This window comes from Dolomitihabitans soli, from assembly GCF_022213955.1.
GTDB classification, from domain to species: Bacteria; Actinomycetota; Actinomycetes; order Streptosporangiales; family Streptosporangiaceae; genus Streptosporangium_A; species Streptosporangium_A soli.
In genome coordinates this window covers 1-57,105 of the sequence record NZ_JAKNTW010000046.1, presented here as the reverse complement: position 1 = coordinate 57,105, position 57,105 = coordinate 1, and the positions used below count along the sequence as shown (strand labels likewise).

Here is a 57,105-nt window from a genome sequence, read left to right as displayed (position 1 = left end):
ACGAACCCCCTGGCGGCAAGCACTCCGGCACGCCGCCACCACCTGACAGCCCCGCACGCATCCACAATGAAGTATCATTTGCGACATAAATGTCTCAAATGATACGGAGTTGACTGATGGCTGTGAGCCGCGATCAGATCATCGTCGCCGCGATCCAGCACCTCAACCACGACCCGGCCGCGTCGATCGCCGACATCGCCGAGGCGGCCGGAGTGAGCCGCGCCACCTTGCATCGGCACTTCACCAGCCGAGAGGATCTGCTGCTCGTACTCAACCACCGCGCGCTGGATCTATGGAAAGACGCCCAGGTCAAAGCGGGAGTCGAGGAGGCCGTCCGCTCCGGGGAACCAGCAGTGATCACCACCGCTCTGAGCGAGATGCTGAGCGGCCTGATCGACGCCGCCGAGGAGTACAGCTTCGTGCTCACCGACCTGGGGATGTCCGTTCCCGAGCTGCGGGAACGGAGTGACGAACTGGAGGGCAGGGAGCTCGCGCTCTACCAGGCGGCCCAGCGCGCCGGGGTCCTGCGCGCCGACCTGCCGGTGCGGTGGATCAGCAACACGGTGTACGGCCTGCTGCTCGCCGTACGGGAAAGCCTGAACCGGGGCGACGTCGCGCGGCGCGACCTTCCCCGGGTGCTGCACGAGACCTTCTTCCGTGGCGCCGGCGAGCGCGGCACTCAAAGCGGCGCCGGCGAGCGCGGTCCGGGAAGCGGCGGCGGTCCGCAGAGTGCGGGAAGCGCATGACGTGCGTCGCCGACCGGCCGGCGGCGGAGACCGGTCCTTCGCGGCGGCAGCGGTGGGCCGGGCTGACGGTACTGTCGGCGAGCCTGCTGCTGGTGGTCATGGACATGACCATCCTCAATGTCGCCCTGCCCGCGATCTCGGCCGACCTGCGTCCCGGCTCGGTCGAGTTGCTGTGGATGGTGGACGTCTACGCGCTGGTGCTGTCCGGTCTGCTGGTCACGGTCAGCGCGCTCGGTGACCGATGGGGCCGCAAGAAGATGCTGCTCACCGGCTTCTCACTGTTCGGACTGGCGTCCGCCGCGGTGCTCTGGACCAGCTCATCCGGCGATGTGATCGCGGTGCGCGCGCTGCTCGGGGTCGGCGGCGCAATGATCATGCCGTCCACGCTGTCGATGATCCGCACCCTGTTCACCGACCCCGGGGAGCGGGCGACCGCGCTGGGCGTCTGGGCCGCGATGGCCTCCCTGGGCGGCGCGCTCGGGCCGATTCTGGGCGGGCTGCTGCTGGAGCACTTCAGCTGGCACGCGGCGTTCCTGGTGAATGTTCCGGTGATGGCGGTGGCGGTGATCGCCGGTGTCTTCCTGCTCCCTGAGTCGCGCAGCCCACGGCCGGGCCGCTGGGACGTCCTCGCCACGGTGCTGTCGATCATCGGGATGGTCGCGCTGGTCTACTCGATCAAGCAGTTCGGCAAGGACGGCCCAGCCGACATCGGCCCGTGGGTCGCCCTCGCCGTCGCCGTGGTGGCCCTCACCTGGTTCGTACGGCGCTGCCTGAACAGGGCCGATCCGCTGCTGGAGATCCGCCTGTTCCACAGCCGGCCGTTCACCGCGGGCACGATCACCGCGCTGACCACATCCATCGGGTTGGCGGCGATGATGTTGCTGATGGCGCAGTGGATGCAGCTCGTACACGGCTACTCCCCGCTGGAGACCGGCGTGCGACTGCTGCCGAGCGCGCTGGGCGCGCTGGTGCTGTCGCCGCTGGCGCCCTTGCTGGCAGCGCGTTTCGGGGCGCGCCCGGTGCTGGCCGGCGGGCTGGCGATATCCGGGCTGGGGTTCGGCGTGCTGTACGCCGCACCCGCCACCTATCCGTGGATCGCCGTGTCGCTGCTGCTGACCGGGCTGGGCATGGGCTCGCTGGCGATCGCCTCGGCGGTCATCATGGCAGGCGCGCCCCCGGCGAAGGCGGGCAGCGCCGCCGCGATCGAGGAGACCGGCTACGAGCTGGGCGGCGTGCTCGGCGTCGCGGTGCTGGGCAGCCTCGCCGCCGCCGTGTACCGGGGGGCGCTGCCGTCTTCCGCCTCGGGTGAGGCCGCCCGCGAGTCGCTGGCCGCCGCGATCGAGGTCGCCCACCAGGCGGGAGCCGCGGGAGCGGACCTGGCCCAGCAGGCCAGGGCGGCGTTCACCCTGTCGTTGGGGATGACCGGGCTGGCCGGTGGCGTGCTCATGCTCGTCGCCGCGCTCACCGTCTGGTGGCTCGTCCCGCGCGACCTCGACGTCACCGCCGGGCACAACTGATCGTCACATCGTGCGGGCTGTGGTGGTACGGCCGGCGCTCCGACCCGATCACCATCCCAGAGCCGGGCCTCCCCCGGCGGCCGGCTCCGCGAGAGACGATCACGACCGGGCGATGGGACCGCAGGAGAACGGCGTTCCGCGGGTTCAAGCAGCGGGGGCCAGCGGATCTCACCTGCGCGAACGGATGTTTCGCGCCGAAAGGACGACCGCCGATGAGAACAGGAGGTTACATCCTCTTGACCACTACATAACGTGTATGTATAACATGTACGCAGTTGATCGATTGTGGCCCCTCGGAGACCGTGGAACTCGACGACCTCTGCGATGGATCCGGCCCAACCGGTCACCTTCTGTCATGGCGACTACAAGGGTGTGCGCTCATCGACGCCTGCCAACCGGCATGCCTGAGCGGCTGTAGAAGCTTTCGCTCCACCGGACGACTACCCGTCAGGAGATTTTCTGTGCGCAGATTCAAGCAGGGAGCCGCGCTCGCGCTCGCCACTGTGGCCGCGCTTGCCGGAACCTTCGCCACCGGCAGCCCGGCTATGGCGGCATCGTCGCCGATCGGGGCATGCGGCGGCGGCTCCTACCGCGTAGTCGACAAGCACGACCTGGGCAAAGCCGTCATCTACCTGATGTACAACGGCACCACCAACTGCGTGGTCACCTGGAAGGACAAGCCCGACCGCAAGAAGGTCGGTACCGGGATCAGGAGCTACAACCATAGCGACTGGGACTTTGGTTACTACTCAACCTACGCCGGCCCGTCGAAGATCAAAGCCAAAGGCGAATGCATCCAGTGGCAGGGCCACTACGGCGACAAAGGCTTCGCCGGCTATGTGTGGTGGCAATCACGCTGGGGGCACTGCGGCTGATCAGAGCGCCTGGCCCCACACGGATCCGTCCGGGCCTGGTCTCCTGCGGGGAACTGGACTCGGGCGAGCACCGGCTGGGAGTTGGAGAGCCATTGCTTGATCACTGTATGGGAGGCTGCGGCAACATGTTCCGGGAGGTTGTGAGTGGACGTCGTTGACGGTGAGGACGAGGTCCGCGGAGTCGGTGAGGCCGCCGGCGGGCTGGTGAGTGCCGAGGTAGGCGCCGACGGGCTGCTCGCGGTCCTCCGCCTGAACCCGCGCGCGCTGCGACTGGGTTCGGAGCCGCTGGCCGAACACATCGTGTCCGCCGTACGGACCGCGCAACGGGATCGGCTCAGTCAGGTCGCCCCGGACGAACCTCCTGCCGCGGGAACTGAGCCGGCGGCCCTGGTCGGGCGTCTGGACGAGATGGAGATCCGCGCCAACCGTGACTTCGAACGACTGACCGCGACACTCGAAGAGACGCTACGGCACCTGGACGGCAGGCAGACATGATCGATACCGGTGTGGCGATCGACACCTCGGACCGGCGCTTCCAGATCCTGGCCGGCGAGTACGCCGAGTTCGCCGAGGGGCTGCGGAGCCGGTGGGGCGATGCGTTCCCGTTGCCGTACGAGGAGTTCGCCCATCCCTATCAGGAGCTGAGGAGCACGCTGCTGAACGGCTGCGAGCGGCTCGGCGAGGACCTCCGCCACATCGGTGCCGGACAGGTCGTCATGGCCGGCAGGAACACGAACACCGAGCACGCCAACGTCAGGAACGTCGTCAGGGCCCGGCCTTGAGAGTGCTGTCGGACCCCGCCGTCGTCCCCGGCCTCGGCCTGCTCGGGGTCCCTCCGCTGCCGGACCTCGCTCTCCTCGACGACCACATCACGGAAATCGACACCGCCGCCGCCTACCACCGGCAACTCGCCTTCGACGGTGAGAACGCGTACCGGCTCGCGCGATTCAACGAAGGGCCGGCGGCCGACGCGATGCACACCTTCGTGACCGGCCGCGAAGGCGCCCTGCCGGAGGCGGGAGACCTCGCCAACCGTCTCACCAGCACCGCGGACAGCCTGCGGGTCGCACGGGACACCGTCGAGTGGGTCGCGGGCCTCCTCGCCGGAGTCGCCGTCGCCGCCGGAATCGCCGCCGTCACCACCCCCCAGTTGCTGCCCCGCCTGGTCGACATGGCCCAGCGGTACGTCGCCATGATGCGCACCGCCCTGAGCACTGTCGGGCGCATCTTCAGAGTGGTCTGTCGTTGAACCCCCGGGCGTTCACGCCCGGGAGGAAACGGCAGCGCGGGAGGCCCGCCAAGGGCCGAGCGGTGTCGTGACGGGCAACGTTCGGGAGCGGCTCAGCCTGGGCGTTTCTGGTTCTCGATGTACTCCTCGATGATCGATAGGGGTGCGCCGCCGCAGGAAGCGGCGAAGTACGACGGCGACCAGAAGTGCCCGCCCCACAGATAGTCGTCCCGGTGGGTGCTCACCCTGGTTCGTACCCGCAGTCCGTCCCGTACGGCAAGCCACCCCGGCGCCACCCGCCGCAGGTGGCCGACGTCCGTGGACCCACGCCACTCCAGCGCGCGTGGCCGGCCACCGTCACGCCGAATCGTCGGAGTGTGTCTTCGGTTCCGCCCGTGCCTGTTCGATGACCAGCACCGGCGTACGGGGAGCGGGTGCGAGGGAGCCATCCGGCCCGTAGGTGAGGCCAGGGCCGTCAGTCGATGGGATCGGTAAATCGGTTGCCTCGTGGGCTGCGGCCTGATTCACTGCCCCACGACAGTTCGACGACGACTAAGGAGCCACGATTATGCGTGCTGCGTTCATGTCCATTCAGGAGGTAATTGCCACCAATACCGAGGATATGACGCTTAGTGCGAACGCTGAATCTAGGAATTCTGGCGCATGTTGACGCCGGCAAGACGAGCCTGACCGAGCGGCTGCTGCACGCCGCCGGTGTCATCGACGAGATCGGCAGCGTCGACGACGGCAGCACCCAGACCGACTCCCTGGCGCTGGAACGGCAACGCGGCATCACCATCAAGTCCGCCGTCGCCTCCTTCGTGATCGACGACGTCACGGTCAACCTGATCGACACACCCGGCCATCCGGATTTCATCGCCGAGGTCGAACGAGTGTTGAACGTGCTCGACGGCGCGGTGCTGGTCGTCTCCGCCGTGGAGGGCGTACAGGCGCAGACCCGCGTGCTGATGCGCACGCTCCAGCGGCTGCGCATCCCCACACTCATCTTCGTGAACAAGATCGACCGCAGCGGCGCCGGGTACGGGCACGTACTGCGGAGCATCACCGGGAAGCTGGCCGCGCCGAGCATCGCGATGGGCTCGGCCGACGGACTGGGCACCCGCGCCGCGCGTTCCGTGCCCTACGACGCCGCCGACGCCGGTTTCACGTCCCGGCTGCTCGGCCTGCTGGCCGACCACGACGACGCGTTGCTCGCCGCGTACGTCGACGACGAGACGGCGCTCTCCTACCCCCGGCTGCGCGACGAGCTGGCGGCGCAGGCCAGGCGGGCGCTGGTGCATCCGGTGTTCTTCGGCTCGGCGATCACCGGTGCGGGCGTGGACGCGCTGATCGCCGGCATCACCGAGCTGCTGCCCGCGGCCGAAGGCGATGCCGGCGGGCCGGTCTCGGGGACCGTCTTCAAGGTCGAACGTGGCCCTGCCGGGGAGAAGATCGCCTATGTCCGCCTGTTCGCGGGCACGGTGCGCGTGCGGGACCGGCTGCGCTTCCGCGGGGACGAGGAGGGGAAGGTCACCGCGATCAGCGTCTTCGAGCACGGCTCGGACGTCTCGCGCGACTCGGTCGCCGCCGGGCGGATCGGCAGGCTCTGGGGGCTCGGCGACATCCGCATCGGCGACGCGATCGGCGTGCCGCGCACGACGTCCGCGGGCGGCCACCACTTCTCCCCGCCGACTCTGGAAACGGTCGTCGCCCCCTGCCGCCCCGCCGACAAGGGCGCGCTGCACCTCGCGCTCACCCAGCTCGCCGAGCAGGACCCGCTGATCGACCTACGGCAGGACGATCTTCGCCAGGAGACGTCCGTGTCGCTCTACGGCGAGGTGCAGAAGGAGGTCATCCAGGCGACGCTGGCGAACGACTTCGGCATCGACGTCACCTTCCGGGAGACGACGACCATCCACATCGAACGGCCGGTCGGCACCGGAGCCGCCGCCGAGATCATGTCCGCCGAGTCCAACCCGTTCCTCGCGACGGTCGGGCTGCGCATCGAGCCGGCGCCGATCGGGACGGGCGTGGACTTCGGGCTAGAGGTCGAACTCGGGTCCATGCCGTTCTCGTTCATCAAGGCAGTCGAGGAGACCGTCAGGGAGACCCTTCGGCAGGGGCTCCACGGCTGGGAGGTCATCGACTGCGTGGTCACCCTGACGCACTCCGGCTACGCGCCACGACAGAGCAGCGCGCACGGCGTCTTCGACAAGAGCATGTCGAGCACCGCCGGGGACTTCCGCCTCCTGACTCCGCTGGTCCTGATGAGCGCGCTGCGGCAGGCCGGGACAAAGGTGCACGAGCCGATGCACCACTTCCGCCTCGACATCCCGGTGGAGGCGTACGGCTCGGTGCTGCCCGTGCTGGCCCGGCTGCGCGCCGTACCGCGCTCGTCGGCGACACGCGGCTCGTCGTACCTGGTGGAGGGTGTCGTCCCGGCCGCTTCGGTGCACGCGCTGGAGCGGCGGCTCCCCTCGCTGACCAGCGGCGAGGGTGTGCTGGAGTGCGCCTTCGACCACTACCAGCCGGTCCACGACACGGTCCCGACCCGGCCGAGATCCGACCATGATCCCCTCAACCGCAGGGAGTATCTCCTCCGCGTCGTCCGACGGGTCAGCGGCTGACCCGGTGGCACCCCGCCAACTCCCACCACCAGACAACCAGCGATGACATATCCTTCAGTGATAGTGCCAAATTTGGTGCTTCCAAATTTGGTACTACCACAGTTGGAGGTATCAGTGGAGGGCTTCATTGGGCGGCAACGGGAGCTGGCCAAACTGGGCCGGCTGTTCGAGCGGGTAAAAGACGGAGGAACGGTCGATCGGCCGGGGCGGGCCATCCTCATGCGCGGACGCCGCCGGGTCGGCAAGTCACGGCTGGCGGAGGAGTTCATCCGGCGGGCGGACGTTCCCTACCTGTACTTCACCGCTGTCCATGAGACTCTCAAGACGCAGTTGACCAAGTTTCTCACCGACGCGGCGGAGTCCAACCTGCCCGGTGCCGCGAGCTTCGCCGATCAGGCGACCGAGAGCTGGGAGGCGGCCCTCCATCTTCTCGCCAGCGCGCTTCCGCGACAGACGCCGAGCATCGTCGTCATCGATGAGCTGCCCTACCTCATCACCGGCGACCCCTACCTGGAAAGCAAGCTGCAGAGGCTGTTCGACCGGGAGTTCTCTCGGATCCCGGTCCTTCTCCTCCTGATCGGCTCGGACCTATCGATGATGGAGGCGATCAACGCCTACGACCGGCCCTTCTACATGCGGGCCACCGAGATGGTGGTCGCACCGCTCACCCCCTCCGACGTGTCCGAGAAGCTGCGGCTGCCTGCCGCCGAGGCGTTCGACGCTCACTTGATCTCGGGTGGGCTACCGATGATCTGTGAGGAATGGAGGCCGGGCGAGTCCGTCTTCGACTACCTGCAGAACGCCCTGATCGATTCCACCTCGGCCCTGGTGGTGAGCGGGGAACGTGCCCTCGCCGCCGAGTTTCCCCCCGATGCGCAGGCTCGGACGCTGCTGACGGCGATCGGGTCGGGGCAGCGCACTCGCTCGGCGATCGCGCAGGCGTCCGGCGGCATACCCAGCACGTCGATGAACCGCGCTCTGCAACTTCTCCTGGAGAAGCGGATGATCGTCGCCGAGCTGCCACTGTCGACCCGGCCCTCCCGCGAGACCCGGTACCACGTCGCCGACACGCATCTGCGATTCTGGCTCGCCTTCATCGGGCCGCACCTGACGGAGATCGAGCGGGACAGAGGTGATCTCGTGCTGGATCGGATACGCCGGATGTGGACGTCCTGGCGCGGGACCGCCGTGGAGCCGGTCATCCGCGAATCCCTTCGCCGCATGTCCGGAGAGGTCATCCCCGAAGGGACAGCGGCCGTCGGCGGCTACTGGACGCGAAGCAATGATCCAGAGATCGACATCATCGGCGCCGACCGCGAACCGATCGCGAAGAAGATCACAATGGCCGGGTCGATCAAGTGGCTGGAGAACCGCCCCTTCGACCAGCACGACCTCCGCGAACTCATCGCCCACGTCTCCCGCCTCCCCGGCGGCGACACCTCGACCCCCCTGTTCGCCGTCTCCCGCAGCGGAACGACGACCACCGAAGCGACACCGATCACCCCGGAGGACCTCCTCGACGCCTGGCGCCCCTGACCACGCACCGAGCCTGCGAACGACGCCGACCGCCGGCAGTGCAGGGGGCCGACGACCGTCGCCGGCAACCGGGGGACTTTCGGCGGCCCGGTGAGGGCAGCGCACGGCGACCACGCACTCGTACGGCACGCCCGGCCGCCGTAGGCAGCCGGCGTCCGCGGGTCGACGCCACTCCAGCGCACCGGGCCGGCCGCCGCGACGACAGGCACGTGGGCCATCTCCTCCGCCAGTGAGAGAGGTCACACGCAGATCGTCGTCCTAGAGCGGATCGTCCTCGTTTCTCCGGCCGGCGGTGGGGGTGGCCGGCCGGATTACTCGGACATGGATCGGGCGATGGCCTCGAAGACGTTCATGTCGGCGGCCCAGGCGCTGTCGGGCCGGGGCCAGTGCAGGGCGATGTCGGTGATGCCGAGTTCGCCGTAGCGGCCCGCGAGGTCCTGGAAGGCAGCCAGGGATTCGCACCAGGGTTCATCGGTGAAGCCGGTCAGCAGCAGGCGCCGGAGCTGGGCGGGGTCACGTCCCTCGGCCGCGCAGGCCTCGTGCAACGCCTCCACCTGCTCGCGTACGGCCCGCTGTGGTTGGTCCGGCATCCGCTGGTTCCCGTTGGTGACCCACATGTCGCCGTACCGGGCGGCCAGTCGCATCCCGCGGCTACCGGTGGCCGCGATCGCGAACGGGACCCTGGGGCGTTGCACACAGCCGGGGGCGGTGAGAACCTCGCGTGCCGAATAGTAGGCGCCCTCGTAGGTCGTCTCGGGCCCGCGGAGCAGCCGGTCGAGCAGTTCCACCCATTCGGCGAACCGGTCGGCCCGTTCGGCGGGCGGCCACTCGGGGCCACCGAGGATGCCGGCGTCGGAGTTCCGGTTCACTCCGCCCGAGCCGATGCCGAGGGTGAGCCGGCCACCGCTGATGTCGTCGATGGTCTTGGCGGCGGTCGCGGTGGGTACCGGGTGCCGGAAGTTGGGCGAGGTGACCAGCGTCCCGAGCCGGATTCGCGTGGTCACCGCCGCCGCGGCGGCCAGCGTGGCGTAGCTGTCGTGCCATGGCGTGTTTCCGCGCCAGGCCACGTGGTCGGCGACCCACGCGGTGTCGAATCCGAACTCCTCCGCCTGGCGCCACAGCCCGCCAGCCCTCGGCCAGGACTCCATCGGCCACATCTGTGTGCTTACCCGCAGGACCGTCACGGTGCCTCCCTGAGCGGCTCCGGCCGAACATTGCCGCCGGTCAGGATAGCGGCGAGACGGCGTCCCGGGAGGTCGTGCACCGCGATCGCGGCGAGGCCGGCCGCGCCGGCCGGCTCGATGACCAGGCCGAGAGCGACCCGTACGAGGTCGGCGGCTGCGATCATCGCGCCATCGTCCACCAGCACCATGTCGTCGACCAGCGTCCGCATCCGGCGTACGGACTCCGGCACCGGCTGGTCGATGTCGATGCCCTCGGCGATGGTGTCCGGCTCGGCGTGGACCACCCGGCCGGTACGCCAGCTCTCGGCCAGCGCGGGCGCGCCGGTGGCGCACACGCCGATGATCCGGGTCGCCGGCGCGTGCGCCTTGACCCAGCGGGCGACGCCGTTGATCAGTGCGCCGTCGCCCACCTGGATCACGATCGCGTCGAACGGGCCCGACCGCATGAGCTCCAGGCCGATCGTGCCCGCGCCCTCGGCCACCGCGGGTTCCCTCCCATCGGCGATGTAGAGCCGGTCCGGACGCGCGGCCGCGTACGCACGGGCCGCCGCACGGAAATCGCCCTCCACCGTGATCACCTCGGCGCCCAGGGCGGTGATCCTGGCCTTCTTCGCAGGGTTGATGCCGGGCCTGGCGAAGACCGCGACCGGGATGCCACGGGCCCGTCCCGCGTACGCCATCGCCTGGCCGAAGTTGCCCGAGGACGCGCAGACCACGCGGCGGTCGGGGGTCAGCCCGCTCATGAGGAAGTCCGCGCCGCGCCCCTTGAAGCAGCGCAGCGGGTTGACGGTCTCCACCTTGACCAGCACCTCATGCCCGAGGCGTGCGCTGAGCTGCTCGTCGACGTACTGCGGCGTGTTCGAGAACACCGGGTCGATCGTCTTCGCGGCTTCCGCGATCCGGCCGAGGTCCAGGTCCATCGCCTGATCAATGTCCATACGCCTGACATTAATCAGTGGCCGCGACCACCACCCGCGCGGCTACGGGACCGGCTCCGCGGAGGCGGAGGCGGTCAGGGGCGGTCAGGAGACGAGGAAGGCTGCGACGACCAGGGCGAGGGTGGCCGCGCACAGGACGAGCGTGGGGAGGGACCAGGTGGTGCGGGGAGCGGGGGTCTCGGTGCCGCCGGCCTTGCGATGGGCCGCCTCCATCTTCTCCGTCAGCTGGTCGGCGACGAAGTCGGCGTGGGTGCGGCCGGTCATGGCCTCAAGGGCGGACTGTTCGCCCCGGGTGCGGCTGGGCTCGCTCTGGAAGCGCCCCTTGCGGACGGAGGAGGTGCTGCGGCGTACGGCGGAGGCGCGTTCGCGGGCGGAGGACTGGGGGGTCCAGCAGCGGACGGTCTGCTCGCCGTACCCGATCGTGATGGCGTGGGAGACGCGGACGTCGTCGATGGCGGCCCACGGGATGAAGGTGTCACGGAAGGGGTTGCGGATGAGTGCGCCGTCCTCGCGCACGATGGTGGCGGGGCGCAGGGAGGTCACCACGATGAGGGCGGTGAGCACGGCCAGGACGGCGGCGGCGACCAGGGAGGGCGCGCCGTTGTAACGCACGACCAGGTCGACGCCCATCACGGCCGCGAACACCACCCAGATCCAGCCGAGCACCTGGGCGGCCTTCGACCGGTAGACCTGTTTCACGGCGCCTGCACCGCCCATTTGAGCTGCGCGTAACCGGGCTTGATCAGGCCGTTGATGAGGGCGAGCCGTTCGTCGAACGGGATGAAGGCGGACTTCATCGCGTTCACCGTGAACCACAGCAGATCATCCCAGTCGTAGCCGAACGCCTCGGCGAGCTTGGCGAACTCCAGGGACAGCGTGGTGCCACTCATCAGGCGGTTGTCGGTGTTGACGGTCACCCGGAAGTGCAGGCGGCGGAGCAGCCCGATGGGGTGCTCGGCGATGGAGGGGGCGGCGCCGGTCTGCAGGTTGGAGGTGGGGCACATCTCCAGCGGGATCCGCTTGTCGCGGACGTAGGCGGCGAGCCCGCCCAGCTTGGCCTCGCCGTCGCCGGAGACGGCGATGTCGTCGATGATGCGCACGCCGTGCCCGAGGCGGTCGGCGCCGCACCACTGGATGGCCTGCCAGATGGACGGCAGGCCGAAGCCCTCACCGGCGTGGATGGTGAAGTGGGCGTTCTCGCGCTGGAGGTATTCGAAGGCGTCGAGGTGCCGGGTGGGCGGGTAGCCGGCCTCGGCGCCGGCGATGTCGAACCCGACCACGCCCACGTCGCGGTAGCGGACCGCCAACTCGGCGATCTCCCGCGACCGCGCCTGGTGGCGCATGGCCGTGAGCAGCGACCCGACCCTGATCGTACGGCCCTGCGAGCCGAGTCTGAAGCCTTCGAGCACGGCTTCGACGACCTCGTCGAGGGAGAGCCCGGCGGAGGTGTGCAACTCCGGGGCGTAACGGACCTCGGCGTAGACGACGCCGTCGTCGGCGAGGTCCTCGGCGCACTCGGCCGCGACCCGGACCAGCGCCTCCCGTGACTGCATCACGCCGACCGTGTGCTCGAAGGTCTCCAGGTAGCGCTCCAGCGAGCCGGAGTCGGACGCTTCCTGGAACCAGACGCGCAGGTCCGCCGGGTCGTTGGTGGGCAGCCGGTCGTAGCCGGAGGCGCGGGCCAGGTCCACGATCGTCTCGGCGCGGAGCCCCCCGTCGAGGTGATCGTGGAGCAGCACCTTCGGGGCTCGCCGTATCGCGTCTAGGGTGGGCAGCTGGCTCATCCTGACATCTTAGGCTTCCCGATGGGCGGTGTCCGGTGCGAAGGCCGGGAGGCAGACCGCGACATATTCGGCGCCCCTCGGACCGGCGCTGTAACGGATCTTCTCGCCCGGTTCGCTGACGAACGCCTGCCCGGTGGCCACCTCGGTGGTGCCGCCGTCGTGCTCGACGAGCACACTGCCGCGCAGCACGAGAGTGTATTCGGCGAACTCCGGCGTTTGCGGAGGTTCCGACCACCCGGCCGGCGCCACCATGTGCGCGACGGACACACGTTCGTCTCCGGTGTTGACCCGCCCGGCGTATTCGTCGATTACCTTGCCGCCCGGCACCGGGATCCGGGTAGCGGTTTCGATGAGTCTTCCCACCCGGACAGCCTGTCAGTGTGCGACGTCGATAACCAGTCTGCTGGGGCTCTTCTGTTCGAGTACCCGGAATCCGGCGCGGTGGTCCAGGACGATGCCGACGCTCACGACGCCCTCGAAGTCACCGGTCTTGACGACTTTCCGGACGTTGGCAAGGTCGGCCGAGAAGATCGGCCCGCCGGTCCAGGTGGCCGAGCCGTCCTCGGTGTGGGCGTTGGCGGGGGTGAGAAAGACCTGGAGGTAGGCGCCGCCCTTGACGGCGATCGGCTCTCCCGAGCCGTCGTGGACCAGCTCGTCCACCCAGCGGACGGTGTATCCGGGCACCTCGCCGTCGATGTCGATCACCACCCGGTCGTATCCGGCGTGACCGGCGAACCTGGCCCGCTTCACCAGCGGCTGAGCGCTGGTCGCGTGCGTCACCTCGACCTCCTCGGTCCCGGTGGGCGGGCCGAGCGCGGCCGGCGATCTGACGGGCGACGTCGCGGACGTGGTCGCGGGGATCGCCGCGGGCGCGTCCGGGACGGGTCGTGCGGTGTCTCCCCCGCCGCCGCAGGCGGCGAGCAGCGGGAGCAGAACGAGAGCGATGATGATCCGCGTGCCGGTCATGCCGGTTGAATACCCGTCGGCCCCGCGGTTCAGCCCCATGGAACGGCTCCCGCACCCGAAGGTGCAGGAGCCGTCTCTCAGGTCACACGGTTTCCAGAACTTTTTCGTCCACCACGGCCTCGGGCGCGCTGCGCCGGAACCTCAGGCCGGTCAGCGCGATCACGAAGCCGGCCACGGCCAGCACGGCCGAGACTCCGATCGCGGCGCGGATGCCCACGATGGGGGCGCCGGTCGTGGAGGTCAGCACGCCCGTGACGATGGCGAGCACGACCGCGCCGCCGACCTGGCCCGAAGTGTTGAGCAGCCCGGAGGCCAGTCCCTGTTCGTCGTCCACCACGCCGTTGGTGGCCTGGATGTTCAGCGACGGGAAGGACAGGCCGAAGGCGATGCCGAGCAGCACCATGCCCGGGATGATCATGGCGCCGAGGCTGGGGTTCTCGTCGACCGCGAGGAAGATCGTGTACCCGCCGGCGAGGGCCGCCGCGCCGATCGCGATCAACCGCTGGGTGCCGAACCGGTCGGCGAGGTCGCCCATCTTGGTGGAGCTCAGGGCGACGATGAGGCCGGCGGGCAGGAACGCCAGCGCGGTCTCCAGCGCCGACCAGTGCAGCAGGTTCTGGAAGTACTGCATGGCCACGAACTGGAAGCCGACGTAGGAGCCGAACAGGATCACCAGTCCGAGGTTGGCCCGGACGAGCGGCCCCGAACGCAGGATGCCGAGCCGTACCAGGGGGTGCTTGACCCTGAACTCGACCGCCACGAAGACGCCGAGCAGCACCAGCGCGCCGCCGAGGGTGCCCAGCGTCTGGAGCGAGACCCAGCCGGCGGCGGGGGCCTCGACGACCCCGTAGACCAGCAGGAGCATGGAGCCGGTGATCGTGGCGGCGCCGATCAGGTCGTAGCCGCCGGTGGCGCGCTCGCCCTTGTGGCGGGGCAGCAGCTTCAGTCCGGCGATCAACGCGATGATGGCGATCGGCACCGGCATGAGGAAGGTCCACCGCCAGCCGATCTCGGTCAGCAGTCCCGACAGCACCAGGCCGAGCGAGAAGCCGCTCGCTCCGCAGGCGGTGAAGATGCTGAGGGCCTTGTTGCGGGCGGGGCCCTCGGCGAAGGTCGTGGTGATGATGGAGAGGGCAGCCGGGGCGGTGAAGGCCGCGCTGATCCCCTTGACGAACCTGGCGGCGATCAGCAGGGCGCCGTCGTCGACCAGGCCGCCGAGGAGTGACGCGAACGCGAACACCGCGAGCGCGATCAGGAAGACTCCGCGGCGGCCGAGCAGGTCGGCGGTCCGGCCCCCGAGCAGCAGCAGACCGCCGTACCCGAGCACGTAGCCGCTGACCACCCACTGCAGGGAGGACGTGGTCATGCCGAGCTCGGCTTGGATGGAAGGCAGGGCGACGCCCACCATCGAAACGTCGAGCGCGTCCAGGAATACGACACCGCAGAGCACGGTCAGCGCGCCCCAGAGGCGCGGGTCCCAGCGCTCGGCGGTAGTCGGGATGGGTGACGAAGAAGGCATGCCGGAGACATTACATGCATCTGCATCTAATGCGCCAACAATTTATGCCTGTGCATCTAATGTTCATGCATGGTACAATCCGGGCTGTGAGCGAGGACGCGGTGGTCACAGCGTGGCGTCGGCTGCTGGCACAGCACGCCGAGGTCTGGTGTGCGCTCGAACGCGAGCTGAACGACAAGCACGGCCTGGGCCCCAGCGAGTTCGAGGTGCTCGATCGCATGGTCGAGGGCGGCCATCCGAAATACCGCGTCCAGGAACTCGCCGACGCCGTCCACCTGAGCCAGAGCGCCCTGTCGCGGCTGATCACCCGCCTCGACCGGGCCGGCCTGGTCAGCCGGACCGTCTGCGACCAGGACCGCCGGGGCGTCTTCGTCTGCCTCACCGAACAGGGCCGCAGCAAACACGACGCCGCACTCCCCACCCACCGCACCGTCCTCGCCCACCACCTCACCCGCCTCGCCGCGTAGATATTACGGCCCGCCACCGAAACGCCACCCGCCGTCGCCAGTGACGCCCCGCGGGGTCAACGCTACTCAGGCGCGGGTGGCTGAGCGCCGTCACGGCCAGAGGTGACGTGGCTCCTTCGGTTCCGAACGCGGCCGGTGCGATATCCGGGTTCACCGGCTCCGGGAGTCGTGAACGCAACGGTCAGGAGTCGGCCAACACGTCCCGTGCGGCGTCCGCGTCCACCGGCTATCGGGGAGTCGTGAACACAGCGGTCAGAAGTCGGCCAGCACGTCCCGTGCGGCGTCCGTCGGCTCCGGGAATCGTGAACGCAACGGTCAGAAGTCGGCCAACGCGGCCCGTGCGGTGTCCGTCGGCTCCGGGAGTCGTGTTCGCCGAGGTCGGAGCCTCTTGGACCCCGGCGGAGGTTTGCGGACGCCGCGTCGGTCTAGGCGATTCGGTCGATGACCAGGGGAAGCAGGGTGGGGTCGCTCGCCGGGGCGATCTCGTAGCCTCCTGCCAGGGCTGAGAGGGCCCGGTCGAAGCGGGCGGTCTCGTCGGCGTGCAGGGTCAGCAGGGGTGCGCCGGCCCGGACCAGGTCACCGGGCTTGGCGTGCAGGGTGACGCCCGCGCCGAAGGACACCGGGTCCTCCTTGCGCGCCCTGCCCGCGCCCAGCCGCCAGGCGGCCAGGCCCACGGCGTAGGCGTCGAGGCGGGACAGCACGCCGGACGCGGGCGCGGTGACCACCATGGTCTCCGCGGCCCGGGGCAGCAGCGCGTCGGGGTCGCCCTCCTGGGCGATGATCATGCGACGCCAGGCGTCCATGGCGGAGCCGTCCTTCAACGCCACCTCGGGATCCTTGCCGGAGACGCCCGCGGCGGCCAGCATCTCGCGGGCCAGCCGTACGGTCAGTTCCACCACGTCGGCGGGTCCGCCGCCGGCGAGCACCTCGACCGACTCGGCGACCTCCAGGGCGTTGCCCACGGCGCGGCCGAGGGGCCGGTCCATGGCGGTGAGCAGGGCGACGGTGCGCACGCCCGCGTCGGTGCCCAGTTCGACCATGGTCGTGGCCAGTTCGCGGGCCCGCTCGACGGTCTTCATGAACGCGCCGGAGCCGACCTTCACGTCGAGCACCAGCGAGCCGGTGCCCTCGGCGATCTTCTTGGACATGATGGACGAGGCGATCAGCGGGATCGACTCGACGGTGCCGGTGACGTCGCGCAGGGAGTAGAGCTTCCGGTCGGCGGGGGCGAGCCCGCCGCCCGCCGCGCAGACGACGGCGCCCGCCGTACGGAGCACGCCGAGCATCTCCTCCTGGGACAGCGAGGCCCGCCAGCCGGGGATCGACTCCAGCTTGTCGAGCGTGCCCCCGGTGTGCCCCAGGCCGCGACCGGAGAGCTGCGGCACGTACGCGCCGCAGGCGGCCACCAGCGGGGCCAGCGGGAGGGTGATCTTGTCGCCGACGCCGCCGGTGGAGTGCTTGTCGGCCGTCGGCCGGTCGAGCGCCGACCAGTCCATCCGCTCACCCGAGTCGATCATCGCCTGGGTCCAGCCGGCGATCTCACCGCGGTCCATGCCGTTGAGCAGGATGGCCATGGCGAGCGCCGACATCTGCTCCTCGGCGACCTCGCCCCTGGTGTAGGCGCCGACCACCCAGTCGATCTGCTCGCGGGACAGGGTCCCCCGCTCGCGCTTGGTGACGATGACGTCGATGGCGTCCAATCAGGCCCCTCTGGTCAGGTCGTCGGGCCCGAAGGCGTAGGGCAGCAGCTCCCCCAGCCGCTTCGGCCCGTCGACGGTCTCGACGAGCAGCTCGGGCCCGCCGTGCTCGTGCAGCAGCTGGCGGCACCGGCCGCACGGCATGAGCGGCTCCTCGTGCCCGTCCACACAGGTGAAGGCGACCAGCCGGCCGCCGCCCGAGGCGTGCAGCGCGGAGACGAGCCCGCACTCGGCGCACAGCCCCAGGCCGTAGGAGGCGTTCTCGACGTTGCAGCCGGACACGATCCGGCCGTCGTCGACCAGCGCGGCGGCGCCGACCGGGAACTTGGAGTAGGGCGCGTAGGCGTGGTTCATCGCCTCGACCGCTGCGGCCCTGAGCACGTCCCAGGCGATCAATGCTGGTCCCCTCTGCGATACGGCACGCCGTCCGCCTTGGGCATCCGCAGCCGCTGCGAGGCGACCGAGAGCACCAGCAGCGTGAGGACGTGCGGAGTGATGAACACGAACTCGCTGGGCAGCGCCTCGACGGTCAGCCAGAGCCAGAAGAACACGGCCGCACCGAGCGCGGAGAGCCCCACCACGGTGTAGTGACCCGCCCCCTGGTCCCCGAGGGGACCGCGGCGCAGCCGCATGCCCACGTAGAGGATCAGCAGCAGCGCACCGAGCAGGAACAACCCCGTGACGGCCTGCGAGCTGCGTAGTTGCAGACCGTCAGCGTAACCGAACAGGGACGCCCCGGCGGCCAGGCCCCCCGGCCGCCAGTTGCCGAAGATCATCGCGGCCAGGCCGATGAAGCCGCGGCCGCCGGTCTGGCCCTCGACGTACTTGGTCGCGACGAAGACGAGGAACACGCCGCCCAGTCCGGCGAGCGCGCCGGAGATGACCACCGCGATGTACTTGGTGAGGTAGACGTTCACGCCCAGCGACTCGGCGGCCCACGGGTTCTCGCCGCACGAGCGCAGCCGCAGCCCGAAGGCGGTGCGCCAGAGCACGTAGTACGACAGCGGGATCAGCGCGACGGCCACGATGATCAGCACGTTGACCTCGTGGGTGAGGCCGCGCAGGATCCCGGCGACGTCGGAGAGCAGGAACCAGTGGGTGTTCTCCAGTTTGCCCAGCCAGTCGGACCCCGAGGAGAACAACGGCAGGCTCACCTCGGGCGCGGGCGAGGACAGCGTGGGCGAACTGGTGATGCCCGCCCCGGCCTCGTTGGCGGGCGACCCCTCGGCGTACAGCACCTCGGACAGGAACCGGGTGACACCGGGACCGATCAGGTTGATCGCGACACCGCTGATGATGTGGTCGACCCCGAAGGACACCGTGGCGATCGCGTGCACCAGCCCGCCGAGCGCGCCGCCGAGCAGGCCCGCGACCACGGCGGCCGTCGCTCCCCACTGGTAGCCCGCCCAGCCGGCGAACCAGGTGCCGAGCACCATCATGCCTTCGAGGCCGATGTTGACCACCCCGGCCCGCTCCGCCCACAGGCCGCCGAGCCCGGCCAGCCCGATGGGCACGGCGAAGGCGAGCGCGATGGCGAAGGTGCCCGAGGAGGTCAGGTCGGTGCTGCCGGCGAGCACGCGGACCAGCGACAGCAGGACGATCGCCAGCGCGACCCCGATCAGCGCCAGATGGTAGCGGCGGACCCGGCGTGTCCCGACGGCCTCCACGGTGGTCATGCCGTCGCTCCCGTCTTCACCGGTACGGCGAGCCTGGCCGCCGCCCGGCGTTCCTCCCAGCGCAACGCGATTCGCCTGGTGACCTCGTTGGCGATGACGACCATGAGCACGATCGATCCCTGGATGATGGTGACGACGGACGGCGGGATGTCGGCGAACTGGAGCGGCGCGGAGGCCCGGTCGAGGAACCCGAACAACAGCGCGGCCAGCGCGATGCCGACCGGCTGGTTACGGCCGAGCAGCGCGACCGCGATGCCGAGGAAGCCGAGACCGGGTGTGAAGCCCGTGCCGTAGGCGAAGCTGCGGCCGAGGATCTCCGGCATGCTGATCAGGCCGGCGATCGCGCCGGACAGCACCATGGCCGAGATGACCATCGTCTTGGGGTTCACCCCGGAGGCCAGCGCGGCGGTCGCGTTGAGGCCGCTGGCCTTGAGCTCGAACCCGAACCTGGTGAACGAGAGCAGCGCCCAGATCACCACGCCCACCACGACCGCGACGATGATGAAGCCCCACAGGCCCGCGCCGCGCGGGGCGGGCATCCCGAACAGGTCGAACAGGAAGTTGGCGTTGGGCAGCTGGGCCGACTCCGGCAACGGGGTGGTGGAGGTGGTGAGCTGGCCCTCGTCGCGCGGCCCGCTCAGCGGTCCGCGCACCAGGTAGGCGGCCATGCTCAGCGCGATGAAGTTCAGCATGATCGTGGAGATGACCTCGTTCACGCCCCGGTAGACCTTGAGCAGCGCGGGGATGAGCGCGTACAGGCCACCGGCCACCATCGCGACCACGATGATCACCGTCAGGTGGACGGGCGCGGGCAGCGCGAGCTGGCCGCCGACGAAGGCCGCGGTCAGCGCGGCGACGCGGTACTGGCCCTCGACGCCGATGTTGAAGAGGTTCATCCGGAAACCGATGGCCACCGCCAGGCCGGCGATGAACAGCGGGACCGCCCGGTTGAGGATCAGCGCGATGCTGCTGGACACGGCGATGTCGGTGGCGCCGAAGTCGAACATCGCCAGCAGCGCGGTGCCGGGATCGGCGCCGGCCACGATGATCGCGGCGCTGGAGACCACGAAGGCGAGCAGCACCGCGACGACGGCGCCGGCCAGGGTGAGGAGAGTGCGTTGCAGCGCGCCGTCTTTCACGAGACGTCCTCGGTGATGGCTCCGGTCATGTATCCACCAAGCTGCTCAGGCGTCACCTGGCTGGGGTCGAGGCGAGCCACGAAGCGGCCGCGATAGATCACGTAGAGAGTGTCGGACAGGCCGATCAGCTCGTCGAGGTCGGCGGAGATCAGCAGTACGGCCAGCCCGGCGGTTCTGGCGCCGCGCAGATGGTCCCAGATGGCGGCCTGGGCTCCCACGTCCACGCCCCGGGTCGGGTGGGCGGCGATGAGGAACTTCGGGGTGCCGCTCATCTCGCGGCCGACGATCAGCTTCTGCTGGTTGCCGCCCGACAACGCCAGGGCGAGCGTGTCGATGGACGGCGTGCGCACGTCGTACTCGCGGACGATCCGCGCGGTGTCCTTGCGCGCGGCCTTCCTGTTCACCCAGATCCCCTTGCGGGCGGGAGGCACGCCCTGGTGACCGAGCACCCGGTTCTCCCAGATGGACGACTCCAGGAGCAGCCCCTCCCGATGGCGATCCTCGGGGATGTAGCCGATTCCCGCCTGCCGCCGCTGCCGGGTGGACCAGCCGGTGATGTCGGTCTCCTCGAACACCACCTGCCCGCCGCTCAGCCGCGCGAGCCCCATGATGGCCGAGATCAGCTCCGACTGCCCGTTGCCCTCGACCCCGGCGATGCCCACGACCTCGCCCGCGTGCACGGGGAAACTCACCTCGCGCAGCACCGGCCGGCCGGTCTCGCCGAGGACGGACGCCTCACGCACGTCGAGCACCACCCGGTCGGTGACCGTCGACTCACGGGTCTCGGGGGTCGGCAGCTCGCTGCCCACCATCAGCTCGGCGAGCTGGCGCGCCGTCACCTCGGCCGGCAGCACGCGGGCCACGGTGGTGCCGCGCCGGATCACGGTGATCGCGTCGGCGATGCCGAGCACCTCGTCCAGTTTGTGCGAGATGAAGATCACGGTGAAGCCCTGGGCCGTCAGCTCGCGCAGGTTGGCGAACAGCTCCTCGACCTCCTGGGGCACCAGGACCGCCGTCGGCTCGTCGAGGATCAGGACGCGGGCGCCGCGGTAGAGGACCTTGAGGATCTCCACCCGCTGCCGGTCGCCGACGCCCAGGTTCTCGACCAGGCGGTCCGGGTCGACTCGGAGGCCGTGGCTGTCGCCGAGGTCCCTGATCCGGGTGCGCGCCGAGGCGGTGTCCAGCCGACCGGCCCTGGTCGGCTCCGCGCCCAGGACGATGTTCTCCAGCACGGTGAAGTTGTCGGCGAGCATGAAGTGCTGGTGGACCATGCCGATGCCGCGTTTGATGGCGTCGGCGGGGTTGGCGAGGACGACCTGCTCGCCGTTGACGCGGATCTCTCCCTCGTCCGGTTTCTGCATGCCGTACAGGATCTTCATGAGGGTGGACTTGCCCGCGCCGTTCTCGCCGACGATCGCGTGGACGGTGCCCGGTTCGACGGTCAGCCGGATGTCGTGGTTCGCCACGACTCCGGGAAAGCGCTTGGTGATGCCCTCGAGTTCGACGGCGGGTGGCGCCGCCGGAGGGGGGTCCGAGCTCGTCGACAATGCGTGCTCCTGAGGGAGGGTTGTCCATAGAGCGAAGCCCGGGGAGCGGACGCTGGGTCTGCTCCCCGGGCCCTCACGGTCTCGCGCGCGGTCCTACCCTGTTCCGCGCCGAAACGATCTCATGGCTTGTCGGGGACCGTGATCTCGCCGCTGACGATCTTCGCCTTGGCCTCGTCGACCTTGGCCTGCACGTCGGAGATGTGGTCACCGGTGGTGGACAGGCCGACGCCGTCGACCTTGAGGTCGTACGCGACGGTCTGACCGCCCTTGGCACCGTCCTTGAACGCCTTGATGAACTCGTAGACGCCGTTGTCGACCCGCTTGAGCATCGAGGTCATGATGATCTTCTGCTGGTCGGCTTCCTTGATGGTCAGCGCCTGGTCGGAGTCGACGCCGATGGCCCACTTGCCGCCACCGTTCTTGTTGGCCTCGACCGTCGCCTGGAAGACGCCGACGCCGGAGTCACCGGCCGCGTGGTAGACGATGTCCACGCCGTCCTGGAACATCTTCTCGGCCTCGGCCTTGCCCTTCTCGGGCGCCTTGAAGCCGTCGAACTGTCCCTCGGGGGCGAGATACTCGGAAGCGATTTTGATGTCCGGCTTGGTGGCCTTGGCGCCGGCCACGAAACCCGCCTCGAACTTCTCGATCAGCGCGCCCTTCACGCCGCCGACGAAGCCGATGTGCCCGGACTTCGACTTGAGCGCCGCCGCGACGCCCGCGAGGTAGGAGCCCTGGTGCTCGGCGAAGGTCAGGCCGGTGACATTGGGGCCGCTGGAGCCGCTGTCGACGATCGCGAACTGGAGGTCGGGATATTCCGCGGCGACCTTCTTCACGTCGGCCTCGTAGGCGAACCCGATGCCGATGATCGGGTTGTAGCCGGCCTGGGCGAGCTGTTCGAGGAGCGCGCCGCGGTTGGAGCCGTCGCCCGCGGGGCTCAGGTCCTTGATCTCCGCGCCGAGTTCCTTCTGGGCACGTTCGAGACCGGCGTAGGCGGAGTCGTTGAAGGACTTGTCGCCACGGCCTCCGACGTCGAAGGCGAGGCCGACCTTGAGACCCGACTTCGAGGCCTCCGGACTCGCGGCGGTCCCGCTGTCAGTGCCACCACCACACGCGGCGGTGACCATGAGCATGGCACCGGCCAACGTGCTGACAGCCAGCTTGCCGAATTTATTGCGGAGCAAGGTGACTCCTCCCATTTCCCCGCCATCAATCACTGTTCAACCCTCGTCACAAGAGCCGAGAACGCACGACGACCCTGCACGGAAGATAGTTGCTTGACCAGCGCAAACCAAAGGCGCGCACAGCTCCGCAACCGCTCCGTTACCGACCTCAGGCGAGTCTGTGACCAGAGCACAGATTCCGGGGACATTACGGCATCAGCCGACAAACCACCCAACTGTACGGCTGACATCCCGCGACGATCCGGGCAGGGCACAAGAAGGAACAAATCCGGCCCGTGCCCCAGGCGACTACTTTTGTCGAATTTTGGGCTGCTGTCGAGATCTTGCCGAGCACTCGATCGTGAAGGACAGTCATGAGACGTCCCCGGAGCAGCCCTGGAGCAGTTCATGACCACAGCCGTCCGCAGCTGGAAGGCGTTCGCCGTCCCGCTGGTCGCGGTCCTCCTCGCGTTGAGCGCCCAACCGGCCCTGGCCGGCGGGCCGACGATCCCACCCGACGGCGGGCCGGCGATCAGGATCGAGCACGACGCGACCCAGCCGGTGTTCTCCCGAGCCGACGCGATCGTGCAGACCGTCTTCGTGGAGGTGGCCGGCGCCGACAGCGACGCCGACGGCCGCCCCGACAAGGTGGCGGTCGACATCATGCGGCCCAGGGAGACCGACCAGGGCCTCAAGGTCCCGGTCATCATGGAGGCGAGCCCTTACTACGCGGGCGGCAACGACGTGCCCAACCACGACGTCGACATCGACGACGAGCAGCAGTTCAAGACCCGCAGCGGGCAGAACAAGCTCGACGAGCTGCTGGCCGCGGGCGCCACGGCGGCCGGCCCGTTCGACGGCTACTACGACAACTACTTCGTCCCCCGCGGCTACGCGGTCGCGCTGGTGGAGAACCTCGGCAGCGGCCGGGCCACCGGCTGCCCCACGACCGGCGACCGCAACGAGACCCTCGGCCCGAAGGCGGCCATCGACTGGCTCAACGGGCGGGCCAGGGGCTTCGACGTCAACGGCGCCCCGGTGAGCGCCACCTGGTCCACCGGCGACGTCGGCATGATCGGCGTCTCCTACAACGGCACCCTGCCCAACGCCGTCGCCACCACCGGCGTCAAGGGGCTGAAGACCATCGTGCCGATCGCCGCGATCTCCTCCTGGTACGACTACTACCGGGCCAACGGCGGCGTCCTGGCCCCCGGCGGCTACCAGGGCGAGGACGCCGACGTACTGGCCCGCTACGTGCTCACCCGGCAGGACGGCCAGGCGGCCTGCGGCGCGCTGATGGACGAGATCGAGGCCGAACAGGACCGGGTGACCGGCGACTACAGCCGCTTCTGGGACGACCGGAACTACCTCGACGACGTGCGCAAGGTGCGCGCCAGCGTGCTGCTCGTCCACGGGCTCAACGACTGGAACGTCAAGACCAAGCAGGCCGCCCAGTGGTGGGACGCGCTCGGCGATCGCGGGGTGCCGCGCAAGATCTGGCTGCACCAGGGCGCGCACACCAGCCCGTTCAACGTCCGCGCCAAGGAGTGGATCCGCCAGTTGCACGCCTGGTTCGACCACTGGCTGTACGGCCTCGACAACGGGATCATGAACGAGCCGCAGGCCGACGTGGAGCACGCCCCCGGCCAGTGGGAACAGCACGCCTCGTGGCCGCTGCCCGGCACCCGGACCCTGCCGGTACGGCTCGGCCTGGCGGGTTCCTTCACCGACCAGAAGCTGCGCAGGGCGGAGGAACTGGCGGCCGGTCCCGAGACGCCCGATCCGAACCGGCTCGCCCATCTGTCCCCGGTGCTGACGGACGACGTGCGGATCTCCGGCACACCGACGATCAAGGTCCGCGCCTCGCTGGCGGCGGGACGCTCGCCGTACCTCACGGCGCTGCTGGTCGACTACGGGACCGACACCCGGGCGACCGGTGCGCTGCAGAACACCGGGGAGGTCTACTGCTACGGGCAGGGGGTGCCGGGCGACACCGGCTGCACGACCCTGCGCGTCCACACGACCGCCGAGGCGCCGTTCAAGATCGTCACCCGGGGCTGGCTCGACGTGCGCAACCGGCACCGCGACGACCGGTCACAGGCGATCAAACCGGGCAGGATGTACGACTTCGAGTGGGATTTCCAGGCCCAGGACTACACCTTCAAAGCGGGGCACCGGATCGGCGTCGTGCTGCTGTCCACCGATCGCGACTACACCCTGCGCTACCCGGCGGGCACCCAGATCAAGGTGCAGCCGGGTAAGAGCACGCTGAACCTGCCCGTGGCAGGCGGGCGGCCGCTGCTCTGAGGTCAGGCGAGGGCCTCGGCGACCCGGTCGCCGAGGCCGGGCCGGCCGCCCTCCCAGAGGGCGGTCAGCGCGGTGGCCGCCATGAAGCGGACCCCCATGCCGATGCAGGACTCCTCCACGTCGAAGATGCCCTGGTGGATGTCTCTCAGCTCGGTCGAACCCGGCTTGCGGACGCCGAGCCGGGCGAAGGCGCCGGGCGTGGACTCCAGATACCATCCGAAGTCCTCGCCGCCGAGGCTCTGCTCGGTCGGTACGGCGGCGCCCTCGCCGAGGGCCCGCTCGGCCGCCTCCGCGAGCATCTGCACGCTCTCCTCGTCGTTGACGACCGGGGGCACGCCCCTGACGTAGTCCATCTCGGCATCCACGCCGTAGGCGCTCGACACCGACTCCAGCAGCGATTTGAGCAGGTCGGGAGCGCCGTGCCAGGCGGCCTCGTCGAGACAGCGGACGGTGCCCTCGGCGATGCCGTCGTCGGGGATGGCGTTGGCCACGGATCCGGCCTCCACCCGGCCCCAGACCAGGCTCAGCGACGAGCGCGGATCGACCCGGCGCGACAGCGCGGCCGGCAGCTCGGTGACGATCTTGGCGAGGGCGAAGACCAGGTCGGCGGTCAGGTGCGGGCGCGCGGTGTGGCCGCCGGGACCGGCCACCCGGATCTTCACCTTGTCGCAGGCGGAGGTGATCGCGCCGGTGCGCAGGCCGACCCTGCCGACGTCGAGCCGGGGGTCGCAGTGCAGGCCGAAGATGCGGTCGACGCCGGTCAGCCCGCCCGCGGCCATCACCTCCAGCGCGCCGCCGGGCAGCTCCTCGGCGGGCTGGAAGATCATCCGAACCCGTCCGGGCAGCAGACCGGCCTCGGCCTGCCTGGCGAGGAAGAGCGAGGCGCCGAGCAGGATCGAGGTGTGCACGTCGTGGCCGCAGGCGTGGCAGACGCCCGGCACCGTGGAGCGGTAGGGCACGTCCTTCTCGTCCGGCAACGCGAGCGCGTCGATGTCGGCCCGGAGCGCCACCGTGGGGCCGTCGCCGCTGCCCATCTCGCAGATCAGCCCGGTGCCCTTGGGCAGCACGGAGTGGATCACGCCCGCCTCGGTGAGCCGCTCGGAGATCCGCTGGGTCGTGCGGTACTCGGCGAACGCCAGCTCAGGGTGTGTGTGCAGGTCACGCCTGAAGTCGACCAGGCCAGGCTCGACTTCGGAGAGGAACGAGTCGAGTTCCCCCCGCAGATCACGTCCCCGCATCAGCCACCATCCCATCTGACGTCGCGAACCGAGCCACGCCCGCCGCTCGGCCACGACCCTCGATATGTCAAGCGCCGCCGTGGCGTCCGCCGGCTACGGCGCTCCGAACACAAAACAGCCCATAAAGGACGTCGCAAGCTGTCGCGGCGCGCCCCGGCATGGACCGGAAGCCGCCAACGCGGGACTCGCGGCCGGTCGGGCCGCGTCCGCGATGGCGATGCCTTCGACTTTATCTCGCCCCTCTACCCCGGGGAGGACATCTCAGCCAAATGTTTGACATCGGCACTTCTCCCGACGTCCGCCCGCCACGACGGTCCCCGCCACGGGAAACAGGGCCGATGATGACCCGAAGCAACCACTCCGACTTGTCCGAAAATCACCCGTATGAGCCAGGGCCGTATAGTCCGTCCGCGTGTCCGCTGATGACTCGCCAGGCCGTACGGCGATCGCACACGGCCGTTAAACCCTCGTTTCCCTGCCATTTCGCGTGACCGTAGGTGCTAGTCATCGCACCCCGCAGCCTCATGTGGCACAGAGTATTGCGTGCTTTACTCCGCTTGTGATCGCTAATATCCCATTCGCGGAGAAGCACTCGAAACTGAGCATCTTCGAAGCAAGCGAGGGGACCATGGTGATCGTTCCCTCGCTCTCGTTCGAACAGGACGACTTGCGGCTCATCGCGGGGGTCAGATCATACGAGGAACGCCTGCTGTTCCTCCTGCTCACGCTCCGACAACCCGGGCTGAAGGTCGTATATCTATCCACCGACCCCGTGGACGAGTCGATCGTGGACTACTACCTCGGCTTCCTCGACGACCCGGAGGGCGCGCGGACCCGGCTGCACATGATCAGCACCGAGGATCCCTTGTTCCGGCCGCTCACCTGCTCGGTCTTGGCGCGGGCGGACCTGCTCGACCGGCTGCGCGAGATCGTCGGCGACGGGTCGGACGCCTGGTTGATGCCGGCCGTGGTCAGCGAGCACGAGGAGCGGCTGGCGGCGGCGCTGTCGATCCCGTTCTACGGCTCGCCCGCCGCCCTAGCCCGCCTGGGTTCCAAGACCGGCTCGCGAATGGTGGCCGAGGAGGCGGGCGTGCCGCTCGCCCGCGGTTTCGCCGACCTGCGCTCCCTGGCCGCCACCGAACGGGCCGCCCGGACCCTGCGGACCGGCGGCCGCCTGATCGTCAAGCTCAACGACAGCTACGCCGGGCTCGGCAACGCCATCGTGGAGATGTCGAACGGACTGCCGCTCGCCCGATCGCGCACCAGCTTCTCGTACGCCGGGGAGACCTGGACGAGCTTCGCGGAGAAGATCTCCGAGCGCGGCGCGGTGATCGAGGAGTACATCGAGCAACGCCCCCTCCACCACCCGAGCGCGCTGGGCCGGATCAGCCCCGGCGGCCACTACGACGTGATGGCCACCCACGACCAGATCCTCGGCGGCGCCAACGCCGACGCCTACCGGGGCTGCACCTTCCCCGCCCGCCCCGAGTACCGCCGCCAGGTGAGCACGTGCGCCGGGCGGATCAGCCGGGTGCTCGCCGAGCACGGCGTGATCGGCCTGTTCAGCATGGACTTCTTCGTGCTCGGGACCGAGGGCGGGTACGGCACGCTGCTGTGCGAGATCAACCTGCGGACCGGCGGGACCACCCATCCCTTCGGCGCCGCCCTGCTCGCCACGGGCGCGTCGTACGACCCGGCCACCGGCACGCTCGTACACGGCGACCAGCCGAAGTACTACACCGCGACGGACAACTGCGCCTCACCGGCCCTCTACGGCCGCACCCCCGCCCAGGTGGTCCGGCAGGTCGAACGGCTCGGGCTCGGCTTCGACCAGGCCGGCCGTACGGGTAACGTCCTGCACCTGCTCGGCGCCGTCCCCCGGTACGGCAAGCTGGGCCTCACCAGCATCGCGAACTCTCCCGAGGAGGCGGCGGAGCTGCACCGGGCCACCGTCAGCGTGCTCGGCGGCTGAGACCACGCCAGCCGATCACACCGAGCACCACGGCCAGCACGAGGTTCACCGCGATCAGTACGCCGTGCACAATGTAGAAAGCCGTAGGATGCCCGTCGGCCAGGTTGAAGCCAAGGCTGATCCATTCAAAGACCATAAAAGCGGCAAGGGCCAGCAGGAACGCGGCGATCCTTCGTGACATTGGCATAGGCCCAGTATCAAGGCACGCACACCATGCGTAACCACGCGATGCCGCGGGGAAGTGACGGCACATGCAAATAGGCACGAAGCTACCCTGATAAAATCATGCGGACGAAACACTTGGTGCCGGTCGCGGCACTGCTGACAGCGGTGCTGGCCCCGGTGCTTACCACGGTCACGCCCGCTCACCCGGCGACAGCCGGACCCGTGTCCACCGAGATCCCGATCGGCGGCGAGCTGCTCGCCAAGCGCGGCGTCGTGGCGCCGGCGGGCGTGAAGGCGCCGCCGAAGACGGGTGCCAGGGCGTACGTCATCGCCGACGCCGAGACCGGGCAGGTGCTCGCGGCCAAGGACCCGCACGGGCACTACCGGCCGGCGAGCACGCTCAAGGCCCTCACCGCGCTCACGCTGATCCCCAAACTGGACAAGGATCGCAAGATCAGGCCCAGCCGCAACGCCGCCAACCAGGAGGGCAGCGCCGTCGGCATCTCGGTGAAGACGACCTACCGGGTGGAGGACCTCTTCCGGGGACTGATGCTGACGTCGGGCAACGACGCCGCGATGGCCCTGGCCGAGGCCAACGGCAGCCTGGACAAGACCATGAAGGACATGAACGCCCAGGCTCGCAAGCTCCAGGCGCTCGACACGGTCGCCAAGACGCCGAGCGGCCTGGACAAACCAGGGCAGCGGAGTTCGGCCTACGATCTGGCGCTGATCGCCCGGGCCGGCCTCGCCAACCGAGATTTCAGCCGATATGTCAGCACAAAGTCGGCTAAGTTCCCTGCGCCCAAGGGCTACTACCAGATCGGCAACCACAACAAGCTGCTCTTCCGCTACAAGGGCATGATCGGCGTCAAGAACGGCTGGACCACCAAGGCCCAGGGCAGCTTCATCGGCGCCGCACGGCGGGGCGGTCACACCATCATCGTCGCGATCATGCGCCACGAGGGCTTCTTCTGGGACGAGGTGGCCGAACTGCTCGACTGGGGCTTCGCCACCCGCGGCAAGGTCACCCCCGTCGGCCGGCTCGTCGACCCGCTGCCCGAGGCGGTCGCCACCCGGCCGGTCGGCGAGGTCCAGCGCAGCGCCCAGCCCTCGGCGGCACCCAAGGCGGCGGCGCAGGACAAGGGCCTGACCGGCGGCCTGCTCGCGCCCCTGGTGATCGGCGCGGCCCTGCTCGGCGGCCTCGCCTGGCTGGTGTACGGCATGCGGCGCAGGGCGGCCACCGCCCGCGGCAGGTCGCGCTGAGCCGTACGACGCGGGCCGCGCGCAGGGACGCGCGGCCCGGACCTCCGGGACCAGCCCCACACCCGGAGCTGAGCGAAGGTCCTCAGCCCGGGGAGAGGCCGTTCGACGGGTACGGCGTCGGCGTCGGGGGCGGTCCCATCGACGCGGTCGCGGTCCAGGCGGCGGCGTAGAGCGTGATCCGTGCCGACAGGTTGATCCAGATCAGCAGCGCGGCGATGACCGCGAAGGCCCCGTAGACCGGGTTGCTGAGCGTGCCGGACAGCACCAGCGTGGCGAGCTGCTTGAGCAGGCCGAACCCGACGGCTCCGAGCAGCGCGCCCTTGAGCACCACCCGGAACGGCTGGTCCGACCTGCCCAGCCAGCCCAGGATGACGAGGAAGACGAGGACGTCGGCGCCCACGCTCACGGCCAGCCCGGCCAGCCAGACGAGTGCCCTGCCCACCACGGAGCCGCCCGCGCCCAGCCACCCGGCCACGATTCCGGTGGCGCCGGTGGCGAAGCCGCCGACCACCACGGAGACGAGGAGCGTGACGCCGATCAGGACCAGCGCGGCGAGGTCGCGAAGCCTGGCCAGGAAGAAGTTGAGCGGCTGCTCGGTGGTCATCGACATCTCGCGCAGCGCCTCACGCAGGGCGTCGACCGCCCCGAGCCCGGCGTAGAGCAGGCCGAGCAGGCCGATGATCCCCGCGCCGACCCGCGCTCCGGCGATCGTGGACAGGTCGAGCTGACCGGCCAGTCCGGGAAGCTGCTCCTCGATCACCTTCGTCAGGGCCGCGGGATCGACGCTCGCCACATAGCCGAACAGCGCGAACGCCAGCGCGATCAGCGGGAAGAACGACAGGAACGCGAAGTAGGTCACCGCGCCGGCCAGCCGGTCGCCCGACTGCACCTGATACCGGTGCAGGGTCCGGAGCAGGTGGTCGAACCACAACCACCTGAGCCGGACCCGTTGCACCAGGCGACGCCAGCGTTCCCTCAGCTCGGCCACGCGCGCGAGCAGACTTGCCATGCGGGGCCTCTACCCGATCATCCGCAGGTCAGGCTCCGGGCAGGAACCCCACCCGGTCGCGCACCCTGACCATGGTCTCCTCGGCCACGGCGCCCGCCCGCCTGGCGCCGATCGCCAGCAGCCGGTCGAGCTCGGCCTCGTCGGCCAGCAGCTTCTCCGCCCGCTCCCTGAGGGGGGTGAAGGTGTCCACGACGATCTCCGCGACGGCCTTCTTGAAGGTGCCGTAGCCCTCCCCCGCGAACCGGGCCTCCAGCTCGGGGACCGGCGTGCCGCTGAGCGCGGAGTGAATGCGCAGCAGGTTGGTGACGCCCGGCTTGTTCTCGGCGTCGGCGAGCACCTCCGTGCCGGTGTCGGTCACCGCGCGCATGACCTTCTTGCGCAGCGCTCCGGCCGGCTCCAGCACGTCGAGGATGCCCTGCGGGCTGGAGGACGACTTCGACATCTTCGCCGTCGGCTCCTGGAGGTCGGTGATCTTCTCGACCTCCTTCACGATGTAGGGCGCCGGCAGCGTGAAGGTCTCGCCGTACCGGTGGTTGAAGCGCTGCGCCAGGTCGCGGGTGAGCTCCAGGTGCTGCTTCTGGTCGGCGCCCACCGGGACCTGGTCGGTCTGGTAGAGCAGGATGTCGGCGGCCATCAGGATCGGGTAGTTGAACAGCCCGACCCCGGCCGCGTTCTCGCCGAACTTCGCCGACTTGTCCTTGAACTGGGTCATCCGGCCCGCCTCACCCATGCCGGTGAGGCACATCAGCACCCAGGCCAGCTCGCTGTGCTGGCGGACATGGCTCTGCACGAACACCGTGCACCGCTCGGGGTCGAGCCCGGCGGCGAGGAGCTGCGCCGCCGCCACCCGGCTGCGCCGCCGCAGGTCGTCGGGGTTGGGCTGGACAGTGAGGGCGTGCAGGTCGACGACACAGTAGAACGCGTCATGGGTCTCCTGCATGCTGACCCACTGACGGACGGCACCGAGGTAATTGCCCAGGTGGAAAGAGTCCGCCGTGGGCTGGATGCCCGAGAGTACGCGAGGTCTGGCCATAGCCCTTCATTGTGTCAGGAATCCGTGCCGCCCTGCGACTCCACTTGCGGCGCGCCCGACGCCTGCCCTGACGCCTGCCCCGGCCCTTGGCCTGGCGGTTGGCCCGGCGGCTGGCCCGGGGGCTGGCTCTGTGACTGGCTGGGGCGGCGCTGGATGCGCACCCTGGCCACCCGCCGGCCGTCCATCGCGGTCACCGCCAGCTCGAATCCGGGGACGTCCACCTGGTCCCCCACGACCGGCAACCGCCCCAGCGCGGCCATCACGAATCCGCCCAGGGTCTCGTACGGCCCCTCGGGCAGCCGGATGCCCGTCTCGGCCGCCACGTCGTCGAGGTTGGCCAGGCCGTCCATCTCTATCTCGCCGGCGGGCAGCCGTACCGCCTGCTCGTCCTCCACGTCGTACTCGTCGCGGATGTCGCCGATCAGCTCCTCGACCAGGTCCTCCAGCGTGACGATGCCCGCGGTCCCGCCGTACTCGTCGACGACGATCGCGAGGTGGTGTCCCTCGTCGCGCATCTCCGACAGGGTGGGCAGCAGCCGTTTGCTCGCGGGCACCAGCTTGACCGGCCGGATCGGCACCAGCTCGCTGATGGGTTCGACCCGCCCGGTGAGCACCGGATCGAGCAGGTCCCTGACGTGGACGAACCCGAGGATGTTGTCGTAGGAGTCGCGGTAGACGGGGAACCGGCTGTGCGGCATGGTCGCGGCCAGCACCGCCGCCTCCGCCAGCACGGTGTCGGCGGCCATGAACTCCACCTCGGTGCGCGGCAGCATCACCTCGCGGAGCTGCCGCTTGCCCGCGGCGAACACCTCCATGATGAGCTGGCGCTCGTCCGCGGGCAGCTCCTGGTGGCCGACGACCATGTCGCGCAGTTCCTCGGTGCTCATCGCCTCGCGCCCGGTCTCCGGGTTGCCGCCCAGCAGCCGGACCACCAGGTCGGTCGACTTGGACAGCAGCCAGATCAGCGGTCTGGAGAACACGGCGAGCCGGTCGAGAAAGGGCGCGACCAGCAGGGAGAGCCCTTCGGCGCGCTGCAGGGCGAGCCGTTTGGGCGCCAGCTCGCCCAGCACCAGCGAGAGGTAGGAGATGGCCAGCGTGATCAGCACCAGCGCGAGCGGCGCGGCGACTCCGCCGGGGACCCCCCAGCCGACGAGCGCGGGGGCCAGCTCGGTGGCGAGGGTGTCGGCGCCGAACGCCGCCGACAGCATCGTCGCCACGGTCACGCCGATCTGCACGGCCGACAGGAACCGGTTGGGATCGCGGGCCAGCTTCGCCACCCGGGCGCCCCGGCGACCCTGCTTGCCGATCTTCCGGACCTGGCTCTCCCGCAGCGAGACCATGGCGATCTCGGCCGCAGCGAAGAACCCGCCGATGAGGATGAGGAGCAGGACCAGCGAGATGTTGGCCAGAACACTGTTCACACGATTACCCGGTTCCCCACGGGCCGATATGGATGAGTCAGCGTACCCGTCCTCTTTATCCCCAGTAGAGAGCGGATACACGTATGCTGGGCACGCGAGCCGTACAAATTTCAACACTTACCAACAGAAACCTACATAGGAGTGCGTCGTGAAGGTCCTGGTCACCGGCGGAGCCGGTTACATCGGCAGCGTCGTCGCGGCGCAGCTCGTCGAGGCGGGGCACGAGGTCGTGGTGCTCGACGACCTCTCGACCGGGCACGCGGACGCCGTACCGGCCGGGGCCCGGTTCGTCCAGGGGTCCATCACCGGCGCGGGCGACGTGCTGACCGGCGGCGGCTTCGACGGCGTGCTGCACTTCGCGGCCAAGTCGCTCGTCGGGGAGTCGGTCCAGAAACCGGGGCTGTACTGGGCGAACAACCTCGGCGGCACCCTCGCGCTGCTCGACGCCATGCGCGTGGCGGGCGTCCCGCGCATCGTCTTCTCCTCCACCGCCGCCACGTACGGCGAGCCGGAGCGCACGCCCATCCTGGAGACCGACCCGACCCGGCCGACCAACCCCTACGGCGCCTCCAAGCTGGCCGTCGACACCGCGCTGACCGCCTACGCCGGGTTGCACGGCCTGGGCGCGACCAGCCTGCGCTACTTCAACGTCGCCGGCGCCCACACCGCCGCCGACGGCCGCGTCTACCGCGAGCGCCACACGGTCGAGACGCACCTGATCCCGAACGTGCTGGCCGTCGCGCTCGGCCGCCGCGACTCCCTCAGCCTGTTCGGCGACGACTATCCCACCCCCGACGGCACCTGCGTGCGCGACTACATCCACGTGGCCGACCTCGCCCGCGCGCACCTCCTCGCCCTGGCCGCCTGCGCCGAGGGCGAGCACGTCGTCTACAACCTGGGCAGCGGGACCGGCTTCTCCAACCAGGAGGTGGTCTCCGTCTGCCGCGAGATCACCGGTCACGACATCCCCGCGACCGTCGCCCCGCGCCGGCCGGGCGACCCGGCCATCCTGGTGGCCTCCTCGGACAAGATCCAGCGCGACCTCGGCTGGAAGCCCGAGCACCCCACCCTGCGCGAGATCGTCTCGCACGCCTGGTCGAGCCTGACCTGAGCAGGTCCGCCACAGCGGTGCCCGCGATCATGAGGCGGCTCACCAGCATCCGGAGCACGCCGAGACCTGACCGCGCCGGGCGCGCGGGTGCGACCTCCGGATGATCTCTGACGCTTAACCATCAATACACCCATTGGCCACTTTGTTTCCAATAGTCTACATGCGCCACATTTGCGTGCCAAAGGGTGAATTTGCCGATGCCAGACGACTTCGACCTGACGCTCGATGAGTTGACCAAGGAGTACGAGCGGCAATGGCGCCAGGTCAGAGAAGCGTCCGGCAGGCTCAGCGAGATCGAGATCACCGCGCAGTCGGACGACGAGATGGTCACGGTGAAGGTGGGACCACGCGGGCAGGTGCGCAGCATCGAACTGAACCCGAGGATCTATCGTCGGCTGTCGCCGTCCGAACTGTCCCACACGATCATGGCGCAGATCACCAGAGCCGCCGCCATGGCGGCGGAGCGGTACGAGGAGCTGATGGGGCCGCTCACCCCTGACGACGTGCCGTACGCGGAGTTGTTCGGCGAGGGTGCGGACCTCGGCTCCCTGCTGCCCGCGCCGGGTGTGTCATGAGCCCGGACCGGGACGGTTATTCCGTGCGGTGGGCGACCCTGCGACGGGAGAGCGCCGTGTTCAGGGCCGGTCGCGACGAGGCGGCGGCGGCGAAGGCGGCGCTTCTGGAAGCCTTCGACCAGGACAGGGCCACCCTCGGCGGTGACATGTACGGAGTGGAACTGGCCAAGCGCCTTCCCGGAATCGAGCAGGAGATCTTCGAGGCGTTCGACGCCTACCTCGACGAGCTCGACGGCACGGGCGAGAGCCTGCGTGTGAGCGCCGCCAACTACGAGAGTGTCGACCAGCCGACCGGGCGACATTCGTGATCGCTGCCGTTCACCTCAGCACCGAGGGCTGAGCGCGGTCGTGGGTGGATTCGACGGATGTGTGGTGCCGGAGGCGCTGCGGCCGTACGTGGACTGGGTCACCGGGATGGCCTGGCCGGAGGGCGACGAGCAGGGGTGCTTCCGGATGGCCGACGCGTGCGTGATGGCGGCGCACCGGGTGACGGCCGACACCGCCGCGGCGGATCCGGCCACGGCGAGAATGACCGGCAAGGACTGGGACGGCGCGGCCCAGCAGGCCTTCGCCGAACACGTGCGCCGGACGGTGGGCGGACGGCAGGCCGAGCTGGTGAAGCGGCTGATCGACGCGGCGATCGCGTTGAACGGCGTTGGGGTGGCGATCCAGCACGCGAAACGCATGATCACCCTCATCGTGATCTTCCTGCTGCTGACGTTGCCCTTGCTGATCTGGCAGGCGCCGTGGGCGCTCACAACGCTCTTGCAGGTCACGCGGATGAGCGCGCTGCAGATCGCCAGGGCCACCTTGGCGCTGACGGCCTTCTTCGCCGCCTTCGGCGGGGCGCTGGACCTCGGGACGCAGCTCTCCCAGATCAAGGGCGGACGGCGGGACGAGATCGATGGGCATCAGCTGCTGATCAGCCTGCGTGACGGGGCGATCAACGGCCTGCTGACCGGTCTGCTGGGCGCCGGGCTGGGACGGCTGGCGACGCCGGCGTTGCGGGCCGGGGTCGCCCGCGCCGAGGCGACCTTCGGCGAGAGGCTGCTGGCTCACACGATGCGCACGGCGCCAGGCCAGGCGTTGCAGTACGGCGTAGCCGGGTCCGCCACCACCGCGATCAGCCTGACCCTGGACGGCCGGCCGCTGGACTGGGATCTGATCCTCAAGGGTGGCACCTCCGCGCTCCTGGGCGCCGACGGGCAGAACCTGGCCACACCACGCCTGACCGGCCACCACACCGGCCCCGGCACTGTGCCCCCACCCCACATCCCCCCGATCCTCATCCCGGACTCCCCCGATCCTCCGTCCGGGTCCGGCCGGGACACCACGGTCGGCCCTGCCGCCGACGCGACGTCCGAAGCGGCCCGCCACACCGCCTTGAGCGGCGGAGCGGACCGTTCTCCCCATCCCGGTCAAGGCCAGCTGCCCACCGCGACTCGGCCGCTTGCCGTACCCGATGGTGACCTCCCCGGCCACGGGACGGGCCGCGCCGAGCACGGCAGCACGGCCGAAGCGCCGCCGGGGACCAGGGAACAGGGCCGCGCCCCGGCGGCGGAGGGCCCCCGAGGTCCGGTGCCGCACGCGACCGAGCCCGCCGGATCCACCGCGTCCCGCCGCGCACCCGACGACGCCGCCCCACCGGCGACCCGTTCGGGGAGTCCCGCCGGCGAGACGCCGATCAGGCAGGCCGAACAACGACCCGGCACCCACGGCGCACGGCCCGACGATCAGGCCGCGGTCCCGTCCCACCCGGCGACCCCCGGCGCACGCGCACCGGTCGGCGACCCGCAGCCGCCGGCAAGCGCGCTCACCAGAGCCGATCCGGTACCCGCCGACGGCTCGCCGAGGCCCGGCGTATCCCAGGCGCCCGCCTCACCCGTCCCGCACACACCCGTGCCACACAATCCCGTCCCGCACATTCCCGTGCCGCACACTCCCGTGCCGGGCGCCGACCCGGTGGGCGGCACGCCCAACGTGACCCGCGTTCCGTTCGCTTTCGAGGGGTTCTACGCCGATCCTCGATGGGCGGCCGACGCCGGCCGGTTCGAGCAGCGGCTGGGCGCCTACTACTTCAACGACCGGCCGACCGCGGACGCGGCCCGCACAGCGCTGGGAAGGTTGCGGGACGTTCTCATGGCGCTCACACCGAGGAGAGCGGAAGAGAGCCCTGCCGCCTTCGCGCGACGTGTGGAGAACGCCTTCTTCCGGGACGACGCCGTCGACAGCGCCGGGCAGGTAGGCACGCGGGTTTCGGTCGACGAGCTGATCGCGCACGGAAACGTGCGGGAGCTGGTCACGGCCTTCTACAACGCCGCCTACTTCAACAGGGACCATGCGCAGACCCTGGCGAGGATCGTCCTCCATGTCATCGACCACCTTCGATGGGATCAGGCCCGGGCCGCCGGCCTGGACCTCGGCGAGATCAGGCGCGCACAGCTGAGAATGGACGGCAGCATCAACCGCGCGCTGCTGGGGAGACTCGACTCACGGATCATGGGTGAATCGCGGCTCGCCCGGGATCCGCTTGCGACGGGCAATGTCGCGTTGCTGTCCGAACGTGGCCTGCGCGACCTCACCGAAGTGATCCGCAGCCAGATGCACCGGCAGGACCGTACCGCCGTCGAACAGCAGCGGCTCGGGCTCATCACGACTCCGGCTTTCTACGAGGGCCACAACGTGCCGCTCGGCCGGTTCGAGCGGGCGTTCGTCGAGTCGGTCATCGACGGCCCGCTGCGTCCGGACACCCCGCTGCCCTGGCGAGAAGGCGGGACCGCGCACGAGAACGCCTCAAGCCGCTGGGCCAGGCGAGTCTCCGATGACGGCCTCCCCGTGATCGACGGGATCTCGATGACGACCGCCAAGCTGCTGACGGCGGTCAAGTTCCTCGGCCTGGATCGGGCCACGACGGAGCGTTTCCTCGGTGCGTTGATGGGCTGGATGCTGCCGGGCCGGGAGCACTCGCTGTTCGAGATCATCCGGGGTGCGCAGCTCACCGGCCTCGGCGGCCCGCAGGCCCGGCCGGACGCTCGCGTCACCGCGGTGGACCTGCACCGGAACCTGCCCGGCATGGACCTGCGCACGCTGCGTGCCGAGGTCCTGCCCGACGGGTTGTTCCCGCACGAGGCCCGGTACATGCACCATGCCACCGACCCCGACGGATTCGCGGAGACACGACACCGCGAGGTCGGCGAGATCGCCGACCGGCTGGGGACGCAGTTCGGCAGCGGACGCGTCACCGATCCGGTCCTCGCCGACTGGCTGCGCCGTAACGGCATCGACCCACTGGACGCGGCCAAGGTGCGGGAACTGGGCGAACGGCTGTCGCCGGCGCACATGACGGCGCTGACCGTGTACACCCGGCCCAGCCATGACCTGATCAACAACGTGACGCGGACGCGCCTGTGGACCGCCGGCGTGTCCGACGCGGCCATCAGGAAAGTGATGAACCTGAAGGTCGAGAAACGGGTGGCGGACTACCTCCGGAACATCGCCGAAGGCGGTGGCAAGGCACGGTCACTCGCCTTCCCGCTGCGGCCCCTCCTGCATGCCGGGGAAGGCTTTCTGACCCCCAAGTCACCGTTGAGCCCGGCGGCTCGGCAGTGGGTCGACGCCGCCCGTCTGATGGCCGAGGCGAAGAACCGACACGAGGAGCACCGGGCGGCGGGGCGGACGGCGGAGGCACGAGAGGCCCGCGCCCACCTCCGGGAGGCCCACCGGGCGCAGCGTGCCGCGTGGCGCGAGATCCGCGACCAACTCGGCGCCGTGACGCCGCGCCTGTCCGAAGAACTGCGCTGGCACGCCGACATGGCACACGACGCCCTGATGCAGCTTCCTCCCGTCGGCACCCCCGACCACCCCGTGATCGCGTACCGGGGTGACTGGTTGACCCCGGTGCACTCGCCCATCTACGGATCGCCCCTGTACCCGCACGGGACGACACGCGAGTTCCTGAGCCTGAGCCGGAACCTGGAAGTGGCGGGGGAGTACGTGTTGAAGAATCTGGTAGGAGACCGCGGAGTACTGGTCGTCTACCGGCTCACCGGCGGGCAGGGGCGTGACATCTCGGTCTTCTCCACCAATCCAACCCACCAGGAGGTGCTCCTCCCGCCCCATTCACATGCCCGGCGGCTGCGCGATCCCGAGCTGGAGGCGCGAGTCCGCGACTCGCTGGAGAAGGCCGCGGAGGACATGGTCCGGCGAGGGGTACTGGACAGGGCGCCGCGCGGCTACGAGATCGTCATCATGGAGGAGGAGTGACATGACCGCCGAGCGGGCCGAACCCGACGAAGCGGTCAGGCGGCTCTTCGAAGGCATCCACCGGCTGCTCCTGTGCCTGGCGGGCCGGGTCCCCGACGAGTTCCTGACGCACACCCGCTCCATGCTGGCCGAAGGCGACCTGGCCTATCTTCCCGACACGCTGACAGGTGCGGCGGCCGGGCTCGGCGTGTCGTTGACGGCCACCGAGGTCGAACTCCTGCGGGACGCCCTGGTGGCGCTCGGCCCCGGCGGAGAGCCGGCTGCCGTGCGGCGGATCCCGGTCGCCGACGTCACCCCGGTGACCGGTCACCGCTTCGCTCCGGCGTCACCCGAGGTTCCGGCGAGGGCGATCACCCCGGCCAGCACGGAAGGCGGCTTCGCCGGACCGGCCGATCTCACCGACGACCTCGTGATCGACACGCTGACCGAGCACGACGGCGTCGTGGCGATCCGGCGCGCCTGGCGGTTCGGCCCGGGGACGCCGCCACACGACGGGAAGCGGATCTACCTCGCGGAGGTGGAGCCAGGAGTCCCGGCTTGGGATCTGACCCTGGACGTCCAGCACGTGCTGATCCAGCTGGATCAGCACGCTCCACAGGTCGAGGTCTACTGGAGCGGAGACGATCTACCGCCGTACCATCGGACGGCGCACGGCCACGCGGCGCTGCTGTGGCGGCGAGCGGGCACCGGCGAGTGAGGTGCGCCCCCTCTCAGCCCAGCCGCAGCCTGGCCTTGTCGTTGCCCGGACGCCGATCACCGAACTTGGCGGAGTAGACCACCGCGCTGGCGCTCGCCGCCGCCCGCTTCGACCGGAAGAGCAGCTCGAACCTGGCCCTCTCCCCCGGCTGTACGGCAGGCACCCGGCATCCCACGTACCCCTCCGAGTCACCGCAGCGCGCCCCCACGGCCTCCACCAGCCGGGCCTGGCGCGCACGCAGGAACAGCTGGGCGTCCCGCACGGTGTGCGGACCGTGATTCCAGATCACCGCGCCGATCCGGAAGACCTGCCGCCCGCTCCGGGCCATCCGCATCGGCCGCCCGTCCCGGCTGAGCCGCAACGCGAGGTCGGCCCCCTCCCCGACACCCGTCGTCGTCTCCGCGGTGTGCGTCCCCAGCACGGCCTTCGCGCCCAGCGGACCGCGCGCATGCGGGTCGACCAGCCCCACCACGGTCACCGCCCCGGTGCCGCCCGCCCGCACCGGGCCCCGCGGCGGACAGGTCACCTCGTGCCCGCCGCCGGTCCGGCACTCGACGACGTCCACGTTGAGGAGCTTCACCTCCGGCGGCAACACCACCCGCAGCGGCGGCGGCACGGTGTCCCCCGGCCCCGCGTTGCGCATCTCCACCCGGTAGGCGACCGGCCGCCCCGGCTGGGCGACCTTCGGATAGGAGACGATCTGGATCGACAGTCCGTCTCCCGCCCGCGCCTCGGCCACCCCTGACACGCCCCCTGCGGCCAGCACCCCTGCGACAACCCCCGCCGCGAAACCCTTCATGATCCCCCCATGACGCTCGGCGCTCATTCTGGGCCCCACAACCCCGCTGACCTGGCACGACACGCCGCCAGCGGATGTCCGGAAACACCGAAGCCCCGGTCAGGCCGGGGCTTCGAGTCGCCATGGAACGGGTCAGATCAGGCCGAGCTGCCGCACCGTGTCGCGCTCCTCGACGAGCTCGCCCACCGAGGCGTCGATCCGCCCACGGGAGAACGCGTCGATCTCCAGGCCCTGGACGATCTGCCAGGAGCCGCCCTGGGAGGTGACGGGGAAGGAGGAGATGACGCCCTCGGCCACGCCGTACGAGCCGTCCGAGGGGATGGCCGCGGAGGTCCAGTCACCCTCGGGGGTGCCGTGGATCCAGTCGCGGACGTGGTCGATCGCGGCGTTGGCGGCGGACGCGGCGCTGGACGCGCCGCGCGCCTCGATGATGGCCGCGCCCCGCTTGGCCACGGTCGGGATGAAGGTGTCGCGCAGCCAGGCGTCGTCCACCTGCTCGGCGGCGATCTTGCCGGCCACCTCGGCGTGGTAGAGGTCCGGGTACTGCGTGGCGGAGTGGTTGCCCCAGATGGTCATCTTCTTGATCTCGGTGACCGGCACCTGGAGCTTGCCCGCGAGCTGGGAGAGCGCGCGGTTGTGGTCGAGCCGGGTCATCGCGGTGAACCGGTCGGCGGGCACGTCGGGCGCGTGCGAGCGGGCGATCAGCGCGTTGGTGTTCGCCGGGTTGCCCACCACCAGGACGCGGATGTCGTCGGCGGCGTTGTCGTTGATGGCCTTGCCCTGCGGGCCGAAGATGCCGCCGTTGGCCTCAAGCAGGTCGCCGCGCTCCATCCCCTTGCTGCGCGGACGGGCGCCGACCAGCAGCGCGACGCTGGTGCCGTCGAACGCGGTGGCCAGGTCGTCGGTGATCTCGATGCCGCGCAGCAACGGGAACGCGCAGTCGTCGAGCTCCATCGCGGTGCCCTCGGCGGCCTTCACCGCCTGCGGGATCTCCAGCAGGCTCAGCTTGACCGGGACGTCGGCACCCAGCAGCTGCCCCGAGGCGATACGGAACAGCAGCGCGTAGCCGATCTGACCGGCCGCTCCGGTGACGGTTACCTTGACGGGCGTGGCCATGGCCTTCCCCCAACTCACAGGATGAATATGACGGTCGGATGGTACCGCTGCCCGCCGCCGAGCTCAGCCGCAGGGTTGCATCGCGGGGAGCTTTTCCTCCGGGGCGAACTCGACCTTGGAGAAGTGCTTGTCGAGCAACGTCTTGATCGTCCCATCGGCGTACAGCCCCGCGACGGCCGCCCGTACGGCGGTGCAGCCACCCTCGTCGCCCTTCTTCAGCGCCACCGCGTACCGCTCGTCGGTGAGCTTCAGCCCGAGCACCTTGAACCGGATGTTCTCCCGGTTGGCGAACCCGGCGAGCAGCAGATCGTCGCCCGGGATGGCGTCGACCCGGCCCGCCAGGAGGTGGTCGACACACTCCGAGTAGGTGGTCACGGGCACCAGCTCCACGACCTTCACCCGGCGCTGCACGGCCGCCACCGAGAGGCTGGAAGCCGGCTGGCACAGCCGTCTGCCCTCCAGACCGGCCGCGTCGACGATCGGCGAGCCGTCCTTGACGAGCACGTCGACGTGCGCGAGATAGTACGGCCCGGCGAAGGACACCTGGTCGACGTCGTTGATCGCGTAAGTCGAGATGACCAGGTCGACCTCGCCGGCGTCGAGCAGCCCCGGACGTTCCTGCTTGCTCGTCGCGCGGAAGGTGATGCCGCTCCTGGGCACGCCGAGGGCCTCGGCGATCTCGGTGGCGAGGTCCACCTCGAAACCCGCCCAGGACTTGTCGCCGGCCATCAACGCGATGCCCGGCAGGGAGTCGCGCATGCCGATGGTGAGCTTGCCGGTCCCGGCGGCCTTGTCGACGACCGAGGAGTAGGAGGCGGGGCCGCCGTCGGTCGGGGCGGGATCGGTGGTCGTATCGGGCGCGGGAGCCGAGAGGAAGGCGGGCCGCCAGCCCATGGCGTACGCCGCGCCGGCGCCCCCGGCCGCCAGGACGACGAGCACCAGCAGCACCAGCCACGGCGTGCGGGAACGTTTGCGCCCGATCGGCTCGGTCAGCGCGCGGGTGGTCGGCGGCGGCGTCTGCCAGCTCGGCGGCGGGATGTCCGGGGGACGCGGCAGCGGCACCGGGGACGAGGAGTGGGTGGTGCGCTGCCCGGGGTTCACCGGCAGCCGCGCCAGCCGGGTGGCGTCGTTGTCGCCGACCGGTCTGGCGGCGGCGAGGCGGACGCCCTGGGTGAGCACGGCGGGTGAGGCGTCGGCGTTCTCCGGGTGGCCGAGCAGCCGCAGCAGGATCTGGTCGGCCGAGGGGCGCGACGCCGCCGGCTTGGCCAGCGAGGACCGCACCACGCTGCGCAACGGCTCGGGCAGGGCGCTGACGTCGACCTCGTGGTTGAGGATGCGGTTCAGCACCACGGCGATCGAGCTGCCCTCGAACACCGTCTCGCCGGTGGCCGCGAACGCGATCGTCGCGCCCCAGGCGAACACATCGGTGAAGGGGCCGACCTCGTCACCGGCGATCTGCTCGGGCGCCATGTAGGCGGGGGTGCCGATGGCCCTGCTGGTGATGGTGCCGGTCGAGTCGACGATCCTGGCGATGCCGAAGTCGACCACCCGGGGGCCGTCGGCGGCGATCAGCACGTTGTCCGGCTTGAAGTCGCGGTGCACGATCGAGGCGTGGTGGATGGCGGTCAGCGCGGTGGCCGTGCCGACCGCGAGCCGTTCCAGCGCCGGGCCGCGGAGCGGTCCGTCACTGTCGACGACGTCCCGCAGCGACCTGCCGTCGATGTACTCGCTCGCGATGTAGGGGACGTCGCCTTCGAGGTCGGCGCCGATCACCTTCGCCGTGCAGAAGGACGCCACCCGCTGGGAGGCGCGCAGCTCCCGGGCGAACCGGGACCGCGCGATCGTGTCCCCGCTGAATCTGACGTGCAGAAGCTTGATCGCGGCACGCTCGCCCGTGTCGCTGACGCCAAGGAAGACGACCCCCTGCCCGCCCTCTCCGATGCGCCCGGACAGGCGAAAGGAGCCCAACCGGCTGGGATCCCCCGCCAGAAGCGGCCCTATCTGCGGCATCCTCGTCCCCACCACGGTTTCGCAAAGTTCCGACCAGGCAAACCTTACGGCCCCGCCGCCTGCCACAGCACGTCACCGGGCACGAGTTACCCCTACGTGACCTCGGGAGCAGGCGTGCGAAGGGCCGCCCGGAGGCGGCCCTTCACCATCAAACAGACATCTTCTTCTTGAGGTTCTCGTCCAGCGCCGCCAGGAAGTCCTGGGTGGTCAGCCACTGTGCGTCGCCGCCCACCAGGAGCGCCAGGTCCTTGGTCATCTGACCGCCCTCGACGGTCTCGACGCAGACCTGCTCCAGCTTGTCCGCGAAGTCGCTCACCGCGGGAGTGTTGTCGAGCTTGCCGCGGTGCTGCAGGCCACGGGTCCACGCGAAGATCGAGGCGATCGGGTTCGTGGAGGTGGGCTTGCCCTGCTGGTGCTGGCGGAAGTGCCGGGTGACGGTGCCGTGCGCGGCCTCGGCCTCGACGGTCCGCCCGTCGGGGGTCATCAGGACCGAGGTCATCAGGCCGAGCGAGCCGAAGCCCTGCGCCACGGTGTCCGACTGGACGTCACCGTCGTAGTTCTTGCACGCCCAGACGTAGCCGCCCTCCCACTTCATCGCCGCCGCGACCATGTCGTCGATCAGGCGGTGCTCGTAGGTGATGCCGGCGGCCTCGAAGTCGGCCTTGAACTCGCTCTCGAAGACCTCGGCGAAGATGTCCTTGAAGCGGCCGTCGTAGGCCTTCAGGATGGTGTTCTTCGTCGAGAGGTAGACCGGGTAGTTCCTGTTCAGGCCGTACCTCATGGAGGCGCGGGCGAAGTCCCTGATCGAGTCGTCCAGGTTGTACATCGCCATCGCGACGCCGCTGCCGGGGAAGTCGTAGACGTCGAGCTCGATCGGCTCGCTGCCGTCCTTCGGGGTGAACGTCAAGGTCAGCGACCCCTCGCCCGGCACCTTGAAGTCGGTGGCGCGGTACTGGTCGCCGAAGGCGTGACGGCCGACGACGATCGGCTTGGTCCAGCCGGGGACGAGCCGCGGCACGTTCGACATGATGATCGGCTCGCGGAAGATGACGCCGCCGAGGATGTTGCGGATGGTGCCGTTGGGCGAGCGCCACATCTTCTTGAGGCCGAACTCCTCGACCCGGGCCTCGTCCGGCGTGATCGTGGCGCACTTGACGCCCACGCCGTACTGCTTGATCGCGTTCGCGGAGTCGATCGTGACCTGGTCGTCGGTCGCGTCGCGGTGCTCGATGCCGAGGTCGTAGTACTTGAGATCGACGTCGAGGTAGGGAAGGATCAGCTGGTCTTTGATGAACTGCCAGATGATCCGCGTCATCTCGTCGCCGTCAAGCTCGACGACGGGGTTCTCTACCTTGATCTTGGGCATGCGTGTGGTTCCCCTTCTGAACTAACAATGACCAGACAGTCCTTTATGAGGCTCACTGGCCGTTGAGGCTATCGGACGGTCGCGTACGTCTCGCGGGCCGCCCTTTCAACCGATGATCCAATGCCGGGGAACCAGGAGCAGCAGACCGCCCAGTCCCAGCAGCGCCCCGAGCAGCGCGAGAGTGACGACGTCCGTCGTCTTCCCCCGTACGGCGAGCCAACCGGCCCGCGACTCGGGCAGCGCCATCCGCAGGACGGCGCCGAACAACAGGAACGCCCCGCCGAGCGGGACGGCGACCACGGGCGGGATCCCCAGAAAGACCGTGGACACGCCCAGGACCGTACCCACCAGCACGATGGCGTACGGTCCTCGGCTCTCGTTCTGTGTCTCTGTCACCGCTCGTCTATCGGCTTCCACTTCTGGTCGCGCTCGCCGATGTACTCGCTGTCAGGCCGGATGAGCCGGTTGTCAGCGTGCTGCTCGATCACGTGCGCAGTCCATCCCGACATGCGGCTCACGGAGAAGACCGGCGTGAACAGGTCGGTGGGTATCCCAAGATAGTGGTAGACGGTCGCCGCATAGAAGTCGACGTTCGGATAGAGGCCCTTCTCGGCCAGGACGACCTCCTCCATCTCCCGCGACATCCGGAAGAACGTGTCGTCGCCGCCGGACTCGGCGAGTTCCTGCGACATCTTGCGCAGGTGGGTGGCCCGGGGGTCCTCGGTCTTGTAGACCCGGTGCCCGAAGCCCATGATCTTCTCGCCGTTCGCGAGCTTCTCCCGGACCACGGACGCCACCTTGTCCGGCGCGATGCCCTGCAGGGTGCGCATGACCTGCTCGTTCGCGCCGCCGTGCAGGGGGCCCTTCAGCGTGCCGATCGCGGCGACGATCGCCGAGTGCATGTCCGACAGGGTCGCCGCGCAGACGCGGGCCGCGAACGTGGAGGCGTTCATGGTGTGATCGGCGTGCAGCACGAGGCAGGCGTCGAGGATCTCGACCGCGCGCGGGTCGGGCACCTGCCCGGTGATCTGGAGCAGGAAGTTGGCGGCGACGCTCAACTCGGGGTCAGGGTCCGCCACGGTCCTGCCCGACCGGGCGGCGTGGTAGCGCGCGACGAGGATCGGCTGCTGGGCGGTCAGTCGCGCCGCCTTGCGCAGGTTGGCCTCGGCTGAGTTGGAGTCCTTGTCCGGACTCTCCGCGCCCGCCAGCGAGACGAGGGTGCGCAGCGCCTCCATCGGCGCCCCCCGCTCGGCGATCTCGGGGATGTTCGCCTCGACGAGCGCGCCCAGGGCACGCCCCTGGCTCAACTCCTCGTCGTAGGCCGCGAGCTGCCCGCTGGTCGGAAGCGAGCCGCGCTGCAACAGGTGGGCGGTCTCTTCGAAAGTCGTACGGCCGGCCAGATCGTGGATGTCGTAGCCACGATAGAAGAGGCGACCGGCCTTCCCGTCGATGTCGCTGAGCGCTGTTGACGCGGCGACGACGTCGGCGAGACCTTTGGTGGGCTTGTCCGCCATGTGTATTTCCTCCGCTTATCTTGGCCCGAAGTCTACCTGTGAGCAGGTAAAACCTTGTCCGAAGCCTCAGGCCAAAATCGAGCTGGATTCTCCTTACGGCAAAGGCGATTCCCCATCCCCTCGTTTGGGTAAGCCGGAGCTATAGCAGAAGATACGGCGGGCTACCTGGGGAGGAACTGCCGTGGAGGGGCCGTTCATACGCGTCGAGGACAGTGGCGAGGTTGTCCCGTTGCGCCCCGAGATCACTACGGTCGGCCGAGGCCGTGGTGTCGACATCCGGCTGACGGACCCAAGCGTGTCCAGACTGCACGCCGAGTTCGTCAGGCGCGGACCCTATCTCTACGTCGTCGACCTGGGGCTGTCTCGCAACGGCACCCGGGTGAACGGCAGGCCGATCGCCCGGAGGGTGCTCGACGACGGTGACGTCGTCTCCTTCGGTGCCGCTCGCGGCAGGATCGGTGGGATTCCACGGGAGGACTTCACTCCCGAGGTCGAGCTGCGCCGCGCCGCGGCACCAGAGCTGACCAGGCGCGAGGTCGATGTGCTGACCTCCTTGTGCCGCCCCGCCCTGTCCGACGAGGCGTTCGTCGCTCCCGCCACCGCGCGGGAGATCGCCGACGATCTCGTGGTCACGGAGGCGGCGGTCAAGCAGCACCTGCTCAGGCTTTACCAGAAGTTCCGGATCCCGGAGGGCACCAATCGGCGCACACGTCTGGCCAATGAGGTCGTGGCCCTCGGGCTGGTCAGGCCGACCCCGGTCGTGCCGCCCCAGCGCTCAGCGGGCACCCCCGCCACCGAGAATCATTCGGCAGCGGGCCGACGCGCTTCGTGACGCCATGGGAGTGATCCCATGGCGTCACGGGGTCACTTCCGCTCGGCGGCTTCGACGACGTTGGTGAGCAGCATGGCCCTGGTCATCGGGCCGACACCGCCGGGGTTCGGCGCCATCTGGCCGGCCACCTCGGCGACGTCGGTCGCCACGTCGCCGGCGAGCTTGCCGTCGATCCGTGAGACGCCGACGTCGAGCACCGCGGCGCCCGGCTTGACCATGTCCGCGGTGATGAGCCCCGGCACGCCGGCGGCCGCGACCACGATGTCGGCTCGGCGCACGTGGCCGGCCAGGTCCTGGGTGCCGGTGTGGCAGGTGGTCACCGTGGCGTTCTCGGTGCGGCGGGTCAGCAGCAGGCCGAGCGAACGGCCGACGGTGATGCCACGGCCGACGATCACGACCTCCGCGCCCTTGATCGGCACGCCGTACTCCTGGAGGAGGGCGATGATGCCGCGCGGCGTGCAGGGCAGCGGCGCGTCGACCATGTGCACCAGCCGGCCGAGGTTGACCGGGTGGAGACCGTCGGCGTCCTTGGCCGGGTCGATCCGCTCCAGCAGGGCCATGGTGTCGAGGTGGCGGGGCAGCGGAAGCTGGACGATGTAGCCGGTGCACTCGGGCGAGTCGTTGAGCTCGTCGATGACCGCCTCGACCTCGGCCTGGGTCGCGGTGTCGGGCAGGTCTCTGCGGATCGAGGCGATCCCGACCTCGGCGCAGTCACGGTGCTTGCCGGCCACGTAGATCTGGCTGCCCGGGTCGTCGCCCACCAGCACGGTGCCCAGTCCCGGCGTGATCCCGCGCTCCCTGAGCGCGGCGACCCGTACCGACAGGTCTGACTTGATCTTCGTTGCGGTGGCCTTGCCATCGAGTCTCAGCGCGCTCATGTCAAACCATCCTATTGGCCGCTCTCCCTGGCCGCCGCCTCACGCCGCTCGATGATCCGCCTGGTGAACGGGATGCGCTCCATGACGAGCCCGCCGAGATAGGCGGCGAGGAACGCCAGCATGATCAGTCCGTACGGGCTGTTGGTGTATCCGTGCATGATCAGGAGAGTCTGCAGGACGGGGTCGATCATGGCCATGGAAGGGACTCCGGGGGATGGGTGCGGGGATGGACCACCACAGGTTAACCACGCAGACCACATGCAACCACTAAAACTAAGACATTTCTCCTGACCAGCTGCCTGGTGTGGAGCCGTTCGAGAAAATCGACTGTGAAAACGTTTCCTTGCTCCCTCACGATCGCACCGGACCGGTGCTGCCGCGCACCTCGATCCGGGGCCGGAAGTTGAGATCGTGGTCGGGTCTCTCGTCCTGGAGCAGCGCGTGCAGCCGCTTCCACGCCTCCTCGCCGAGCTCGACGACGGGAACCGAGGCGGTGGTCAGCGGCGGTGTGGTGAACCTGGCGAACGGGATGTCGTCGAACCCGGTCACCGAGAGCTCCTCCGGAACCCGTACGCCCTTCTCGTGCAGCGCGCTGAGCAGCCCCATCGCGACCAGGTCGTTGAACGCGAGCGCGCCGGTCACCCCGGACGCGACCACGGCGTCCAGTACGGCGTGCCCGTGCTCGAACGTGACCCCGCAGGGAATGGTCACCAGCTCGACGTCGGGATGCTCGCCGGCGAAGGTCCGCAGGCCACGCAGCCGGAGGTCGTTCGACACGCTGTCCGGGTTGCCTTCCAGGTAGCCGATCCTGCGATGCCCGAGCTGGTGGAGATGCAGGGCGAGCGGCTGGATGCCGGTCTCGTAGTCGGCCGTTAGGGTCGGCGCGGAGATGCGCGGGCTGTCCCGGTTGATCAGCACCACGGGGGCCAGCTGAGGCAGCAGGCTCAGCAGTTCGTCCTCCGGCATCCGGGGCGCGCACAGCACGAGGGCGTCGCAGCAGCGGCGCAACTCCACCGCCAGAATGCTCTCCTCGCTCGTCTGCTCGGTGGAGTCGGCGACCACCACCCGGTAGGAGTCCTTGGCGGCGGCCCTGCTGAGGCCGCGCAACACGCTCTGGAACGTCGGGTTGGCCAGGTCGGGGACAAGGATCGCGACCATCTGGGTGCGGCCCAGGACCAGCGACCGCGCGAGCGGACTGGGCTGGTACTTCAGCACGGCGGCGGCCGCGCGGACCCGCTCGGCCGTCGCCGGGTCCACCTTGAAGTTGCCGTTCATCACCCGGGACACCGTGGAAACGGATACTCCGGCCATCTCCGCCACCGCCACGATGGTGGCGGACTTGCCCCGTGCGCCCTTGGCCATGCGTTCTCCGCCGTCCGTCGTTGGGGGCTGTCCCCGAGCAGCACCAGAAACCCTTTTCACCGATGGTAACCGCGAGCGCCGGAGGTCTTCGCCGCCTTCGCGCCTCCCCACCCGCCCAACGGCACGTCAGCGCCGTTCGTAGGCGTTCTTCGTCGCCCCCGGACGACGCACCGGCCATTGACGCCCCACCAGGCGTCCTGTTCTAATGGCGATTCAGCCCGAGGAATCGTTTTCACACCGCCGGCCGGCGGCCGGCTTACTGTGGTCATCGTCATTCTTCGGGTCCCTCGTCCAGGGCATCTCCACCACTGGAGGCAAAGAGTGGCAGGACAGCGTTACGCCCTGGTGGGCACCGGATCGCGGGCCCACATGTACATCGACGCCATCCTCGGCGCCCACGCAGGCGTGGCGGAGCTGGTGGCCATCAGCGACGTCAACGAGGGGCGGATGCGCTACCACACCGACCGCATCGTGGCCACCGGCGCGCCCGCGCCCGCGTGGTACTCCCCCGGCGACCTGGCCCAGATGATCAGTGAGCGGAAGATCGACCGAGTCGTCGTCTCATCGCCCGACCACACGCACGCCGACGTGGTGGTCCGCGCCCTGAACGCGGGAGCCGACGTCATCGTCGAGAAGCCGCTGACCATCGACGCGGCCGGCTGCCGCGCGATCGTGGCGGCGAGCGAGAGCAGCGGCCGTTCGGTCGTGGTCACCTTCAACTACCGCTACTCCCCCCGGAACAGCGCCCTCAAGGAGCTGATCCGGTCCGGGGCGATCGGCTCGGTGACCTCGGTGCACTTCGAGTGGACACTCGACACGAAGCACGGCGCCGACTACTTCCGCCGGTGGCACCGGGAGAAGGCGAAGTCCGGCGGGCTGCTCGTGCACAAGGCCTCCCATCACTTCGACCTGGTCAACTGGTGGATCGACGACGTGCCCACCCGTGTCTACGGGAGCGGCGACCTGCGCTTCTACGGTGCGAAGAACGCCGCACGCCGGGGGCTCGGCGAACGACCGGCCCGGGGCAGCGTGGACGAGGCGGCCGGTGACCCGTTCAGCCTGGACATGCGCGCCGACGCCGTCCTCGACGCGCTCTACCTGCGCAACGAACACCTCGACGGCTACCGGCGGGACCAGGACGTCTTCAGCGAGGGCATCACCATCGAGGACAACCTCGCCCTGCTCGTCGACTACGCCGGCGGCGCCACCATGTCGTACTCGCTGAACGCGCACGCGCCGTGGGAGGGCTACACGGTCGCGGTCAACGGCACCGAGGGCCGCGCCGAACTCGCCGTCGTCGAGCGTGCCGAGGTGCTCATCGACTCCGCGCTCGACCCCAGCGTCGTCGCCGCCGACGAGTCGGCCGCCGCGGCCCGCGCGCCCGGCGAGCGCCTGGTGCTCCAACGGCACTGGGAGGCGGCCCGGGAGATCGAGATCGTGAACGGTGAGGGGGCGCACGGCGGCGGCGACATCCGCATGCTGCACGACCTCTTCGTCGGCCCGGCCGACGACCCGCTCGGCCGCCCGGCCGGCTACCGCGACGGCCTCCGATCCGTCGCGGTCGGCATCGCGGGCAACGTCTCGCTCGCCACCGGGGCCCCGGTGAACGTCGCCGACCTCGACCTCGGGACGGCCCTCGACGACCGCCGGTCGGGCGCATGAGGCGGATCACCGTCACGGGGGGCTCCGGCCGGCTCGGCCGGAGCGTCGTCAGAGCACTCGCCGCCGCGGGTGACGAGGTGACCTCCATCGACCAGGTGCACACCGAGGACCTGCCCGCCACGTGCCTGCACGCCGACCTCACCGATCCGGACGCCACCCTGAAGGCGCTGCACGCCGCCCGGCCCGAGGCGATCATCCATCTCGCCGCGATCGCGATCCCGTTCAGCGCGCCGGAAGAGGTCATCCTCGCCACCAACACGGCCATCGCCTACAACGTGGTGACCGCCGCGGCCGAGGTGGGCGCGACCCACCTGCTCGCCGCCGGCTCGCCCACCGTCATCGGGTACGGCGCGCCGAACGGCTGGCAGCCCGGCTACCTGCCGATCGACGAGGATCACCCGGTCATGCCGTGGAACGCCTACGCGCTGTCCAAGCTCTTCATCGAGTCCATCGTCTCGATGGCCGTCGCGCGTGACGGCCATCGGCTCCGCCTCGGCCTGTTCCGGCCCTGCTTCGTCATCTCACCGGAGGAGTGGCAGGGGGCGAACACCCAGATGGGCCACACCGTCGCCGAACGACTCGACCGGCCCGAACTGGCCGCCGTGTCGCTGTTCAACTACGTCGACGCCCGAGACGCCGCCGCCTTCGTGATCGCCTGGCTGCGGAACGCCGACGCCGTGCCCAACGGCTCCGTCTTCTTCGTCGGCGCCGACGACGCGCTCGCGAAGCAGCCGCTCGCGGAACTCGTCCCCCGCTTCCTGCCGGGCGCCGAGCAGGCCGCCGCGGGCCTGACCGGCACCCTGCCCGCCTTCAGCTCCGCGAAGGCGGCGAGGCTGCTCGGCTGGCGACCACGCCACAGCTGGCGCACCGAACTGGCCACGGACTGACCCGCCAGGCGTACGGCCACGCCGGGGGCGACCCACGACGGCCATCGGAGGGTGGTCGCTCGACCGCCGAGAAACGTTTTCTCAGCCACCGCCTCCGTCTTCGGGGGCACCCCGACCGCGTAGAACAGCCGCGTGCGCAGGCCGATCGTGGCGAGCATGCGCAGCGGCGTGCGGAAGTCGGTCCGGTTCGCCGCTTGCCAGGTCCGTGACACCCGCTCGTGTGGCCGTTGCCGGACAGCGGCCACACGAGCGGCGAGGCACGGTCCGGTCGCCGCCTCGCTTCGCCAGACCCGTGACGCCCGCTCGGGCGGCCGTTGCCGGGCAACGGCCGCACGAGCGGCGAGGCACGGTGGACCTAGTGGAAGAAGTGGCGCGTTCCCGTGAAGTACAGGGCGATCCCGGCTTCCTCGGCCGCCGCGATCACCTCGGCGTCGCGGACCGAGCCACCGGGTTCGACGATGGCCCGGACGCCGCCCTCGGCGAGCACCTGGAGCCCGTCCGCGAAGGGGAAGAACGCGTCGGAGGCGCCGACGGACCCGGCCGCCCGGTCGCCGGCCCGTGAGACCGCCAGCCGCGCCGAGTCGACCCGGTTGACCTGCCCCATCCCGACCCCGACGGTCGCCCCGTCGGCGGCCAGCAGGATCGCGTTGGACTTGACCGACCGGCACGCCTTCCAGGCGAAGACCAGATCCGCGAGGACCTCGGGGGCGACGGCGGATCCCGTCTTGAGCTCCCACGTGGCCGGGTCGTCGCCGGGCGCGTCGACCCGGTCGACGGTCTGGACGAGCAGCCCGCCGTCGATCCCGCGGAACTCGGTCGCGTTGCCGGGCCTCGACGGGCAGCGCAGCAGGCGGATGTTCTTCTTCGCCGTCAGCACGGCGAGCCCCTCCTCGCTGAACCCGGTCGCCACGACCACCTCGGTGAAGATCTCCGCGATCTGCTTGGCCAGCTCGGCGGTGACCTCGCCGTTGACGGCGATGACCCCGCCGTACGCCGACAGCGGGTCGCAGGCGTGGGCCTTGCGGTGCGCCTGCGCGACGTCGGCGCCGACCGCGATGCCGCACGGGTTGGCGTGCTTGATGATCGCCACGCACGGGTCCGTGAAGTCCCAGGCGGCCCGCCACGCGGCGTCGGCGTCCACGTAGTTGTTGTAGGACATCTCCTTGCCGTGCAGCTGCTCGGCGCCGGCCAGGCCCCCCTCGCCCGTGGTGTAGAGCGCGGCCTTCTGGTGCGGGTTCTCGCCGTAGCGGAGCACCGCCGCACGCTGCCAGGTGACGCCCTTGAACTCCGGCGACTCCTCCTCCCCGCCGGCGTAGTCGCCGGCGAACCAGGAGGCGACCGCGACGTCGTAGGAGGCGGTGTGCGCGTAGGCGCCCGCGGCGAGGCGACGCCGCTGGGGCAGGGTGAAGCCCCCCTCAGCGACGGCCGTGAGCACGTCGTCGTAGGAGCGCGGGTCGACCACGACCGCCACCGTGCCGTGGTTCTTGGCGGCGGCGCGGATCATCGCGGGGCCGCCGATGTCGATCTGCTCGACGCACTCGGCGTCGGCCGCGCCCGAGGCCACGGTCTCGCTGAACGGATAGAGGTTGACCACGACCAGCTCGAACGGCTCGATCTCCAGCTCTTCGAGCTGCTTGACGTGCGCGGGGTTGCCGCTGTCGGCGAGCAGACCCGCGTGCACGCGAGGGTGCAGGGTCTTCACCCGGCCGTCGAGGCACTCGGGGAAGCCGGTCAGCGACTCGACGGGCGTCACCGGCACACCGAACGACGCGATCCGCGCCGCCGTACCCCCCGTCGAGACGATCTCGACGCCCGCGGTGTCGAGCCCACGGGCCAGCTCCTCAAGCCCGGACTTGTCGTACACCGCGATCAACGCGCGCCTGACGGCGATGCGGGTCACTTCGTGATCCTTCCTGGGTGAACGGAACGGCCGGTCAGGGTCCAGCCCTCGCGGGCGAACCGGCCGACGATCTCGACGAGCAGACGGCGCTCGACGGTCTTGATGCGCTCGTGCAGCGTGGCCTCGTCGTCATCCGGCAACACGGCGACGGCCTCCTGCGCGATCACGGGCCCGGTGTCCACCCCGGCGTCGACCAGATGCACCGTGCAACCGGTCACCTTGACGCCGTAGGCCAGCGCCTCTCGTACGGCATGCGCGCCCGGAAAGGCCGGCAGCAGCGCGGGATGGGTGTTGATGACCGTGAAGCGGTCGAGCACCTGTGGGCCGAGGATCTTCATGAAACCGGCGGAGACCACCAGATCGGGCCGATGGGCGGCGATCTCGGCGGCGAGCGCCTCATCCCAGGCCCGCCGATCGGGATGATCGGCGACCCGCTCGACGAACACCGGTATCCCCGCGCGCTCGGCCCGGGCCAGCCCCTCGATATCTGTGCGGTCGGCGCCGACGGCCACGACCCGAACCCCGTAACCGACATCGGCCGCAGCGTCCAGCAGGGCCTGTAGGTTGGTTCCAGAACCGGAGACTAGTACCACAAGCCGAGCGGCCTGGTCTGACACGAACACGCTCCATTCGGCGACGGCGATCAGGTGCGGCTGGCGCGCACCGAAGCCAGGGTATCTGCCCCTCCGGGCACGTGAGGTAGAGGAGGCCAGGTGACGACACCCGTCCAGATTCCGACCGGGCAACAACGGTCCCCCGAGGCCGCCGCCCGGCGGGCGATATGGCTCGCCCTGGCAGCGGTGGCCATGACGCTGCTGTTGCCCGTCGCCGGGATCGTGTTGTGCGTCGTGGCCCTCACCGCGGGCATCCGTGCGGTGGGCGGGTCACGCAAGGCGGGCAAGCCCTCCGGTCTCGCCGTCACCGGCGTCGTCATGTCGTCGGTGGCGTTGCTGGTCGCCCTGGCGATGACGGCCTTCCAGCTCTACTTCGGCAGCGAACTCACCGCCTACGGCGAGTGCAAGATCGGCGCGGGCACGGTCGCCGCCCAGACCGAGTGCGTGGACCGGCTGGAGCGCTCGATGGAGCAGCGGATGCCCTTCCTCAAGCCGGGCGAGCTGCAGTTCCCGTTCATGCCGTAAGCGGCCAGTTCATGCCGTGACCGGCCAGTTCATGCCGTGAGCGGTCAGTCGCGGTCCCAGGCGTAGGGGTCGACGTAGATCACGTGTCCGCCGCGGTCGTCGGTCTCGTCGACTATGTCCCGGCGGACCGGGCGGGCGGGGTCGACCGGGTCACGTCTGGGTCCCGGCTGGTCGAGTGACTCCGCGACGGCCGAGGCGTGCTCGTCGACCCAGTCGTTCCTGATCACCGGGATGGGCTGGGTGTCGGTCTCGGTGACGTCCATCCAGTGCCCGGGAGGCGGCTCGGGCTCCTGCGTCTCCGCGAAGCCGACCTTGTTCGCCGCCTTCGCGATCGCGGCTCCGGCCTTGCGTACCGGGGTGACGGCCGTACCCAGCCTGGCCAGCGCGGGAGCGTGCCCGCGGGCGGCCCGGAAGACCAGCCACCAGTTGGAGATCCCGGCGGCTATCCCCGCGGCGACGCCCACCTCCAGGGCCACCGAGAGCACCACCTCCCAGGGCGAGGGCCCCACCGTGGAGAGCCGCGCGTCGCCGAGCGGGCCGCCGGAGAGCGCGGCGAGCAGGCCCGCCACCACACCCGTGCTGAGCCCGCAGATGAACCCCCACAGCGGCGCGGCCTCATACGACGGCGAGGCGGAGACCCGTGCCACCACCAGGCCGGCGACCGCCCCCGCGAGGAACGGCACCGCGAGCACGCCCATCACCCACGGCGAGGCGGGCCCCGCGTCGGGCAGGGCGCCGAGCACCGGCAGACTGGGCACGTTGCCGAGTTGCACCCCGGTCGGCGCCACCAGGGTTCCGGTGCCGATCGCGAAGCCGGGACCCGCGATGTAGGACATCCCCCACACCACGCCGTTGAGCAGGTAGAGGCCCTGGACCAGGAGGAGGAGCAGCCCGCCGACGAAGCCGGGCGCGAGCGAGTTCGACAGTTCGCGCACCTGGTCGAAGTTCACCACGATCGCACCGAGCACCAGCACCAGGCCGGCCCCCAGCATGATCACCAACGCGGTGGCGGTGCCGAGCATGAGCGCGCGCATCCGCTCGGGGAGCAGCCTGAGCATCAGGCTCCACGGCCCGATGGTCCGGGCGGTGGCCAGCGACCCCGCGAGGAACGCCAGGATCAGATGGCTGAGCAGCGCCTCGCCGATGTGCGGCTGGGTGATCTCGTTCCGCGCGACCAGCGCGATCATGCCCGCGAGCAGCGCGTACGGCGCGGCCAGTGAGATGCCCGCCTGCGCGATGAGCACCAGCTGCGCACGACGGCGAGCGGTCGCCAGATCCCTGGAACTGCCCTTCGGCAACCGGGCGGGCAGCCGCAGCCGCAGATCGGCGTCGCGCGCCATCCACAGCGCCGCGCGGTACAGCAGGAAGGCGGGGAGGACTATCAGCCCGAGGGGCAACAGCCCGACCCTGCCGCCCGGGATCGCGAACCCGGCGTGGTGGGCCGCCAGCCAGAGCTGCGCCGCCGTACGGAACACGCCGGGCAGGCCGGGGCCGAGGGAACCGCTGGGGGCGGCGATCCAGCCCACCAGGGTGAGCGTGGTGAGCACCGCGAGCCCCACGCCCAGGGTCCACGCGGCGGCCAGCATCCCGGACACGGGAAGCGGCCGTCGCACCTCGTCGTCGTCACCCGTGACGCCGGGCCGGGGGAGTCTGCTCAGGACGGTACGGGGGGCCGTCCGCAGCTGATCGAAAAGGGCCGTCACAGTAGTCGATGGTCTCAGGCCGGACGCCCCCGGTAGTCCTTGCGGCACCGCGTGTCGCCTACTTGAGACCGGCGAATCGCACATTATGCCGTCACGGTGACCACCTGAGGCCGGTGGTCACCGTGACCGGTACGCGTTCAGCGGTTCTGCATGACCTCGCGCATGAGGCGGGCGGTCTCGCTGGGCGTCTTCCCCACCCGGACCCCGACCTTCTCCAACGCCTCCTTCTTCGCCTGCGCCGTACCAGCCGAACCCGACACGATCGCCCCCGCATGCC

General features: G+C 70.0%; 53 protein-coding genes and 1 pseudogene (1 of these 54 only partly in view). 22 read left to right on the top strand and 32 right to left on the bottom strand.

From position 1 onward, the window contains the following. The 7 genes from MBA17_RS46755 to MBA17_RS46725 all read left to right on the top strand — a co-directional run. On the top strand, positions 1–46 hold the end of the coding sequence (locus MBA17_RS46755; RefSeq protein WP_238505392.1) for an NAD(P)/FAD-dependent oxidoreductase. The gene continues 1,154 nt to the left of window position 1, outside the view; the window shows 46 of its 1,200 coding nt (coding positions 1,155–1,200); the start codon falls outside the window, past its left edge; the stop codon is at positions 44–46. Between the two features lie 70 nt (positions 47–116). Further along, the gene (locus MBA17_RS46750) at positions 117–746 is read left to right on the top strand and encodes a TetR/AcrR family transcriptional regulator (protein ID WP_238505391.1); all 630 of its coding nucleotides are present in this window, start codon (positions 117–119) and stop codon (positions 744–746) included. Then, the gene (locus MBA17_RS46745; RefSeq protein WP_238505390.1) at positions 743–2,263 is read left to right on the top strand and encodes an MFS transporter; all 1,521 of its coding nucleotides are present in this window, start codon (positions 743–745) and stop codon (positions 2,261–2,263) included. The genes MBA17_RS46750 and MBA17_RS46745 overlap by 4 nt, the downstream gene beginning before the upstream one ends. A gap of 461 nt (positions 2,264–2,724) precedes the next feature. Continuing rightward, positions 2,725–3,138, top strand: a complete 414-nt coding sequence (locus tag MBA17_RS46740; protein WP_238505389.1) for a spore-associated protein A — start codon at positions 2,725–2,727, stop codon at positions 3,136–3,138. A 144-nt stretch (positions 3,139–3,282) separates the two neighbouring features. Continuing rightward, positions 3,283–3,633, top strand: coding sequence for a YbaB/EbfC family nucleoid-associated protein (locus MBA17_RS46735; RefSeq protein ID WP_238505388.1), 351 nt, complete (start codon positions 3,283–3,285; stop codon positions 3,631–3,633). Then, positions 3,630–3,920, top strand: a complete 291-nt coding sequence (locus MBA17_RS46730; protein ID WP_238505387.1) for a hypothetical protein — start codon at positions 3,630–3,632, stop codon at positions 3,918–3,920. The genes MBA17_RS46735 and MBA17_RS46730 overlap by 4 nt, the downstream gene beginning before the upstream one ends. Further along, on the top strand, positions 3,917–4,387 hold the full coding sequence (locus MBA17_RS46725; protein ID WP_238505386.1) for a hypothetical protein: 471 nt from the start codon (positions 3,917–3,919) through the stop codon (positions 4,385–4,387). Before MBA17_RS46730 ends, MBA17_RS46725 begins: the two co-directional genes overlap by 4 nt. 92 nt (positions 4,388–4,479) lie before the next feature. Here MBA17_RS46725 and MBA17_RS50090 read toward each other — a convergent pair whose 3' ends face one another. After that, the gene (locus MBA17_RS50090) at positions 4,480–4,815 is read right to left on the bottom strand and encodes a transposase (protein WP_274386994.1); all 336 of its coding nucleotides are present in this window, start codon (positions 4,813–4,815) and stop codon (positions 4,480–4,482) included. 183 nt (positions 4,816–4,998) lie between these two features. Here MBA17_RS50090 and MBA17_RS46715 point away from each other — a divergent pair, with 183 nt between their 5' ends. Next, a complete protein-coding gene (locus tag MBA17_RS46715; protein ID WP_238505379.1) occupies positions 4,999–6,993 on the top strand; it encodes a GTP-binding protein in 1,995 nt (664 codons plus the stop codon). A 114-nt stretch (positions 6,994–7,107) separates the two neighbouring features. Then, on the top strand, positions 7,108–8,529 hold the full coding sequence (locus tag MBA17_RS46710) for an ATP-binding protein (RefSeq protein ID WP_238505377.1): 1,422 nt from the start codon (positions 7,108–7,110) through the stop codon (positions 8,527–8,529). 311 nt (positions 8,530–8,840) lie between these two features. On the opposite strand, the gene MBA17_RS46705 is transcribed toward MBA17_RS46710, so the two are convergent. From MBA17_RS46705 to MBA17_RS46675, 7 genes are all read right to left on the bottom strand, one after another. Next, positions 8,841–9,713 carry an LLM class flavin-dependent oxidoreductase gene (locus tag MBA17_RS46705; protein WP_238505373.1) on the bottom strand — a complete coding sequence of 291 codons (873 nt, stop codon included), beginning with the start codon at positions 9,711–9,713 and terminating at the stop codon, positions 8,841–8,843. Continuing rightward, complete coding sequence (locus MBA17_RS46700) at positions 9,710–10,651, bottom strand: threonine ammonia-lyase (protein WP_238505362.1); 942 nt, start codon at positions 10,649–10,651, stop codon at positions 9,710–9,712. The genes MBA17_RS46705 and MBA17_RS46700 overlap by 4 nt, the downstream gene beginning before the upstream one ends. Positions 10,652–10,735: 84 nt before the next feature. Then, the gene (locus MBA17_RS46695; RefSeq protein ID WP_238505359.1) at positions 10,736–11,350 is read right to left on the bottom strand and encodes a PH domain-containing protein; all 615 of its coding nucleotides are present in this window, start codon (positions 11,348–11,350) and stop codon (positions 10,736–10,738) included. After that, on the bottom strand, positions 11,347–12,435 hold the full coding sequence (locus tag MBA17_RS46690) for an adenosine deaminase (protein ID WP_238505358.1): 1,089 nt from the start codon (positions 12,433–12,435) through the stop codon (positions 11,347–11,349). Before MBA17_RS46690 ends, MBA17_RS46695 begins: the two co-directional genes overlap by 4 nt. A 9-nt stretch (positions 12,436–12,444) precedes the next feature. Next, entirely contained in the window at positions 12,445–12,798 is a 354-nt protein-coding gene (locus MBA17_RS46685; protein WP_238505356.1) for a cupin domain-containing protein, read from the bottom strand. A 12-nt stretch (positions 12,799–12,810) separates the two neighbouring features. After that, entirely contained in the window at positions 12,811–13,401 is a 591-nt protein-coding gene (locus MBA17_RS46680) for an AMIN-like domain-containing (lipo)protein (protein WP_238505354.1), read from the bottom strand. Between the two features lie 82 nt (positions 13,402–13,483). After that, positions 13,484–14,920, bottom strand: a complete 1,437-nt coding sequence (locus MBA17_RS46675) for an MFS transporter (protein ID WP_238505352.1) — start codon at positions 14,918–14,920, stop codon at positions 13,484–13,486. A gap of 86 nt (positions 14,921–15,006) precedes the next feature. Between MBA17_RS46675 and MBA17_RS46670 the strand changes: the two genes are divergently transcribed. After that, complete coding sequence (locus MBA17_RS46670) at positions 15,007–15,387, top strand: MarR family winged helix-turn-helix transcriptional regulator (RefSeq protein ID WP_238505350.1); 381 nt, start codon at positions 15,007–15,009, stop codon at positions 15,385–15,387. A gap of 425 nt (positions 15,388–15,812) precedes the next feature. On the opposite strand, the gene MBA17_RS46665 is transcribed toward MBA17_RS46670, so the two are convergent. The 6 genes from MBA17_RS46665 to MBA17_RS46640 form a co-directional block, all read right to left on the bottom strand. Then, entirely contained in the window at positions 15,813–17,087 is a 1,275-nt protein-coding gene (locus MBA17_RS46665) for a thymidine phosphorylase (RefSeq protein WP_238505342.1), read from the bottom strand. Beyond that, positions 17,088–17,480, bottom strand: a complete 393-nt coding sequence (locus tag MBA17_RS46660; protein WP_274386991.1) for a cytidine deaminase — start codon at positions 17,478–17,480, stop codon at positions 17,088–17,090. Next, on the bottom strand, positions 17,477–18,760 hold the full coding sequence (locus MBA17_RS46655) for an ABC transporter permease (protein WP_238505341.1): 1,284 nt from the start codon (positions 18,758–18,760) through the stop codon (positions 17,477–17,479). The genes MBA17_RS46660 and MBA17_RS46655 overlap by 4 nt, the downstream gene beginning before the upstream one ends. Beyond that, positions 18,757–19,899 carry an ABC transporter permease gene (locus MBA17_RS46650; protein WP_238505340.1) on the bottom strand — a complete coding sequence of 381 codons (1,143 nt, stop codon included), beginning with the start codon at positions 19,897–19,899 and terminating at the stop codon, positions 18,757–18,759. The genes MBA17_RS46655 and MBA17_RS46650 overlap by 4 nt, the downstream gene beginning before the upstream one ends. Further along, positions 19,896–21,446 (bottom strand): ABC transporter ATP-binding protein, encoded by a 1,551-nt coding sequence (locus MBA17_RS46645; protein WP_238505338.1) that lies wholly within the window; start codon positions 21,444–21,446, stop codon positions 19,896–19,898. The genes MBA17_RS46650 and MBA17_RS46645 overlap by 4 nt, the downstream gene beginning before the upstream one ends. 119 nt (positions 21,447–21,565) lie before the next feature. After that, the gene (locus MBA17_RS46640; RefSeq protein ID WP_238505337.1) at positions 21,566–22,627 is read right to left on the bottom strand and encodes a BMP family lipoprotein; all 1,062 of its coding nucleotides are present in this window, start codon (positions 22,625–22,627) and stop codon (positions 21,566–21,568) included. 387 nt (positions 22,628–23,014) lie between these two features. Here MBA17_RS46640 and MBA17_RS46635 point away from each other — a divergent pair, with 387 nt between their 5' ends. Continuing rightward, positions 23,015–24,913: a Xaa-Pro dipeptidyl-peptidase gene (locus tag MBA17_RS46635; RefSeq protein ID WP_238505335.1), complete on the top strand. Its 1,899-nt coding sequence runs from the start codon at positions 23,015–23,017 to the stop codon at positions 24,911–24,913. 2 nt (positions 24,914–24,915) lie between these two features. Here MBA17_RS46635 and MBA17_RS46630 read toward each other — a convergent pair whose 3' ends face one another. Then, positions 24,916–26,151 carry an amidohydrolase gene (locus tag MBA17_RS46630; protein ID WP_238505326.1) on the bottom strand — a complete coding sequence of 412 codons (1,236 nt, stop codon included), beginning with the start codon at positions 26,149–26,151 and terminating at the stop codon, positions 24,916–24,918. A 628-nt stretch (positions 26,152–26,779) separates the two neighbouring features. On the opposite strand from MBA17_RS46630, the gene MBA17_RS46625 reads away from it, so the two are divergent. Further along, positions 26,780–28,123, top strand: coding sequence for a peptide ligase PGM1-related protein (locus MBA17_RS46625; protein ID WP_238505324.1), 1,344 nt, complete (start codon positions 26,780–26,782; stop codon positions 28,121–28,123). On the opposite strand, the gene MBA17_RS46620 is transcribed toward MBA17_RS46625, so the two are convergent. Next, on the bottom strand, positions 28,104–28,304 hold the full coding sequence (locus MBA17_RS46620; protein ID WP_238505323.1) for an SCO4848 family membrane protein: 201 nt from the start codon (positions 28,302–28,304) through the stop codon (positions 28,104–28,106). The two genes, MBA17_RS46625 and MBA17_RS46620, sit on opposite strands and share 20 nt — an antisense overlap. A 104-nt stretch (positions 28,305–28,408) precedes the next feature. On the opposite strand from MBA17_RS46620, the gene MBA17_RS46615 reads away from it, so the two are divergent. Further along, positions 28,409–29,551: a D-alanyl-D-alanine carboxypeptidase family protein gene (locus MBA17_RS46615; RefSeq protein WP_238505316.1), complete on the top strand. Its 1,143-nt coding sequence runs from the start codon at positions 28,409–28,411 to the stop codon at positions 29,549–29,551. Positions 29,552–29,633: 82 nt separating this feature from the next. Here MBA17_RS46615 and MBA17_RS46610 read toward each other — a convergent pair whose 3' ends face one another. Genes MBA17_RS46610 through MBA17_RS46600 form a run of 3 tightly spaced genes read right to left on the bottom strand, consistent with a single transcriptional unit; the run spans position 29,634 to position 33,014 of the window. Next, positions 29,634–30,560, bottom strand: coding sequence for a YihY/virulence factor BrkB family protein (locus MBA17_RS46610; protein ID WP_238505314.1), 927 nt, complete (start codon positions 30,558–30,560; stop codon positions 29,634–29,636). Positions 30,561–30,588: 28 nt separating this feature from the next. Further along, on the bottom strand, positions 30,589–31,593 hold the full coding sequence (trpS, locus tag MBA17_RS46605; protein ID WP_238505312.1) for a tryptophan--tRNA ligase: 1,005 nt from the start codon (positions 31,591–31,593) through the stop codon (positions 30,589–30,591). A 14-nt stretch (positions 31,594–31,607) separates the two neighbouring features. Continuing rightward, the gene (locus MBA17_RS46600; protein WP_238505311.1) at positions 31,608–33,014 is read right to left on the bottom strand and encodes a hemolysin family protein; all 1,407 of its coding nucleotides are present in this window, start codon (positions 33,012–33,014) and stop codon (positions 31,608–31,610) included. 148 nt (positions 33,015–33,162) lie between these two features. Between MBA17_RS46600 and galE the strand changes: the two genes are divergently transcribed. The 5 genes from galE (at position 33,163) to MBA17_RS46575 (ending at position 39,660) form a co-directional block, all read left to right on the top strand. Beyond that, positions 33,163–34,125: a UDP-glucose 4-epimerase GalE gene (gene galE, locus MBA17_RS46595; protein ID WP_238505309.1), complete on the top strand. Its 963-nt coding sequence runs from the start codon at positions 33,163–33,165 to the stop codon at positions 34,123–34,125. 197 nt (positions 34,126–34,322) lie between these two features. Further along, positions 34,323–34,700 carry a YbaB/EbfC family nucleoid-associated protein gene (locus tag MBA17_RS46590; protein ID WP_238505307.1) on the top strand — a complete coding sequence of 126 codons (378 nt, stop codon included), beginning with the start codon at positions 34,323–34,325 and terminating at the stop codon, positions 34,698–34,700. After that, on the top strand, positions 34,697–35,008 hold the full coding sequence (locus MBA17_RS46585) for a hypothetical protein (RefSeq protein ID WP_238505305.1): 312 nt from the start codon (positions 34,697–34,699) through the stop codon (positions 35,006–35,008). Before MBA17_RS46590 ends, MBA17_RS46585 begins: the two co-directional genes overlap by 4 nt. Before the next feature lie 40 nt (positions 35,009–35,048). Continuing rightward, positions 35,049–38,963, top strand: a complete 3,915-nt coding sequence (locus tag MBA17_RS46580) for a WXG100-like domain-containing protein (protein ID WP_238505303.1) — start codon at positions 35,049–35,051, stop codon at positions 38,961–38,963. A gap of 1 nt (position 38,964) precedes the next feature. Continuing rightward, on the top strand, positions 38,965–39,660 hold the full coding sequence (locus tag MBA17_RS46575) for a hypothetical protein (RefSeq protein ID WP_238505301.1): 696 nt from the start codon (positions 38,965–38,967) through the stop codon (positions 39,658–39,660). A gap of 13 nt (positions 39,661–39,673) precedes the next feature. Here MBA17_RS46575 and MBA17_RS46570 read toward each other — a convergent pair whose 3' ends face one another. The 6 genes from MBA17_RS46570 to MBA17_RS46545 all read right to left on the bottom strand — a co-directional run bounded on the left by MBA17_RS46570 (position 39,674) and on the right by MBA17_RS46545 (position 46,465). After that, positions 39,674–40,459: a hypothetical protein gene (locus MBA17_RS46570; RefSeq protein ID WP_238505293.1), complete on the bottom strand. Its 786-nt coding sequence runs from the start codon at positions 40,457–40,459 to the stop codon at positions 39,674–39,676. A 132-nt stretch (positions 40,460–40,591) separates the two neighbouring features. Then, entirely contained in the window at positions 40,592–41,575 is a 984-nt protein-coding gene (locus tag MBA17_RS46565) for a malate dehydrogenase (protein WP_238505401.1), read from the bottom strand. A 63-nt stretch (positions 41,576–41,638) separates the two neighbouring features. After that, a complete protein-coding gene (locus MBA17_RS46560) occupies positions 41,639–43,543 on the bottom strand; it encodes a serine/threonine-protein kinase (RefSeq protein WP_238505291.1) in 1,905 nt (634 codons plus the stop codon). A gap of 190 nt (positions 43,544–43,733) precedes the next feature. After that, complete coding sequence (locus MBA17_RS46555; RefSeq protein WP_238505289.1) at positions 43,734–44,951, bottom strand: NADP-dependent isocitrate dehydrogenase; 1,218 nt, start codon at positions 44,949–44,951, stop codon at positions 43,734–43,736. Between the two features lie 105 nt (positions 44,952–45,056). Beyond that, positions 45,057–45,347, bottom strand: coding sequence for a DUF3017 domain-containing protein (locus tag MBA17_RS46550; protein WP_238505287.1), 291 nt, complete (start codon positions 45,345–45,347; stop codon positions 45,057–45,059). After that, positions 45,344–46,465: a citrate/2-methylcitrate synthase gene (locus MBA17_RS46545; RefSeq protein ID WP_238505277.1), complete on the bottom strand. Its 1,122-nt coding sequence runs from the start codon at positions 46,463–46,465 to the stop codon at positions 45,344–45,346. The genes MBA17_RS46550 and MBA17_RS46545 overlap by 4 nt, the downstream gene beginning before the upstream one ends. A gap of 181 nt (positions 46,466–46,646) precedes the next feature. On the opposite strand from MBA17_RS46545, the gene MBA17_RS46540 reads away from it, so the two are divergent. Then, complete coding sequence (locus tag MBA17_RS46540) at positions 46,647–47,297, top strand: FHA domain-containing protein (protein WP_238505275.1); 651 nt, start codon at positions 46,647–46,649, stop codon at positions 47,295–47,297. 32 nt (positions 47,298–47,329) lie between these two features. Here MBA17_RS46540 and MBA17_RS46535 read toward each other — a convergent pair whose 3' ends face one another. The 3 genes from MBA17_RS46535 to MBA17_RS46525 all read right to left on the bottom strand — a co-directional run bounded on the left by MBA17_RS46535 (position 47,330) and on the right by MBA17_RS46525 (position 49,537). Further along, entirely contained in the window at positions 47,330–48,175 is an 846-nt protein-coding gene (locus MBA17_RS46535) for a bifunctional methylenetetrahydrofolate dehydrogenase/methenyltetrahydrofolate cyclohydrolase (protein ID WP_238505273.1), read from the bottom strand. Between the two features lie 11 nt (positions 48,176–48,186). Further along, a complete protein-coding gene (locus MBA17_RS46530; RefSeq protein ID WP_238505271.1) occupies positions 48,187–48,372 on the bottom strand; it encodes a hypothetical protein in 186 nt (61 codons plus the stop codon). Positions 48,373–48,526: 154 nt separating this feature from the next. Next, a complete protein-coding gene (locus MBA17_RS46525; protein WP_238505264.1) occupies positions 48,527–49,537 on the bottom strand; it encodes a LacI family DNA-binding transcriptional regulator in 1,011 nt (336 codons plus the stop codon). Between the two features lie 321 nt (positions 49,538–49,858). Between MBA17_RS46525 and MBA17_RS46520 the strand changes: the two genes are divergently transcribed. Further along, complete coding sequence (locus tag MBA17_RS46520) at positions 49,859–51,199, top strand: Gfo/Idh/MocA family protein (RefSeq protein WP_238505262.1); 1,341 nt, start codon at positions 49,859–49,861, stop codon at positions 51,197–51,199. Beyond that, positions 51,196–52,086 (top strand): NAD-dependent epimerase/dehydratase family protein, encoded by an 891-nt coding sequence (locus MBA17_RS46515; protein ID WP_238505261.1) that lies wholly within the window; start codon positions 51,196–51,198, stop codon positions 52,084–52,086. Before MBA17_RS46520 ends, MBA17_RS46515 begins: the two co-directional genes overlap by 4 nt. Positions 52,087–52,441: 355 nt before the next feature. Here MBA17_RS46515 and purH read toward each other — a convergent pair whose 3' ends face one another. Both purH and purN read right to left on the bottom strand, forming a co-directional pair. After that, positions 52,442–53,986: a bifunctional phosphoribosylaminoimidazolecarboxamide formyltransferase/IMP cyclohydrolase gene (gene purH, locus MBA17_RS46510; RefSeq protein ID WP_238505259.1), complete on the bottom strand. Its 1,545-nt coding sequence runs from the start codon at positions 53,984–53,986 to the stop codon at positions 52,442–52,444. After that, positions 53,983–54,603, bottom strand: a complete 621-nt coding sequence (gene purN, locus MBA17_RS46505) for a phosphoribosylglycinamide formyltransferase (protein WP_238505257.1) — start codon at positions 54,601–54,603, stop codon at positions 53,983–53,985. The genes purH and purN overlap by 4 nt, the downstream gene beginning before the upstream one ends. Before the next feature lie 96 nt (positions 54,604–54,699). Between purN and MBA17_RS46500 the strand changes: the two genes are divergently transcribed. Then, positions 54,700–55,125 (top strand): hypothetical protein, encoded by a 426-nt coding sequence (locus MBA17_RS46500; protein ID WP_238505255.1) that lies wholly within the window; start codon positions 54,700–54,702, stop codon positions 55,123–55,125. Between the two features lie 44 nt (positions 55,126–55,169). Here the strand turns inward: MBA17_RS46500 and MBA17_RS46495 are convergent, their stop codons facing one another. Continuing rightward, positions 55,170–56,828 carry a cell division protein PerM gene (locus MBA17_RS46495; RefSeq protein ID WP_238505253.1) on the bottom strand — a complete coding sequence of 553 codons (1,659 nt, stop codon included), beginning with the start codon at positions 56,826–56,828 and terminating at the stop codon, positions 55,170–55,172. 137 nt (positions 56,829–56,965) lie between these two features. Then, positions 56,966–57,105, bottom strand: a pseudogene (locus MBA17_RS46490) (succinate--CoA ligase subunit alpha); the annotation flags it as partial.

What these genes read in the sequence shown, in the direction of transcription:
- MBA17_RS46590 (WP_238505307.1), top strand. Translation starts at nt 34,323, where the DNA reads ATGCCAGACGACTTCGACCTGACGCTCGATGAGTTGACCAAGGAGTAC.
- MBA17_RS46570 (WP_238505293.1), bottom strand. Translation starts at nt 40,459, where the DNA reads ATGAAGGGTTTCGCGGCGGGGGTTGTCGCAGGGGTGCTGGCCGCAGGG.
- MBA17_RS46750 (WP_238505391.1), top strand. Translation starts at nt 117, where the DNA reads ATGGCTGTGAGCCGCGATCAGATCATCGTCGCCGCGATCCAGCACCTC.
- MBA17_RS46620 (WP_238505323.1), bottom strand. Translation starts at nt 28,304, where the DNA reads ATGTCACGAAGGATCGCCGCGTTCCTGCTGGCCCTTGCCGCTTTTATG.
- MBA17_RS46530 (WP_238505271.1), bottom strand. Translation starts at nt 48,372, where the DNA reads ATGGCCATGATCGACCCCGTCCTGCAGACTCTCCTGATCATGCACGGA.
- MBA17_RS46535 (WP_238505273.1), bottom strand. Translation starts at nt 48,175, where the DNA reads ATGAGCGCGCTGAGACTCGATGGCAAGGCCACCGCAACGAAGATCAAG.
- MBA17_RS46630 (WP_238505326.1), bottom strand. Translation starts at nt 26,151, where the DNA reads ATGCGGGGACGTGATCTGCGGGGGGAACTCGACTCGTTCCTCTCCGAA.
- MBA17_RS46625 (WP_238505324.1), top strand. Translation starts at nt 26,780, where the DNA reads ATGGTGATCGTTCCCTCGCTCTCGTTCGAACAGGACGACTTGCGGCTC.
- MBA17_RS46585 (WP_238505305.1), top strand. Translation starts at nt 34,697, where the DNA reads ATGAGCCCGGACCGGGACGGTTATTCCGTGCGGTGGGCGACCCTGCGA.
- MBA17_RS46680 (WP_238505354.1), bottom strand. Translation starts at nt 13,401, where the DNA reads ATGACCGGCACGCGGATCATCATCGCTCTCGTTCTGCTCCCGCTGCTC.
- MBA17_RS46690 (WP_238505358.1), bottom strand. Translation starts at nt 12,435, where the DNA reads ATGAGCCAGCTGCCCACCCTAGACGCGATACGGCGAGCCCCGAAGGTG.
- MBA17_RS50090 (WP_274386994.1), bottom strand. Translation starts at nt 4,815, where the DNA reads ATGGCTCCCTCGCACCCGCTCCCCGTACGCCGGTGCTGGTCATCGAAC.
- MBA17_RS46610 (WP_238505314.1), bottom strand. Translation starts at nt 30,560, where the DNA reads ATGGCAAGTCTGCTCGCGCGCGTGGCCGAGCTGAGGGAACGCTGGCGT.
- MBA17_RS46545 (WP_238505277.1), bottom strand. Translation starts at nt 46,465, where the DNA reads ATGGCGGACAAGCCCACCAAAGGTCTCGCCGACGTCGTCGCCGCGTCA.
- MBA17_RS46745 (WP_238505390.1), top strand. Translation starts at nt 743, where the DNA reads ATGACGTGCGTCGCCGACCGGCCGGCGGCGGAGACCGGTCCTTCGCGG.
- MBA17_RS46565 (WP_238505401.1), bottom strand. Translation starts at nt 41,575, where the DNA reads ATGGCCACGCCCGTCAAGGTAACCGTCACCGGAGCGGCCGGTCAGATC.
- MBA17_RS46575 (WP_238505301.1), top strand. Translation starts at nt 38,965, where the DNA reads ATGACCGCCGAGCGGGCCGAACCCGACGAAGCGGTCAGGCGGCTCTTC.
- MBA17_RS46515 (WP_238505261.1), top strand. Translation starts at nt 51,196, where the DNA reads ATGAGGCGGATCACCGTCACGGGGGGCTCCGGCCGGCTCGGCCGGAGC.
- trpS (WP_238505312.1), bottom strand. Translation starts at nt 31,593, where the DNA reads ATGGCCAGACCTCGCGTACTCTCGGGCATCCAGCCCACGGCGGACTCT.
- MBA17_RS46700 (WP_238505362.1), bottom strand. Translation starts at nt 10,651, where the DNA reads ATGGACATTGATCAGGCGATGGACCTGGACCTCGGCCGGATCGCGGAA.
- MBA17_RS46675 (WP_238505352.1), bottom strand. Translation starts at nt 14,920, where the DNA reads ATGCCTTCTTCGTCACCCATCCCGACTACCGCCGAGCGCTGGGACCCG.
- MBA17_RS46730 (WP_238505387.1), top strand. Translation starts at nt 3,630, where the DNA reads ATGATCGATACCGGTGTGGCGATCGACACCTCGGACCGGCGCTTCCAG.
- MBA17_RS46635 (WP_238505335.1), top strand. Translation starts at nt 23,015, where the DNA reads ATGACCACAGCCGTCCGCAGCTGGAAGGCGTTCGCCGTCCCGCTGGTC.
- MBA17_RS46615 (WP_238505316.1), top strand. Translation starts at nt 28,409, where the DNA reads ATGCGGACGAAACACTTGGTGCCGGTCGCGGCACTGCTGACAGCGGTG.
- MBA17_RS46555 (WP_238505289.1), bottom strand. Translation starts at nt 44,951, where the DNA reads ATGCCCAAGATCAAGGTAGAGAACCCCGTCGTCGAGCTTGACGGCGAC.
- MBA17_RS46525 (WP_238505264.1), bottom strand. Translation starts at nt 49,537, where the DNA reads ATGGCCAAGGGCGCACGGGGCAAGTCCGCCACCATCGTGGCGGTGGCG.
- MBA17_RS46655 (WP_238505341.1), bottom strand. Translation starts at nt 18,760, where the DNA reads ATGACCACCGTGGAGGCCGTCGGGACACGCCGGGTCCGCCGCTACCAT.